The 57,671-nt window shown below is 43.4% G+C and carries 54 protein-coding genes and 1 riboswitch (2 of these 55 running past the window's edge); of the genes, 13 read left to right on the forward strand and 41 right to left on the reverse strand.

Features of this window, described 5'->3' with window-relative positions; genetic code table 11:
- Window positions 1-198: the final stretch of an L-lactate dehydrogenase gene (locus tag MKX36_RS13085; protein WP_107733547.1), read on the forward strand. It extends 732 nt beyond the left edge of the window; only the last 198 of its 930 coding nucleotides appear in the window; its start codon lies off the left edge, out of view; its stop codon occupies window positions 196-198.
- A gap of 123 nt (window positions 199-321) precedes the next feature.
- On the opposite strand, the gene MKX36_RS13090 is transcribed toward MKX36_RS13085, so the two are convergent.
- A complete protein-coding gene (locus MKX36_RS13090; protein WP_016820767.1) occupies window positions 322-1,425 on the reverse strand; it encodes a DUF3900 domain-containing protein in 1,104 nt (367 codons plus the stop codon).
- Window positions 1,426-1,807: 382 nt separating this feature from the next.
- Here MKX36_RS13090 and MKX36_RS13095 point away from each other — a divergent pair, with 382 nt between their 5' ends.
- A complete protein-coding gene (locus tag MKX36_RS13095) occupies window positions 1,808-3,022 on the forward strand; it encodes an MFS transporter (RefSeq protein ID WP_044786038.1) in 1,215 nt (404 codons plus the stop codon).
- Between the two features lie 83 nt (window positions 3,023-3,105).
- Here the strand turns inward: MKX36_RS13095 and MKX36_RS13100 are convergent, their stop codons facing one another.
- The 3 genes from MKX36_RS13100 to MKX36_RS13110 form a co-directional block, all read right to left on the reverse strand.
- The gene (locus MKX36_RS13100) at window positions 3,106-4,827 is read right to left on the reverse strand and encodes an ABC transporter ATP-binding protein (protein WP_025364985.1); all 1,722 of its coding nucleotides are present in this window, start codon (window positions 4,825-4,827) and stop codon (window positions 3,106-3,108) included.
- Window positions 4,827-6,665, reverse strand: a complete 1,839-nt coding sequence (locus MKX36_RS13105) for an ABC transporter ATP-binding protein (RefSeq protein ID WP_025364986.1) — start codon at window positions 6,663-6,665, stop codon at window positions 4,827-4,829. The genes MKX36_RS13100 and MKX36_RS13105 overlap by 1 nt, the downstream gene beginning before the upstream one ends.
- Window positions 6,666-6,803: 138 nt before the next feature.
- The gene (locus MKX36_RS13110) at window positions 6,804-7,793 is read right to left on the reverse strand and encodes a helix-turn-helix transcriptional regulator (protein ID WP_031461547.1); all 990 of its coding nucleotides are present in this window, start codon (window positions 7,791-7,793) and stop codon (window positions 6,804-6,806) included.
- 701 nt (window positions 7,794-8,494) lie between these two features.
- Between MKX36_RS13110 and MKX36_RS13115 the strand changes: the two genes are divergently transcribed.
- Window positions 8,495-10,456, forward strand: coding sequence for an endonuclease MutS2 (locus tag MKX36_RS13115; protein WP_290415876.1), 1,962 nt, complete (start codon window positions 8,495-8,497; stop codon window positions 10,454-10,456).
- A 117-nt stretch (window positions 10,457-10,573) separates the two neighbouring features.
- Here the strand turns inward: MKX36_RS13115 and MKX36_RS13120 are convergent, their stop codons facing one another.
- The 5 genes from MKX36_RS13120 to MKX36_RS13140 form a co-directional block, all read right to left on the reverse strand.
- On the reverse strand, window positions 10,574-11,479 hold the full coding sequence (locus MKX36_RS13120; protein WP_340864851.1) for an ROK family protein: 906 nt from the start codon (window positions 11,477-11,479) through the stop codon (window positions 10,574-10,576).
- A 68-nt stretch (window positions 11,480-11,547) separates the two neighbouring features.
- Window positions 11,548-12,354 carry an HAD-IIB family hydrolase gene (locus MKX36_RS13125; RefSeq protein WP_025364990.1) on the reverse strand — a complete coding sequence of 269 codons (807 nt, stop codon included), beginning with the start codon at window positions 12,352-12,354 and terminating at the stop codon, window positions 11,548-11,550.
- A gap of 473 nt (window positions 12,355-12,827) precedes the next feature.
- Window positions 12,828-14,048 carry an MFS transporter gene (locus MKX36_RS13130; protein WP_090890557.1) on the reverse strand — a complete coding sequence of 407 codons (1,221 nt, stop codon included), beginning with the start codon at window positions 14,046-14,048 and terminating at the stop codon, window positions 12,828-12,830.
- Window positions 14,049-14,081: 33 nt separating this feature from the next.
- A complete protein-coding gene (locus MKX36_RS13135) occupies window positions 14,082-15,083 on the reverse strand; it encodes an ROK family protein (protein WP_340864852.1) in 1,002 nt (333 codons plus the stop codon).
- A 244-nt stretch (window positions 15,084-15,327) separates the two neighbouring features.
- Window positions 15,328-16,284, reverse strand: coding sequence for a tyrosine-type recombinase/integrase (locus MKX36_RS13140; protein ID WP_045244518.1), 957 nt, complete (start codon window positions 16,282-16,284; stop codon window positions 15,328-15,330).
- A gap of 465 nt (window positions 16,285-16,749) precedes the next feature.
- Between MKX36_RS13140 and aiiA the strand changes: the two genes are divergently transcribed.
- Together aiiA and MKX36_RS13150 are read left to right on the forward strand one after the other, a co-directional pair.
- Entirely contained in the window at window positions 16,750-17,505 is a 756-nt protein-coding gene (aiiA, locus tag MKX36_RS13145; protein ID WP_290409976.1) for a quorum-quenching N-acyl homoserine lactonase AiiA, read from the forward strand.
- Window positions 17,506-17,864: 359 nt separating this feature from the next.
- On the forward strand, window positions 17,865-18,032 hold the full coding sequence (locus MKX36_RS13150; RefSeq protein WP_007432475.1) for a hypothetical protein: 168 nt from the start codon (window positions 17,865-17,867) through the stop codon (window positions 18,030-18,032).
- A 79-nt stretch (window positions 18,033-18,111) separates the two neighbouring features.
- On the opposite strand, the gene MKX36_RS13155 is transcribed toward MKX36_RS13150, so the two are convergent.
- From MKX36_RS13155 to MKX36_RS13205, 11 genes are all read right to left on the reverse strand, one after another.
- Window positions 18,112-19,158 (reverse strand): FecCD family ABC transporter permease, encoded by a 1,047-nt coding sequence (locus tag MKX36_RS13155; protein WP_290409977.1) that lies wholly within the window; start codon window positions 19,156-19,158, stop codon window positions 18,112-18,114.
- 1 nt (window position 19,159) lies between these two features.
- Complete coding sequence (locus MKX36_RS13160) at window positions 19,160-20,224, reverse strand: FecCD family ABC transporter permease (protein ID WP_016820753.1); 1,065 nt, start codon at window positions 20,222-20,224, stop codon at window positions 19,160-19,162.
- A gap of 229 nt (window positions 20,225-20,453) precedes the next feature.
- Entirely contained in the window at window positions 20,454-21,434 is a 981-nt protein-coding gene (locus tag MKX36_RS13165) for an ABC transporter substrate-binding protein (RefSeq protein ID WP_222821774.1), read from the reverse strand.
- Window positions 21,435-21,471: 37 nt separating this feature from the next.
- Window positions 21,472-23,187 carry an ABC transporter ATP-binding protein gene (locus MKX36_RS13170; RefSeq protein WP_340864853.1) on the reverse strand — a complete coding sequence of 572 codons (1,716 nt, stop codon included), beginning with the start codon at window positions 23,185-23,187 and terminating at the stop codon, window positions 21,472-21,474.
- A 32-nt stretch (window positions 23,188-23,219) separates the two neighbouring features.
- Window positions 23,220-24,227, reverse strand: coding sequence for an ABC transporter substrate-binding protein (locus MKX36_RS13175; protein WP_340864854.1), 1,008 nt, complete (start codon window positions 24,225-24,227; stop codon window positions 23,220-23,222).
- A gap of 222 nt (window positions 24,228-24,449) precedes the next feature.
- A complete protein-coding gene (gene rbsB / locus MKX36_RS13180) occupies window positions 24,450-25,370 on the reverse strand; it encodes a ribose ABC transporter substrate-binding protein RbsB (RefSeq protein WP_019687388.1) in 921 nt (306 codons plus the stop codon).
- A 35-nt stretch (window positions 25,371-25,405) separates the two neighbouring features.
- Complete coding sequence (gene rbsC, locus MKX36_RS13185) at window positions 25,406-26,374, reverse strand: ribose ABC transporter permease RbsC (protein WP_017427749.1); 969 nt, start codon at window positions 26,372-26,374, stop codon at window positions 25,406-25,408.
- Window position 26,375: 1 nt separating this feature from the next.
- On the reverse strand, window positions 26,376-27,857 hold the full coding sequence (locus MKX36_RS13190; protein WP_165080684.1) for a sugar ABC transporter ATP-binding protein: 1,482 nt from the start codon (window positions 27,855-27,857) through the stop codon (window positions 26,376-26,378).
- Window positions 27,858-27,888: 31 nt separating this feature from the next.
- Window positions 27,889-28,323 (reverse strand): D-ribose pyranase, encoded by a 435-nt coding sequence (rbsD, locus tag MKX36_RS13195; protein WP_090890548.1) that lies wholly within the window; start codon window positions 28,321-28,323, stop codon window positions 27,889-27,891.
- Complete coding sequence (rbsK, locus tag MKX36_RS13200; protein ID WP_025365000.1) at window positions 28,323-29,201, reverse strand: ribokinase; 879 nt, start codon at window positions 29,199-29,201, stop codon at window positions 28,323-28,325. Before rbsK ends, rbsD begins: the two co-directional genes overlap by 1 nt.
- A complete protein-coding gene (locus MKX36_RS13205) occupies window positions 29,194-30,222 on the reverse strand; it encodes a LacI family DNA-binding transcriptional regulator (RefSeq protein ID WP_340864855.1) in 1,029 nt (342 codons plus the stop codon). The genes rbsK and MKX36_RS13205 overlap by 8 nt, the downstream gene beginning before the upstream one ends.
- Before the next feature lie 209 nt (window positions 30,223-30,431).
- Between MKX36_RS13205 and MKX36_RS13210 the strand changes: the two genes are divergently transcribed.
- Window positions 30,432-31,160 (forward strand): DsbA family oxidoreductase, encoded by a 729-nt coding sequence (locus MKX36_RS13210; RefSeq protein WP_107733534.1) that lies wholly within the window; start codon window positions 30,432-30,434, stop codon window positions 31,158-31,160.
- 90 nt (window positions 31,161-31,250) lie between these two features.
- On the opposite strand, the gene MKX36_RS13215 is transcribed toward MKX36_RS13210, so the two are convergent.
- On the reverse strand, window positions 31,251-32,039 hold the full coding sequence (locus MKX36_RS13215; protein ID WP_290409982.1) for an SDR family oxidoreductase: 789 nt from the start codon (window positions 32,037-32,039) through the stop codon (window positions 31,251-31,253).
- A 159-nt stretch (window positions 32,040-32,198) separates the two neighbouring features.
- Window positions 32,199-33,110 (reverse strand): copper amine oxidase N-terminal domain-containing protein, encoded by a 912-nt coding sequence (locus tag MKX36_RS13220; protein ID WP_290409983.1) that lies wholly within the window; start codon window positions 33,108-33,110, stop codon window positions 32,199-32,201.
- Window positions 33,111-33,347: 237 nt separating this feature from the next.
- Between MKX36_RS13220 and MKX36_RS13225 the strand changes: the two genes are divergently transcribed.
- Window positions 33,348-34,265, forward strand: coding sequence for an AEC family transporter (locus MKX36_RS13225; RefSeq protein WP_019687395.1), 918 nt, complete (start codon window positions 33,348-33,350; stop codon window positions 34,263-34,265).
- Window positions 34,266-34,549: 284 nt separating this feature from the next.
- On the opposite strand, the gene MKX36_RS13230 is transcribed toward MKX36_RS13225, so the two are convergent.
- From MKX36_RS13230 to MKX36_RS13240, 3 genes are all read right to left on the reverse strand, one after another.
- On the reverse strand, window positions 34,550-37,621 hold the full coding sequence (locus tag MKX36_RS13230; RefSeq protein WP_340864856.1) for a X2-like carbohydrate binding domain-containing protein: 3,072 nt from the start codon (window positions 37,619-37,621) through the stop codon (window positions 34,550-34,552).
- 465 nt (window positions 37,622-38,086) lie between these two features.
- On the reverse strand, window positions 38,087-39,259 hold the full coding sequence (locus MKX36_RS13235; RefSeq protein WP_277507190.1) for a M20 metallopeptidase family protein: 1,173 nt from the start codon (window positions 39,257-39,259) through the stop codon (window positions 38,087-38,089).
- 228 nt (window positions 39,260-39,487) lie between these two features.
- Complete coding sequence (locus tag MKX36_RS13240) at window positions 39,488-39,997, reverse strand: GNAT family N-acetyltransferase (protein ID WP_017427739.1); 510 nt, start codon at window positions 39,995-39,997, stop codon at window positions 39,488-39,490.
- A gap of 109 nt (window positions 39,998-40,106) precedes the next feature.
- On the opposite strand from MKX36_RS13240, the gene xerS reads away from it, so the two are divergent.
- A complete protein-coding gene (gene xerS, locus MKX36_RS13245) occupies window positions 40,107-41,207 on the forward strand; it encodes a tyrosine recombinase XerS (RefSeq protein WP_016820737.1) in 1,101 nt (366 codons plus the stop codon).
- Between the two features lie 8 nt (window positions 41,208-41,215).
- Here the strand turns inward: xerS and mobB are convergent, their stop codons facing one another.
- The 3 genes from mobB to MKX36_RS13260 form a co-directional block, all read right to left on the reverse strand.
- The gene (gene mobB / locus MKX36_RS13250; RefSeq protein WP_340864857.1) at window positions 41,216-41,767 is read right to left on the reverse strand and encodes a molybdopterin-guanine dinucleotide biosynthesis protein B; all 552 of its coding nucleotides are present in this window, start codon (window positions 41,765-41,767) and stop codon (window positions 41,216-41,218) included.
- Complete coding sequence (locus MKX36_RS13255; RefSeq protein WP_340864858.1) at window positions 41,764-43,041, reverse strand: molybdopterin molybdotransferase MoeA; 1,278 nt, start codon at window positions 43,039-43,041, stop codon at window positions 41,764-41,766. Before MKX36_RS13255 ends, mobB begins: the two co-directional genes overlap by 4 nt.
- Before the next feature lie 196 nt (window positions 43,042-43,237).
- Window positions 43,238-43,477 carry a helix-turn-helix domain-containing protein gene (locus MKX36_RS13260; protein WP_016820734.1) on the reverse strand — a complete coding sequence of 80 codons (240 nt, stop codon included), beginning with the start codon at window positions 43,475-43,477 and terminating at the stop codon, window positions 43,238-43,240.
- An 88-nt stretch (window positions 43,478-43,565) separates the two neighbouring features.
- On the opposite strand from MKX36_RS13260, the gene MKX36_RS13265 reads away from it, so the two are divergent.
- Window positions 43,566-43,781, forward strand: a complete 216-nt coding sequence (locus tag MKX36_RS13265) for a helix-turn-helix transcriptional regulator (protein ID WP_016820733.1) — start codon at window positions 43,566-43,568, stop codon at window positions 43,779-43,781.
- A 270-nt stretch (window positions 43,782-44,051) separates the two neighbouring features.
- Here the strand turns inward: MKX36_RS13265 and MKX36_RS13270 are convergent, their stop codons facing one another.
- Genes MKX36_RS13270 through MKX36_RS13280 form a run of 4 tightly spaced genes read right to left on the reverse strand, consistent with a single transcriptional unit; the run spans window position 44,052 to window position 46,108 of the window.
- Window positions 44,052-44,786: a hypothetical protein gene (locus MKX36_RS13270; RefSeq protein ID WP_016820732.1), complete on the reverse strand. Its 735-nt coding sequence runs from the start codon at window positions 44,784-44,786 to the stop codon at window positions 44,052-44,054.
- Between the two features lie 5 nt (window positions 44,787-44,791).
- Window positions 44,792-44,923 carry a hypothetical protein gene (locus MKX36_RS13275; RefSeq protein WP_016820731.1) on the reverse strand — a complete coding sequence of 44 codons (132 nt, stop codon included), beginning with the start codon at window positions 44,921-44,923 and terminating at the stop codon, window positions 44,792-44,794.
- Complete coding sequence (locus tag MKX36_RS25410; RefSeq protein ID WP_080561169.1) at window positions 44,896-45,444, reverse strand: accessory gene regulator ArgB-like protein; 549 nt, start codon at window positions 45,442-45,444, stop codon at window positions 44,896-44,898. Before MKX36_RS25410 ends, MKX36_RS13275 begins: the two co-directional genes overlap by 28 nt.
- Window positions 45,395-46,108, reverse strand: a complete 714-nt coding sequence (locus tag MKX36_RS13280; protein ID WP_340864859.1) for a hypothetical protein — start codon at window positions 46,106-46,108, stop codon at window positions 45,395-45,397. Before MKX36_RS13280 ends, MKX36_RS25410 begins: the two co-directional genes overlap by 50 nt.
- A gap of 266 nt (window positions 46,109-46,374) precedes the next feature.
- On the opposite strand from MKX36_RS13280, the gene MKX36_RS13285 reads away from it, so the two are divergent.
- On the forward strand, window positions 46,375-46,608 hold the full coding sequence (locus tag MKX36_RS13285) for a helix-turn-helix transcriptional regulator (RefSeq protein WP_016820729.1): 234 nt from the start codon (window positions 46,375-46,377) through the stop codon (window positions 46,606-46,608).
- A gap of 133 nt (window positions 46,609-46,741) precedes the next feature.
- Here the strand turns inward: MKX36_RS13285 and MKX36_RS13290 are convergent, their stop codons facing one another.
- From MKX36_RS13290 to MKX36_RS13310, 5 genes are all read right to left on the reverse strand, one after another.
- Window positions 46,742-47,497, reverse strand: coding sequence for a DUF4247 domain-containing protein (locus MKX36_RS13290; RefSeq protein ID WP_019687402.1), 756 nt, complete (start codon window positions 47,495-47,497; stop codon window positions 46,742-46,744).
- Window positions 47,498-47,510: 13 nt separating this feature from the next.
- Entirely contained in the window at window positions 47,511-48,017 is a 507-nt protein-coding gene (locus tag MKX36_RS13295; protein ID WP_017427734.1) for a DUF4178 domain-containing protein, read from the reverse strand.
- Window positions 48,018-48,041: 24 nt separating this feature from the next.
- Window positions 48,042-48,449, reverse strand: coding sequence for a DUF350 domain-containing protein (locus tag MKX36_RS13300; RefSeq protein ID WP_013371429.1), 408 nt, complete (start codon window positions 48,447-48,449; stop codon window positions 48,042-48,044).
- A gap of 129 nt (window positions 48,450-48,578) precedes the next feature.
- Window positions 48,579-49,247, reverse strand: a complete 669-nt coding sequence (locus MKX36_RS13305) for a PspA/IM30 family protein (RefSeq protein WP_013371430.1) — start codon at window positions 49,245-49,247, stop codon at window positions 48,579-48,581.
- A gap of 86 nt (window positions 49,248-49,333) precedes the next feature.
- Window positions 49,334-50,356, reverse strand: a complete 1,023-nt coding sequence (locus MKX36_RS13310; protein WP_016820725.1) for an NADH:flavin oxidoreductase/NADH oxidase — start codon at window positions 50,354-50,356, stop codon at window positions 49,334-49,336.
- Between the two features lie 303 nt (window positions 50,357-50,659).
- Between MKX36_RS13310 and MKX36_RS13315 the strand changes: the two genes are divergently transcribed.
- A complete protein-coding gene (locus MKX36_RS13315) occupies window positions 50,660-51,466 on the forward strand; it encodes a polysaccharide deacetylase family protein (protein ID WP_016820724.1) in 807 nt (268 codons plus the stop codon).
- Window positions 51,467-51,665: 199 nt separating this feature from the next.
- Here the strand turns inward: MKX36_RS13315 and MKX36_RS13320 are convergent, their stop codons facing one another.
- The 3 genes from MKX36_RS13320 to MKX36_RS13330 form a co-directional block, all read right to left on the reverse strand.
- The gene (locus tag MKX36_RS13320; protein ID WP_045244510.1) at window positions 51,666-52,334 is read right to left on the reverse strand and encodes a 3D domain-containing protein; all 669 of its coding nucleotides are present in this window, start codon (window positions 52,332-52,334) and stop codon (window positions 51,666-51,668) included.
- 6 nt (window positions 52,335-52,340) lie between these two features.
- Window positions 52,341-52,510: riboswitch (cyclic di-AMP (ydaO/yuaA leader) on the reverse strand.
- A 243-nt stretch (window positions 52,511-52,753) separates the two neighbouring features.
- Window positions 52,754-53,476 carry an amino acid ABC transporter ATP-binding protein gene (locus tag MKX36_RS13325; RefSeq protein WP_013371435.1) on the reverse strand — a complete coding sequence of 241 codons (723 nt, stop codon included), beginning with the start codon at window positions 53,474-53,476 and terminating at the stop codon, window positions 52,754-52,756.
- A complete protein-coding gene (locus MKX36_RS13330) occupies window positions 53,463-54,926 on the reverse strand; it encodes an ABC transporter substrate-binding protein/permease (RefSeq protein WP_017427733.1) in 1,464 nt (487 codons plus the stop codon). The genes MKX36_RS13325 and MKX36_RS13330 overlap by 14 nt, the downstream gene beginning before the upstream one ends.
- Before the next feature lie 148 nt (window positions 54,927-55,074).
- On the opposite strand from MKX36_RS13330, the gene MKX36_RS13335 reads away from it, so the two are divergent.
- Complete coding sequence (locus MKX36_RS13335) at window positions 55,075-56,253, forward strand: M20 family metallopeptidase (protein WP_340864860.1); 1,179 nt, start codon at window positions 55,075-55,077, stop codon at window positions 56,251-56,253.
- 39 nt (window positions 56,254-56,292) lie between these two features.
- Complete coding sequence (locus MKX36_RS13340; protein ID WP_107733528.1) at window positions 56,293-57,363, forward strand: hypothetical protein; 1,071 nt, start codon at window positions 56,293-56,295, stop codon at window positions 57,361-57,363.
- Between the two features lie 77 nt (window positions 57,364-57,440).
- Here the strand turns inward: MKX36_RS13340 and glgA are convergent, their stop codons facing one another.
- Window positions 57,441-57,671: the 3' end of a glycogen synthase GlgA gene (gene glgA / locus MKX36_RS13345; RefSeq protein WP_340864861.1), read on the reverse strand. It continues 1,221 nt past the right edge of the window; 231 of the gene's 1,452 nt are visible here — the last part of the coding sequence; its start codon lies beyond the right edge, outside the window; it ends in the stop codon at window positions 57,441-57,443.

A 57,671-nucleotide genomic window follows, 5' to 3' on the forward strand; every position in this document is an offset into this window, starting at 1 on the left:
GAGGGGTCGGTACTTAATGTGTCCACCCTGCTGGAAGATTATAACGGTGTATCTGACGTTTATTTAGGTGTTCCAAGTATCGTGGATCACAATGGAGTACGTGAAATTTTGGATCTTCCGCTCAATGACGAGGAACGTGCAAGGTTGGTTCAATCTGCGGACAAGCTGAAAGATCAAATTAGTAAAGTGCATATGTAATTCAGTAAGTCAAGAATATAAAAGCTAAACAAAAACGGACCTCCACAGCGGATACATCCGTTGTGAGGTCCGTTTTTTTATAATATAATTCCGTTCGTTTGTCGCCCTGCTATGCGTTCCAAATTACCAAGGTGGTGTATCGCCATCCATACCCTCATTTTCATGTTGCCGTTTCTCTTTGAGCCGCTCAGCCACCGTTTCAAAGGATTCAGGTTGTAGCAGCTCAATCGGAGAAAATCCCTTTTCAAACGTAAATGCATCACCTTCAATAATAAGTGCATATCTATCATGAAGTTTCGTGATATGCAGCTTGGCACCAAAGTCGGATAGTAACCCACGCACAGCCGTATCATCCAGTTTGAAACGAACTTCAATTTCCGGTTTTAGCTCGACAATATGCTGCGCAGCTTCTACGACCTGAAGAGGTTCCCATTTTCCTTGCAGATCCCGTTTTTCGCTGGCCGCCCACAGCTCCAGATCGCGCTCTTCCTGCTGTCTTTCCTCATTAGATGCATCCGGCCATTTGGTTTCTACATAGTTCTGAACAAAGCCCATGACATGCTCATTAACGATTTCCGGCATGGATTGCTCATAAGTGACGAATTTCAAAAAGTCTTCAAAATACCGCGCATGCGAAGACTGATGTATTTTAAGCTCCCACTCATCGTTCATACCCTCCTCCAGCATGTAGGGATACATGATGGATTTCATATTACGGGCTGAAATGGCCATTTCGACCTCACTGACCAGGCTGCTTTCAGTTATTCGTGCAATTTTAGGTTCAAAATCACATTTGAGTACAAAAATAAACGGGTCGTCAGAGTGGGTATTTAATGTAGCCTGTACAATGATCAGTGCTCCACCTCGTACCGCGCTTGTATCCAGATACATCCGCACCAGGTCATCACATGCATTTTTAAAATCTTCCTTATCCTCTGCTGCTCGTAGTCGAGCGAACATATTGAAATTCGGATTACTGCTCAGCTCATGTTCCGGTTCAACGATAAAGCGGCCGATTTTAGTCGGTGCCTGCTCTGTGCTTGGATTTTTTTCAACCTTTCGCTTGCTAATGCGAGCAAATTCCCCGTCCAGAAATTTTTTGACATCACTCTCATCGTAATCATAGTCATCCATTGTAGCATAATGCTTGTAGGACTTACCGCCTTGTCCTTCTTTCCCGTCTACCTGAATCACAAAAAAAGATAAAAAGTCCACTTGAAAGTTCATTTACGTTCTATACGCTCCTTTTCAGGCATGTACGCGTAATTATATCACTATGATTTTAAAAGGTACATCGGATTCAGATTCTGATAGATAATAGACACGTAATAGTTAACATAATATTTATTATGTAATTTCGTTTTTTTATTTGGATATCCCATCCAATTTGTAAATATGTAGTGCTCCACCCCTCTTCTATTCTAATCCGCTTTTTTGCATGATTGACTATTTCCTTTTCTATCCTCTATTTTATTCAGGGATTACAAAAAACATTTGACTAAATAGCAGTATATTTATTATATTATCTATTATTATATAGACGAATTATAATTTTGTTTATAAAAATATTCAAGGAAATACTCTGAAAATAAGAAAGGAGAGTTTGTTGTTGTTTAAAAATCCATATATAAGGACCATTATCGCCTCCAATGCGTTGCTAAATTTGGGCATCTGGGTGCGGAACTTTGCCATACTGTTGTATGTAACAGATCTGACCCATAATGATCCTGTATACGTATCGCTCATTTCGGTCGCTGAATTTGCGCCTATCTTTCTGTTTGCCATCATTGGAGGTACATTTGCAGATCGTTGGCGGCCTAAACGGACAATGGTTAGTTGCGATCTGCTGTCGGCCGCGTCTATTTTTATCGTGTTGCTCGCATTGTGGTACGGGTCATGGCAGGTGCTCTTGCTATCCACTTTCTTTTCGGCCATTCTATCTCAATTTTCTCAGCCATCTGCGATGAAAATATTAAAGCAGCATGTAGCACCAGAACAGCTTCAGGGAGTGATGGCTCTTTTTCAGTCTCTCATGGCATTATTTATGGTTATCGGTCCTGTCGTCGGTACATTTATTTATCAACACTTTGGAATTTTCTCTTCATTGTCTATAACCGGAATGTTGTTTCTTATCTCTGCGCTTGTTCTAACTCGTATCCCACAAGATGAGCAAGTAATTGAGATAGATCGACCAACACATTTCATTGAAGAGCTTAAAGAAGGAATACATTATGTATGGAATAACCGTACACTTCGCACGCTTGGAGGAACATTTACCATAATTGGGCTGGCCGTCGGACTTATTCAACCATTAATGGTTTTTGTAGCTATCGAGAACCTTGGGCAAAACAAGGAATTTCTTCAATGGCCATTAATGGCGAACGGAGCGGCTATGCTGTTGGGCGGCGGTCTGATTATGGGGGTTGCCAAAAAAGTCCAGCCGCAATTGCTGCTGGCGACTGGACTTCTGGTCAGCACACTGACAACCTTTGGAGTCGGATGGTCGCACAATATTGTGCTGACAATGGCATTGCAAGTACTCAGCGGTCTATTTTATCCTTGCATTCATATTGGTATCAACACGATGATGATGAAAAATGCCGAAGCTGCTTTTATCGGCCGCGTCGGTGGTGCCCTCTCTCCCCTGTTCTCGGGGATGATGGTCGTGGGTATGAGCATCGGCGGTACACTCAAACGCGAATCCTCCCTGAACACCGTATATACCGTGAGTGCCGGTTTATTTTTACTGGGAGCGATGCTGTTGTTACCATTGCTACGTGACAGGCAGCCTGTACAAGCTGTCATAGCCGATGATTCTGAATAACAATCACAAGAAACCGCCCTTGGTAGATATGACATCTCCCGGGGCGGTTTCTTAATGTTTGTATCCTGAGATCATACAGACTATTACTCTCTTACCTCATGCTGTCTGTTCCACAATCGTGCATATAGGCCGTTGTTATCCAACAGTTCATCATGTCTTCCCTGCTCCACGACCCTTCCTTTGTCCAAAACTACAATACGGTCTGCGTTTCGAATCGTTTTGAGCCGATGAGCAATCGCAATAACTGTTCGACCTTGTACAAGACGATTAATAGCCTGCTGAATATCCCTTTCATTCTCAGGGTCCAGCGAAGACGTAGCTTCATCTAGCAAAACAATCGGCGAATTTTTAAGTATAGCGCGGGCAATGGATATCCTCTGTTTCTCGCCGCCCGATAACGTACTGCCTCCCTCACCTACCCGGGTATCATATCCCTTGGGTAGCCTGGATATAAAATCATGGCAACAAGCTTGGCGAGCAGCAGCTTCGATTTCTTCCTGTGTAGCATCGCTTTTGCCAAATCGAATATTGTTCGCAATGGTATCTTGAAACAGATATACATCCTGGAACACCATAGATATCTTGCGCAATAGCGCTTCCGTATTCATCTGTTGTATGTTGTTTCCACCTAATAGCACGCTGCCCTGATCCGGGTCGTAAAAGCGGGCAATCATCCGCAATACCGTACTTTTTCCGCTGCCGGAGGGTCCTACTAGTGCTGTGAAAGAACGAAACGGCATAGACATACTCACATTCCGCAATACTGGCTGATCACCATATCCAAAACTTACGTTTCTTAGTTCAATATCGTGTCTCTCCGAAGGCAACTGGTCACCCGGCATCACTGGCTCGTTCAGCAATTGGACGATACGTTCACCTGCCTGCTCGTGGTATCTAAATTCAGCGAAGTTTACAAGTGCAGTGGTTAGGGGATCATAAATACGTGTTCCTACAATCAGAAAAGAAACAAACACAATAACATCCATCTGACCCGCCAGCAGTAGATATACACCGATCATAACCATCCACGTCAAGCCAGACCGCATGAAAGCAATAGCAGCCAATACAATCGGTCCTAACAACCCTTCAATACGGATGCTGTGCCGCATCAGTTCTCTAAACGCAAGCTCCAGCCGGACAAAACGCTCACCAGTTAGCTGGTAGGCTTTAATCACCCGAATACCATTTAAATACTCCTGTAGACGATTCGCAGCATTGATTTTGGCACGCATATGATTGGCCCCCAGCCGCCGCTGGATACGGGAAGTAAGCAATACCAACAAAATGGCCACCGGAAAAGCAGCAAACAATGCCAGCGCCATCCGCCAATCTAAAAAGGATAATCCAATTAATGCCAGAAGCGGCATCGTCACCGCCCCGATCATCTGCGGCACCAAATGGGAAATCCCATGTTCCACCATTGTAAAATCACCCATCATCATATTGGCTAGGTCACCGGGATCGCGTTTGTTCAGAAATCCCAGAGATAGTCTACGCAAATGCTCAGCTAGACGCGACCTCCCGGTTACCGAGGCATCATAGGCTCCACGGTATTGGGAACGATAAGCCGGAATCTCACACAGAAACAGCAGAAGTAGCGACAGGAGCAGACCTCCACTAATCCACCATAAGCCAGCAGATTGGAGCGAAGCTCCCGGATGGATGAAAGGCTCGAAAATCAGACGGGCCGCCCCTACCAGCAAGGCAAAAGGAACCAACCCTGCGATATTGGCTAAGGTTGTGTATAATACCGGTTTTAACAGTACCCTTGGATTTCCAGCCGTGATACTTTGCAACATTCTCATCATTGAGCCGCCTCCTCTTCCCGTGCCCCAATCTGCCATTGTCCGACATCCGTGTAGGCCTGCCATAAGTGGGCATACAGGCCGTTTACTTCCAGCAACTCACTGTGCTGACCCCGTTCAGCAATACGTCCTTCCTGAAGCACCAGAATCTGATCCGCATGCTGAATAGTAGACAAACGGTGTGCAATAACAATAACCGTCTTGTTTTTCATTAGTTCTTTTAATGCCAGCTGCATTTCATATTCATTTTCAGGATCAGCAAATGCCGTAGCTTCATCCAATACGAGAATAGGTGCATTTTTGAGAATGGCACGTGCTACCGCAAGTCGCTGCTCTTCTCCGCCCGATAGGTATACCCCTCCAGCTCCGATGAGCGTATCATAGCCGTTCGGCAGCTTACAAATGAACTCATGACACTGTGCTGCCTTTGCAGCCGCTATAACCTGCTCCATAGAAGCCTTCGCATCACCTACGGCAATATTGTTAAATACGGAGTCATAAAACAAAAAAGTTTCCTGAAATACAAAAGCAACCGTATCCATCAGGTTAGATGTGCTCATCAGGCGGATATCGGCCCCACCAATGCGGATTGCACCTTTCTGTACATCCCAAAAACGCGGCACCAAATTGGCGATCGTCGATTTACCGGAACCAGACGGGCCGACTAAAGCGGTCATTTTCCCTTGTCTTGCCGTAAAAGTGATATTAGACAGCACATAGGTCGATGGATTGTCATCTCCGTCCTCATGCTTGTTAACCTCTTCTGTGTTTCCATAGGAAAAGAAAACTTGCTCGAACTGCACATCATAAGTAGTCGGCTTTTGCGGATGTGCTGGCTCTTGTATTGCAGGTTCTTTAAAAATACGGTCAATCCGATCAACGCCTTCATTAATATCACGCATTGAAGACATGAGATGCATAATTTTAAACATGGGTGCTGACACCCCGGGGGCCATTACCAGAAAAAATAGTAACACCGAGGCAAATGCAACATTCTGCGGGTTACCACTCAACAGGTATACACCGACAGGAAGTACAAAAGCAGCGAATGAGCCAATAATTACCTTAAAGACGAGAAAACCAGTTTCAAATTGGTCAGTGAATCTCATGCAATATTCACGATAATGCACCATATCGGAATAAAACTTACGAAACGAATGCACCGTCTGTCCAAACACCTTGATTGCGGGTATACCACGGACATACTGCACAGCCGATCCGTTTAGACGTTCCAGTGAGTTGTAATATTCCTTGATGTTATCCTGTGTTTTGGAGCCACCGATCAGCCTCATTTGAACGGTGAAAGCAAGCAGAATCGGCACGATACAAGCGAACGCCAACCATATATTCAAGCTAAACATGGCAACAATCATCACTACTGCTGTCACGATAACCTGCACCAGATCCGGTAATTGATGAGCGACAAACGTCTCTACTTTTTCCACATTTTGCTCCAAGGTCTTTTTGACAGCCCCCGTGGAAGTGCCATTAAGCCATCCTAAGGGGAGTTTACCGATGTGCGCAGACAGCTTGACGCGTAAGCCGTATAAAATACGGAAAGCCGCAATATGTGAGATAAGCCCGCCGATGTACATTGTAATAAGGCTGGCTAATAAACCTGCTAAAGCAATCAGTCCCCATTGAATCATCAATGGCCCGTCTGCTGTTGTAGGTTGTGCAGCGTGCTCAAGTAGCTCCTTGAGTACAAAATAAACTGAAGCATAAGGCACCAGCATGAAAATAGCACTTAAACCGGAAAATAAAGCGGAAACAGCAAGTAATCCGCGTTTTTCCCCAGCGATTTGAAGTAATCGGGCAATGCCCGTTTTTGGTTGCATGAATCATTTCTCCTTTCCAAATACGGCAGTTGCAGAATGCTTGAGCCTGTGTCTATTGTAGGCTCACATTCTGCTTCCTACCGCCAATTCCGGGAGAAACATCACCACTGGAAGGAGAGTTTTATAAAGATGAAGGTTTTATAAGGAGCATAAATTCTTATTTTTTCGGTAGGCACTTGGATTGTAGCCATATGTTTTACGGAATAGTGCGGCAAAATGACTAAAGTTACTATAGCCGACTATCGCTGACGCTTCACTGACTGAAATCTGCTCCTGTTCTAGCAGTTGCTTGGCTTTTTCCAGTCTCTGCTGGCGCACAAAGCCAAATACTGTTGTGCCGAATAGCTCTTTAAAGCCATTTTTCAGTTTTTGCTCATTAATATGTACCATCTGTGCCAACCGAATCAGACTGGGAGGCTGAACCAGTGTACGGAGTAAAATGTCTCGCGCCTCGTGAATACATTGCACATCAGTGGGTTTAATTGTCATAGAAAGTTTAGGTGGAGAAGTGCGTATTTCTTGCAAAAACAGAGCCATCAATTCCAGCGTCTTGCTCTCCAAGAAAAGCTGACGGGTTATGCCCTCATAAGAATGAGACGACAATTCCTGAGCAATAGCCCGCATATCAGGAGTAATCAACGCTTCCATGCAAGCAAAAGACTGCTCCAAACGAATACCCAGTTCCTGTAGTAACTCTCGCCATAGCAATGGATTAAAACGCAGCTCTAGATGATTCATCACATTACTAGCTGCTATCTCTGCGTGAATCTTCACATCATTCATGTAGACGAGCTGTACATGTCCCCCGTGCTCACGATCTGAACGAAAATCATCCACAGACCAAGTGGCGGAATAATCGATGTTTAGTGCCAACTCCAGATAAGGCTTATCAATTCTTCTTGATATCTGGACTGGCTCATGAAATAACATTTTGCTTTGTGATAGCTCAAGGCCATTGCGTAAAAAATGTGTTCGATGTATTCCGTCTCCCCACTTTTCGGGTATCTGATAAAAATGTTCGTGCTGTATTCCTGCTGGAGTGGAGCTATTTTCATGAATCATTAAGTTGGAATCGATTATCTGATTAAAATATTCATTAAAAGTAGACGGTGAAGTTTGTGTCTTCATCTTGTCATCACTTCCTTCTTATAGCTGGATTCGCAGGACATACGAGTTTCATTCACCATTACAATTATAATGATTATCATTCTCAATTAAAAGATGATAATCATTCGTTGAGTAATGGGTTTACATAATATATATTACATAAACCCATTATCTCATGGTCACTTTTACATCGAATTGAAGAAGTCTTCCTTGACTTCATTACCTGTCTGATCGTATATTATGGATAGATCTTCAATTAAGGGAGAGATTTTAATGTCGGTGAACGTTCTTAACTAAGCAATTGCATATTCAGGGAAGACCATCAGGCTCTTGTACCCTTTAGGGACAGGTTTGTTTCTTGCTGAGTTTTTACCCTGGTATTAGTTAAGAACATGCGGATATCATAAATCGCCTTAGGGATTATTTTCATCTAGGCCTTATTCCGTGCTGTGTTCAGCACGTTTTTTTTGTTTCCAACTTTTGTGAACTCCTTTTACACGTTTTTCTATTCATAAGCCAATGAACTGATATGTTGGTTGGCCTGTGGATTAAAACGCAGAATTGATGAGAGCACATGCTGGATTATAGGCTTATTTGATGATACACTCCCTCTCCCTTAAAGGGCGGAGAATGAACGTTTTGTTCATTCTCCGCCCTTTTTTTGTTTTTCAGAAAGGTTTTAAAAAATCCTGTCAATACACAACTAAAGGAGAGATTTATCCATGAATGAAACTACAATGTTGCGTTTGGAATATGATCAGATTACAACAAGAGTGTCTGAATGTGCTTTTTCGTACCTAGGTAAGCAGCATGCCGCTTCCATGCAGCCAATTACAGATATCCGTACAATCAAAATTCGTCTTAACGAAACGAGCGAAGCTTTACAGCTCATTCGCCACGGAGCTAGCGTACCTGTTCCTTCATTGGAAGGAATGGAGCACATTCTGCACCTCTTGGGAACTGGCTATATGTTCAGCGAGCGTGATTTTTCTCATTTGGCCCAATTCATCAGAAGCTGCATGCAGCTGATGAAATATATGCATGCCAAGGCGGATTCAGCTCCAACCGTCAGTGCTTATGCCTCTTCCATGTATGACATGGAGTCACTCCTATCCGAAATCGAGAGATGCATTTACTCGGGTCGAGTAACGGATAATGCCAGTAAAGAACTAGCTAAAATTCGCAAAAAAATTGCAGTTACTGAAGAACGTATCAAGAGGAAACTAGATTCTCTTATCAGCCGTCACCGATCCATCATGCAGGAAAATATGATCAGTCAGCGCAATGGCCGTTACGTCCTTCCGATCAAAAAAGAATTCCGCAAACAGGTGAAAGGCAATGTACTGGATGAGTCTGGTAGCGGTCAGACCGTCTATGTGGAACCTGCCGAGATCATAAATCTGCAATTCGAACAGAGCGCAAATATGGCAGAAGAATCAAAAGAGGAAATGAAAGTGCTAGGAGACCTGACCGCAATGGCTGAGTCATACAACCGTGAACTAAGCATTAATACAGAGACGGTAGGCATACTGGATTTTTTATTAGCTAAAGCCAAATACGCTATGACTCTGGATGCTGTCTCTGTCGAGCTTAACGATGATGGGATAATAGATATCTATGGTGCACGTCACCCATTGATGGCCCATACAATGGTGCCGCTTGATTTCTCAATTGGTGAAGGTTATTCTTCACTTATTATTACCGGTCCGAATACAGGCGGAAAAACGATGGCTCTCAAAAGCGTAGGTTTGTTAACACTCATGGTGCAATCCGGCCTGCTGGTACCTGTTTTGCAAGGTAGCCGAATGGCTGTATTCGAGGACATTGTGGTAGACATCGGGGATGGCCAAAGCATTGAACATGCTTTGAGCACCTTTTCTGCTCATATTCGCAATATGATTGGCATTTTGGAAACGGCAGGCAGCTCTACTCTGATCCTGATCGACGAAATGGCCTCTGGCACTGATCCGGGAGAAGGCGTAGGCCTATCTATCGCGCTGCTGGAAGAATTTCATCGTCGCCGTGCGACAGTAGTGGCTACCACGCACTTTAGCGAAATCAAGCATTTTGCTGAAAACACACCGGGGTTCCAAAATGCTCGTATGGAGTTTGATACCGAAACGTTGCAACCCTTGTACCGACTTCGCATCGGCGAGGCCGGGGAAAGCTACGCATACGCAATTGCTTTGAAGCTAGGCATGTGGACTCGCATTATCGAGCGTTCTGAGGCCATTTCTGCTGGAAGAACGTCTCAGGATGCACAGGAGTTTTTGGTTATTCCCCCTTCTTTTGATGATAAAAAGTCTGACGATGTATATAAACCTGCCTCTAAAAAAGCATCTACAGACCGCACAGTCGCAAAACAGGGAAAACAAGAGCACCCGCTCATAACCAAGCCATTTGCTCTTGGAGATAGTGTTTATGCCAGCTACCTAGATCGAACCGGTATTGTTTACAAAACCGAGGATGAACGAGGCAATGTTGGAATTTTGATTCAAGGACAAAAGCTGATCATAAACAAAAAGAGGCTCACTCTTCACATCGCTGCAACAGAATTGTATCCTGACGACTATGATTTGGATATTGTTTTAGAAACAAAGGAAAACCGCAAAAAACGGAAGCTTCTAACGCGCAAGCATGTTCAGGGGCTAATAATTGAATCTCCCTCGGAAAATGAAAAATAAGTTGCTTTGAAATGTTATACGTATCAAACAAATAAACATAATATATATTATGTAAACTAACAAAAGAAAAAAGGCGTGTCTTAAGTTCAAGGCACGCTCTTTTGCTTTTATTTTATCTTATACCTCAAGATGGTGTGACTGCATGTAGTTGTATATAGCACCTAGCAAATTCGCTTCATTGCCTAACTTACTTTGTTCAATATCTGCACGCACAAAATTTAAGATCGAATGCAGGTAAAGTTTCTCTAATTCTTCTTTAATGGTAGCAACCAGCAAAGGATTGGCAGATATGCCTCCCCCGATCACAAACTTTTGAGGGTCAAGAATTGTTTGTAAATTAATAATTTGTGTTGCGATGTTCCTACAGTATTCTTGAAAAATCTTTTGTACCGTGTGATCATCTTCTTCAATAAGCTTGAATACTTTTTCACCTGTTATAGTATCTTCAGGAAGTCCTTTAGCCTTGGCAACAGTTTTAGCTAAAACAGAACTACTCCCTTGCATACCAAGCAGATAATCAACATTGTCTGCATGCTCATTGTTAGTTCTGATGAAGGAGAATTCCCCAGCCGATAAATGATGGCCTTTCAGCAATTTCCCTTGAGAGATGATTCCACCGCCCATTCCTGTTCCAACTACCAAAACAACACCATCAGCGATCCCCTGTAGTGAGCCGCGCCATACTTCTCCAAGAGCTGCACACTTCCCATCACTTTCAATAGCTACAGGCAAATGAAACGCTTTCTTGAAAACTTCGATCATATTGATATCGTTTATATACCTTAACGAACCACCATGCACCATATGACCAGTGACCGAGTCCACAATACCTGGCATGCTGACGGCTACTCCTTCACATTCATCTATAAACTGATTATGAATTTGCTTCAAGACTATAAGCAGATTCTCTAGTGAATCTAATGGTGTAGCAACTTTACCTTTCGTCATAAATTTATCTTGAAAATATAAACTGAATTTAATAAAAGAGCCACCAATATCAAAAACCAGTATTTTATTTTTCATGGTGCTTATAGTCCTCTCATTGGGTAGTGTGAAATCTGGAGTGTATCTCTTAATAACGATAATTAATATTAATGCTTTTGTAAATCCATCATTTTCTTTATCGTTAATAACACACCGTTCTCTTCATTGGATTTGGTGATAAAACTTGCTGCATTTTTAGTATTCTCACAAGCATTTTTTACAGCAAAACTGTATTTGGCAATACTCATAAGCTCCACGTCATTTTCACCATCTCCAAAAGACATGGTTTCGTCCATAGTAACACCCAATATCTCTTGGAGTTTTCTTACCGTCTCCCCTTTATGGGTATGAAGGGCTGTAATATCCAGCCAATTTGCTTCAGAATCTACAATATAAATTTGGTCTAGCAGCGTCTTTTCAACATGTTTTCTTAAAATGGAACTTCTCCCTGATGGATCGTAAACAGTTATTTTAAGAAAGTTGCTATTTATTTGATCAAACGAATCAATCTTCAGCACTTCCTTGTAGGAGCCCTTCACAATCTTGTAATATTCCTCTTGAATTTGAGAGTGGACATAGGCTGCTTCAGTTGTACATGCGATGATAATAAAATCCTTAGCGAAAGCTTCAATTTGACTGATCGCTTGTAATGCCAAATTACGTTCAATTGTAAACTCTTTTACAACAACTCCATCCCTTTTAATACGAGTAGCACTGTCTCCCAAAATCCAGATTCCTTTTCCGTGCTCATCAAACAACTCTTCTACTCTTTCACATTGCTTACCTGTACAAGCAACAAAGGCGATATTATTTTCTTTCATCTCTCCGTACACCTGATTAAATAATTCAACATCAAAAGTACCACTATTGTTCAGAAAAGTACCATCCAAATCACTTACTACCAGTTTAAACATAAATAAGCCTCCCTTAATTGTTAGAGTTTCCTACCTGTCAGTTCATACTTACGGTTTTTTATGTTCTTTCCAGGGATCAATATCAAAGTCTCTATTAACCTAAGACATTTTCAATCCCCACATTGTCCCACTCCCTTGTATTCGTATCTCGACCTTTAGCAAAACCTATCCAATGTAATGGGCTCGAAACAGATTCGATTCACTTCATAAATGACTTAATTAAACATGTTAATAAAGTGAGTAAAAAAAGAACCTTTATTAAGTGGATACAAAGCTACTCGAAAAAATCATCGATGGAGCGGTAAGGCTTTACTTCTATAGGATCTCTTGATAACACTAAACAACAATACGTTCCCCCCCATATAACTAAACATAATAAAATGAGTGAGATCATAGGGTACTCTCCTTTCTCTTTTAGGTTATATATTTACTTTAGCCGATGAAACGCGTTTCAGGTCAAGTTGTAATTTGTCTTAACTCTTCAAAATTTTCTTCTTCAGTATCCGATTCACTTGTTCTGAACTGAGCAGCATAAAAAGAAGGAAAACAACGACTGCAACTGGAAAAAAATGAATACTTACCTGTGAAGCTATAATCCCAAAAATGGGCGGGAGCAAAGTCGTTCCTGTATAAGCAACTGCCATTTGATACCCCATGAGTTTAGCGGAATTTTCCTTACCAAACCGTGTTGGTGTTTCATGAAGAAGTCCAGGGTAAATCGGCGCAAGCCCTAAACCAATAAGAATAAAACCGGGTAATAAAAAGGCAACAGGCAAAGGAAGCAACAAAATGAGTCCTCCTGCAACAGCAGTAAGTTGGCCAATTCGGATTAACATACCATTATTTATTTTTATAGTTACAAACCCCGTAATAAGCCTGCCAACCGTGATTCCACCATAGTATAAAGATATCCAACCAGCAGCAGTGTCGGCTGTGATGTTCCTTGCGCCTACCAAATAGCTGGCTCCCCATAAGCCCACCGTGGCTTCCACACCACAATAAAACAAAAAAGCAATGAGCGTGTTCTTAACTCCTTTCATTCGAATTGGATTTTGTTTGGGTATGTTCTCAACATGTACGATATTGTCATCCATCTGTGAGTAGTCTGATGGGGATTCAGAAATAATGGGATTTTGTATCGCGGTAACACGTTTCCATAATGGCAGTGTAATGAGCAAAATAATAACAAGGCCCCACTGAATCATGGATACGGCTGTGTAACCACTTCTCCATGAATTGTAGTTCGAAATGTAGAAAGACATAATTATCGGCCCCATGGTAGCTCCAACTCCCCAAAAGCAATGCAGCCAACTCATATGATGTGCCTTATAATGAGTAGCCACATACTGATTGAGTGCTGCATCAACAGCTCCCCCGCCAAGTCCAAGAGGGATTGCTAATAGTACAAGCCAAAATAATGAAGGCGCAAAAGAAAATCCAAGTAACGCTCCTGCAGTCAAAAAGCAGCTCATTAGAGTAATCTTACCTGTGCCTATTTTTTCAATGATACTTCCGCTAGCTAGACTTGATACAATGGTTCCGCCTGCAACGACCATGGATACTATTCCAGCTGACCCAAAAGCTGCCCCAAGTTCCGGCCACATCACAGGCCATGCTGCCCCAAACAGGGAATCCGGGATTCCCAAGCTAATAAACGCTAGATAAATAATAATCAGAAACCAGGTTGCCAACATTCCTCTCCTCCTCTGCTCAATATGATGATGTCATTATTTAAAGACAATAATAGGACGTTCTAATTCTTTTAGAGTTAATCCTCTCAACCCTGTTTTAAAATCTTCATAAAATAAATCTGAGAGAACAATGTCAGGATACAAAGGCATCTCATGCTTAGCTTTGTAGGCTTCCAAAAAATGATAGAAAACCTCTTCTTCTATATTCTCTCTATAGACCACAATTTGATTAGGATCGAATACAGACTGTAATATTTGAATAATTTCACATACACTATTGAAAAAAACTTCTCTTCCCTTGCTTTCATCCCAAACTATAGACGGAAGGAATTTGATTTCACCAGCCAATCCATGCTTGCCCTTTAAAACCCCATTACGCAAATAAATTCCCATCCCCGGTGGTGAATTTTCAGGAAAATAGACAGCCAGCACACATTGATCTTCATCAATCTGTTCTCTGTAAACGTATCCACATACAGCCGCATTTACATCATTCTCCACAATAACTGGTAAACCAAATTGGCTCTGCACATCCTCTGCCAGCCGAATTCCATTCAACCTTTCATGACTGCTGACTGTAATCTCTCCATCTACAGATTGTCCTGGGATTCCAATACCAATAACTTTAATGGAGGGATAAAGAGAAATGATATCTTGAATTATGGAATAAAATTGTGTAGCATCAAAAATTCGGAAGGGATGTTCTTCTTTCATGAGGACGTCCTCGTTTAAATTAACTACCGTGGTCGATACTACATCCATTCCTTGTTTTTCATTAATGTGTATAATCAGTGCCAGACTATACTCATAATTAAAACGATAGGTTAACGCATGTCTACCACCATTTGAAGGAACGATTTCATCTTCAAAAATTTCTCCATTATTAAGCAATTCCTGCATAAGAGTGTTGATAGTCACCACGCTTAAATCAGTCAATGCGGCCAGTTGGGGCTTTGTGGCCTTGCTAACCTGCTTCAATACTTTGCGAACCAGATTCAAGTTTATTTCTTTAATTAAATTTGTATTGGCTTTTTCCATACAGTGCTCCTTTGTTTACAAAATTAGTGAGATCACTTCATAAACCATATTTATAAAGTGATCTCACTAATCTTGTAGCAAAATATTACCTTTGTCAAGAGCATAGGATACTGGCTATTAAATAAGAACATGAAATCATGGTTACAATTTACAATTCAAGTTTTAATTCTTTTAATTGAGTTTACATAATAACATTTATGTAAACTCAATTTATTTCATTATACAATACACTCGTGGAACATACTTACAATCCCGTTATTGGGATCTGAATATCCAGCTTATCCATCGCTTTTTCTTTTTCTCGATCTGTAACATGAGTATATACCGTTGTCGTTTGGATGGATGAGTGACCTAATAGCTCCTGTACGGTACGTAGATCTGCTCCCTTACGTAATAGCATCGTCGCAAATGTATGCCGCAGCTTATGACTGGAATAAGCCTCTCGACGTTCTATACCCTTTTCTTGCTGGAATCGTTCAAACGTTTCTGTAGCAATCTGTTGAATAGAACGCACTGCCAGACGTCGGCCTTTTTGGGATACGAACATCGCGTCTTCTTTACCTCTCCACGGCGTCAATCTTTCCTCCAACGCTTGCTCTATAAAATCACATACAGCCGTTGGTACTGGCAGGGTACGCCATTTACGCCCTTTACCGAACACATCTAATGTGCGTCTTTCTCGGCTGTAATCCGAGACATTCAAAGAATGAACCTCCCCCACCCGCAATCCCATGTAGACCATGAGCAGAAAAATAGCCATATTACGATTTGCATATTTCCCTTCCACCGCAAGCAAAAATGGCTGAATGTCCTTCTCGTCCAGATAAACGGGCATACGATTCTTTTCAGTCTTTGCTTTTTTGATTCCCGCTGCCGGATTGGTGCTGCATAATTCAAATTCCTGTAGCGCTCTAAAAAAACTATTCACCGCAGCATGCTTCCGGTTCCGCGTACTATCTCCGGCGCCTCCCTCCCGCGCTTTAGATAAATATGACATCACATGAATCTTTTTCACCTGGTCGAGTGGTTTATCACGCAATGTACGTAAAAACTGTTTTACATCCCCTGTGTAATTTTTTTGCGTATGTATCGTATATCCGGCATCCTTCATCCAGATCAAAAATGCTTCCAGCTCCTCATTATACACTTCATCAATTTCGTCTATAGTATCCAGATCCATATGACGCAGTTCTTTTTTCATCGTGCTTGCCTCCATTCAGTTCAAAATCCAAAAAATGCTGTAAAACGATCATTTTCGTCTGATTTTTATCGACAATCCAATCGACATCTTATGCAGGAGAGCATCTAAAAGTCGTTTTAAACCTAAACTGCGTATAATTTATATTATACGCAGTTTTTTGAGCCCTTTTTAAGTATAAATAAAGCGTGTCTCTCTTGTCCAGTCTATGTACTTACCCTTTTTTGTTCATCCGATTATACGTCAACACATACTGCCTGTCTGACGGCAGATTCCTGCTGGACGCCTACATGCCTTATCATTTAAACTATTAGAAATTAATTTTTGAAAGAGTGGGATTACGGCGAAAGCATGAGACTCCATCGCCCTATCTTACAATGAAGTACAAGCATCATTTTCTGCCAGCTATAATTTCGTTTATATACTACATAATAATTATTATGTAAACTAATACTGGAGGATGATTGTATGATTAACAAATTGCACTGGTTGCCGGTCGGTCAGCTTGATATTGATCGCTCCTCACTCAACCATCATGCACAGCCCGGTGAACTGGTGCGTCTGCAAATCTGGTCGTATCTGCTGGAGACAGATCACGGTCCGATCCTCATAGATACCGGTATGCCAGATTCGTTTATCGACAACCCAGATTATTTTAAAAGTACACCGTTTGAAGGACGCTTCATCCCCCGTATGACAGCCGATGATAGTATCGTGGCAGTACTGGATCGGATCGGCTATCAACCAGACGATATTCATGCCATCGTTATCTCCCATATGCATATGGATCATGCCGGAGGCAATCCGCATTTTCCGAATACACCGATTTATGTGCAGCAGACCGAAGCAGAAGCTGCGATCGGTAATCTAGAGTATGCGCCGCCGGAATGCGTGCAGACGAACTTGAATTACCGACTGCTCCAAGGGGACCATGAGCTGGTTCCGGGCTTGCAACTGCTCTATACTCCGGGTCATTCGCCGGGTCATCAGTCCGCGCTGATCACAACAAAGGAATCGGGTCCGATCATGCTGACGATTGATGTTGCCTACACTCAGGAGAATTACGCAAACGACGTGCCATTTGACGGCTTTGACCGTGAACAGACACGCCAGTCAATTGCCCGTATTCAGCAGATTGTGCAGGAGGTCAAGCCGAGTCTGCTGTTCTTCGGTCATGATCCTGAGCAAGTAGCTGTTCAGCCGGTATATCCACAATATAAATAATGATAAATGTTGTAGCCTCTTATTCTTTTCTTCTCATTAGGTAGTTGTAACCTTTGCAGTTTTGATTGGCTCCTCACCACAGCTTCCAGCAAATTGATAAGTGATTCCATATATATGAAGCTAATTGTCCCTAATCTCCTGTTATCGCCAGCATAAGGAAGTATATCTAAGAACTCATGGGGTGAGTAGCTGTCGACACGTTATGGATGATGAGGATAAGTATTTTGCTGTCTCGTTCCGTTTTCCCTTGATCATCCAGCACGATATACTTAAAGAAGTCGAAAGGCAACCTTATATTCAGTCTATGCTTATTTCTAAAATGTAGATTTATTCTTGACAAAGGGAGTGTTCATTTATTTATGAGTACCGAAATGCTGGAACGTCGAAGTGAGATTTTAAAACGAAACATTCATCAGCTGCTGGTTCAGGAAAATCAACACGGTGTGACACGGCAGGAAAATTACACGTTGCATAAAATGATCAGAGAGTTGCATCAAACCTCTCATGCCTTGAATACTTCCCGTTGAGATGAAAGGCTGCTACAAGAAATAAAAAATAACCTTCAGTTCCACTTCCTTAGTGGTGTTGAAGGTTATTTTTTATTTTTTATCCTTTTGAGCGACTCAGCAGATATAAGAAGTATGGCGCACCTATGATGGCAACAATTAATCCTGTCGGAATTTCTTTCTGTAAAGGTAAGGCTCGTGTGATCGTATCCGCTACAAGTACCAGGAGTGCTCCGACTAAAGCACACGTTACAAGCAGCATTTTATGCTTCGGACCCACCAGCTTTCTTGCCAAATGTGGAGCTACCAAACCGACAAAACCGATTCCGCCACTAACCGACACACTTGAACTAGCCAGTCCGACCGCAGCCGCGAGGAGAAGAATACGTTCCTTTTCGATAGGTGTACCTAACCCGGATGCCGTCTGATCCCCCAAATTAAGCACATTCATAACATTTGCTTTATAGTATGCGAAAGGAAGCAATACAATTAGCCAAGGCAGCAGAGCCATTACGAATTTCCAATTTGAACCCCATATGCTTCCTGCTAACCAATTAGCTACAAACGTGTAGCTTTCAGGTGTTAACTTAAGAGTCATAATGATCATGGTAGCACTGATACCCGCCGCTACCCCAATTCCGCTCAGCAATAGCCTTGTCGGAGAAATACCTTCGCCTTTTTTGTAAGAAAGAGCATAAATCAGAATAGCAGCCGCTCCCGATCCAATGAGCGCAAGAGCGGGAAGTAAAAATAATGAATTCATCGTTTGCATCGATGGGAAAAGCAGTACAAACAGCATAACCATCAGCCCGGCGCCTGCATTAATCCCCAGAATACCAGGGTCCGCTAGGCTGTTACGCGATACCCCCTGCATAATGCAACCGGAAACAGCCAAACCTGCGCCAATCAGAATGGAAATAACCATTCGCGGCAACCGGAATTCAAAGAGAATTAATTCCTGCTGTGGAGTCCCTTGTCCAAACAAGGTTCTAAAAAGCTCCATTGGCGAAAGCCGAATCGTTCCTGTATTCGCGCTTATGGTGAATGCAGTAATGAGCAATACAAGCAAAATGATAACAACGATCCAATCATGGATTTTTTTACGGTGACTTGCTTTGGCAATAGCACCATTCGTAACGTTACTCATCTTACAGTGCCCTCCTTTCTTTACGTGCCAGATAAAGGAAGAATGGAACACCAATTAAGGCAATAAGTACGCCCACTGGTGTTTCCTCAGGTGCGTTAATCATACGGGCCGCCAGATCGGCAAAAACGATAAGTAAAGCTCCCATAATAGCCGAACAAGGAATAATCCAGCGATAATCGACCCCAACCAGTTTGCGCGTGATGTGGGGAATAATCAACCCTACGAACCCTATAGAACCAACCAACGATACCGCGGCACCCGCCAGGATCAATACGAGAATCATACCGGCGACCTTTACCATCCCAGTTCGCTGACCAAGACTCAATGCAATTTCGTCTCCTAGGCTAAGTAACGTAATGGAGCGTGATAACATGAGAGCACCGATAAAAGCTGCCACAACCCATGGAACAACAATGCCTAGCTGAACCCACTTGGTCCCACTAAGTCCTCCAGCATACCAAAAGGCCAAATCCTGTCCAACATTAAAATATAAACTGATCGTATCACCTAAGGCAGACAGCAACGCCGTGACAGCTGCACCCGCCAATACAAGACGAACTGGCGTAATACCTGATTTGGAAATAGCGCTTGTACCATAGACCATCACAACTGCCAAGGCTGCACCTACAAAAGAATACAACATTAACTGCAAAAAGGAAGTACCCGGAAAAAGAGCAAAGCAAATCGCCATCGTCAAGCTGGCGCCCGAATTCAGCCCAAGCAAGCCAGAGTCCGCAAGCGGATTGCGGGTCATTCCCTGCATAATGGCTCCTGCTACGGCAAAACAAACTCCGATTAACACACCACCCAGAATCCGAGGTAGTCGGATTTCCCATATAATTTGATGGTTTTGCAGCTCTGGATTAAAATGAAAGACGGCGTTCCAGACTTCCTCCAGTCTGATTGAGGCTGCACCAAATGATAAGGACAGAGCGATACCGAACGCTAACAGTGCTAATCCGGCTGTCAGGATAAGCGAAGCCGCCCATGGCCGCGAGTGGAATTGAGTCGGCGGCTGATTGTGATTACTTTGAGCAGGACTATCCGAAGATTCTGATAATTTCATAACTATGGTTCACCCTTACTGTTGAATAGTATGTAGGTATCACGAAAACCTGTAGTGGAGATAATGTCTGATAATGAGAATTATTATCATGCAATCTTTACTATTGTAAATTAATGTGGCAACGGCTTCAATAGCAAAATTTCGACGATTCTCTAATGCCCTGCTATTTTGTGAAAAAACAAAGCCCTCCGGCAAAAATACCAAAGGGCTGCCAACATTACCGAAACCATTACTTCTGTGAGACGTTTTCATTATTCCGCTGGACGATCATATCTGCCAATTCTTCAGCTTGCCCCATAATAGCGATAGGATCGAAGTACCAGTATCGATCCTCCTGAAGCTCAAAAACCTTCCCATTACGGACCGCACTCAGTGATTTCCATATGCTGTCTCCTTCATAACCACTCAAATCCTTGTTAACCGTCAGAAAAATGTAAGAGCCAGCATATTGATTAATAACTTCCTTGGAAATTGACTTCCATTGAGTCTCGCCTAATAGTTCTTTTTGGACAAGTGGTGGAGGTGTCAAATTCAATCCTCTATAAACCGCCTGTCCTCCTCTGCCAAAATTATCACCGTATACATAGTATTCTTTATCTGTGGCTTCCATTACTGTGAAAGTATCCCCGGGTTGAACAATTCCCTTTAATTTGTCACGTGCAGCTTGCAATCGCTGGTCGTATTGGGCAAGCCATGTTTTGGCTTCCTGTTCTTTTCCCAGCAGCTCACCAAAAGCTGTCAGTTCCTCATGCACATTCTTGTATGTTCCATAAGGAATAACGAGAGTCGGAGCAATCTTACTGTATTTCTCATATTCAGAAGCATCCTTGGAAGCAATCAGAATCAAATCCGGCTGCAGAGTCAATACTTTTTCCACGGATACGCTACTGCGGTCTCCTATGCTTTCAATGCCCTGTACAAGATCCTTCGAGTATGGATTGTCTAGAAAATACTTCACACTTCCGACAGGTTTGATACCTAGTGCTAATAAATCATTTTGGTATAAATCCACTACAATCCGTTGAGGATGGGCAGGTATCTGAATATCTCCATGAATCGTGTTGACTGTTTTGGTTACAGCCGACTTTGGTTCATCAGAAGCTTGATTCTGCTTTTCTTCTGGCTGATTTACCTTTCCACCACAGGCGCTAAGAATGACAATGACTGACAAAAGCATCGTCACAATCCACATTTTCTTTGTCAAACTCATTCATTCCTCTCTCTATTTACGGAGTCGCAATTGACTCTTACGTTCCATACTGAGCTTGGTGCAGGCGGCTATATGCACCTTTTACAGCCATTAATTCTTCATGTTTTCCTTGCTCGGCAATCCCTTGATCTGCAACTACAATAATGCGGTCAGCATTTTTAATCGTTGCCAGACGATGGGCAATCACGAGTGTCGTGCGACCTTGAGATAGCTCTGTCAGAGCTTGCTGAATTGCAGCTTCTGTCTCTGTATCCAATGCTGATGTCGCTTCATCCAAAATAAGAATTGGAGGATTTTTCAGAAACATCCGGGCAATGGATAAACGTTGCTTTTGACCACCGGACAGCTTTACGCCTCGCTCACCGATCATCGTATCCAGCCCCTCTGGATAGGATCGAACAAGTTCTTCAATCTGGGCTCGACGGGCAGCATCCCAGATTTCGTCTTCTGAAGCATCAAGTTTGCCGTAAGCGATATTTTCACGAATCGTTCCATCAAAAAGGAATACATCCTGCTGTACGATTCCAATCATGGACCGCAGCGAATCCAGTTTCAGTTCACGGATATCCATATCATCAATCTTAATGCTGCCTTCCTCGACATCATAGAAGCGTGGCAGCAAGCTGCAAAGTGTCGTTTTGCCTGCTCCTGAAGGACCCACAAGAGCTACAGTTTCTCCCGCATGAATAGCAAGGTCCACTTTGCGCAGTACCTTGTCTTTGTTTTCATAGCCAAATGTTACACCTTCAAATTGAATATCTCCGTTGAGATGCTTAACGGTCTTCGCACCTGGAAGATCCTCTACGTCAGATTCACTTTCCAGCAAATCCAAGTAACGTCGGAAGCCGGCAATTCCTTTGGGATACGTTTCAATGACGGAGTTAATTTGTTTAATGGGTGCGAGGAATACATTGGACAGCATTACAAATGCGATAAATTCCCCATAGGACATCTGCCCCTTAATAACAAACCATGTTCCACATACAAGCACAAACAAAGAGACCAGTTTCATCAGAATAAAGCTAATTGAAGAATTCCACGCCATAATGCGATATGCGATCAGCTTTGTTTTACGAAACCGTCCATTATTCTCAGCAAAACGATCCATTTCATGTGCTTCGTTGGAAAACGCTTGAACAACACGGATACCGCTAATGTTATTTTCAATCCGGGCGTTGTAATCCGCAATATCAGAAAACATACGATGGAATGCAGCATTCATTTTACGACTAAAGTACAAGGACAGGTAAATCATTAGTGGAACGATAATAAACGTCAGAACTGCTAGTTTCCAGTTAATGCTGAGCATGATACCGAAAGCCCCGCCCAGGGTCATCAGTGCGATGAACAAATCTTCAGGTCCGTGGTGGGCAATCTCTCCGATATCCATCAGATCGTTGGTCATACGGGAGACTAGATGGCCTGTTTTGTTATTGTCAAAAAAGCGAAAGGATTGCTTTTGTACTCGATCAAACAGCTTTTTACGCATATCTGACTCAATGTTAATCCCCAGCTTGTGTCCCCAATAGGTAACGACATAGTTCAATCCGGCGCTTACGACATAAATCCCAAGCAAAGATAAACAGGCAAATAAAATCCATTTCCAATTTCCAGTGGGTAGCAAATCATCAACTACCCGATTGACTGCAAGCGGAAAAGCTAACTCCAGCAGTGCAGCTAGTATGGCGCAAGTAAAATCAATGATAAACAAAGTCCGGTAGGGATGGTAATATTCAAAAAATCGTCTTAGCATAAGACTTCTCCCTTCCTATTTAAATGAGCTGATTATTTAGGTTCGACGGAAAACATGTTAACGGCCTCATCCAGTGATTGATCGATAGCCAGTGGTGAGTAGGTAAACCAAGGATCGGCCTTGATGAAATACACTTTGTGGTTTTTGACAGCCGGGAGATTTCTCCACAGCGCACTTTGTTCAATTTCCTTCAACATTCCGTCCTTAGTCGCTTCATCGTAAACCAGCATAATAATACGATCTCCTGACAGTTCAGGCAGTTTTTCCATCGAAATGCTATCGTATACAAAGTTATACTTCGGGTCCTTTGCGAGCTTCTGACGTATGTACTCTGGAGGATTCAATTCCAGTGAACGGTAGATGACATGTCCTACATTTCGCGCCCCGTACACTCTCAGCACGTCCTTACCGTAGGTCATATAAATGGTAATCGTTTCATCTTTCTTGAATTTTCCAGCCATCTTTTTTCGACCTTCTTCAGCCTTTTTGTCAAAACTAGCAATCCACTGATCGGCTTCCTTGTCCTTACCTAGTACGGCTGCGACATCCCGCAGTTGCTTAAATACATCTCCATCTCCAAAAGAAACAGCTACGGTTGGAGCAATCTTCTCCAGTTGCTCCCTCACTTCTGGCGAGGTATCTTCTGTTGCTATAATCAGATCAGGTTGTAGCTCTAATACCTTTTCCACATTTGTCGGATTCCCAATATCAGCAATCCCGTCAATCTTACCTTTCAAATAGTCGCCTTCTAACACATGAGAAGCAGCCCCTACTGGTTTAACACCTAAAGCCAGCATCGCATCCAAATATTGTGTCGTGACAACCCGCTGTGGATTTGCAGGGATACTGATCTTTTTGCCAGTGGCATCAACATATTCGCGCGTGGCAACTGATTTGGATTGTCCGTTAAGGGCATCCGTTCCACTCTTGTCATTGGTCTGGTTACTACTTGGTGCATTTCCGCATGCAGCCAATACAACCATCAAAAAAACGGCAAAACCAAGCATAATTCCTCTTTTTAATCTGTTCTTTTGTTGCACAATATACGTCCTCCTTAGATATATGCCTTTATAAAATGATAGTGATTCTCATTATCATACAAGTGTTATTCTATCTTTTACCGTCTCTTCTTACAATACAAAAATTAAAAACTTCCATTTATGTGTATATATCGTCTTGGCAAAATATCCAAAAAAAAAAGAACTGATGCGTATTCTTTGCATCAGTTCGAATGCTTCATAGGTTGGTTCCCATGCCCATTCCTATTTGGATTGATCCACTAACTCCAGTTTGGCGGGAATCGATGTTTTCACGGTTTTACCTTGAAGTACATCCTTGGCTGCTTGCACTGCCAATTGTCCAATCAACTCAGGCTGCTGAGCCACAGTAGCTGTCAGCTTCCCTTCCTTAATTGATTTAAGCGCATCCTCGTTACCATCAAAGCCGATGACTGGAATATTCTTACCAGAGCTTTGAATGGCTTCAATCGCTCCCAACGCCATTTCATCATTGTGGGCAAATACCGCCTGAACATCCGGGTTGCCTTGCAGTAGATTTTCCATCACATTCAAACCTTTGGTCCGATCAAAATCAGCCGACTGCTTGGCGATGACCTTCAGGTCCTTATCTGCCACTTCATGGAAGCCTTTCCCACGTTCACGGGTAGCCGATGCGCCTGGAACGCCTTCCAACTCAATAACCTTGGCGCCTTTTCCGACTTGATCAATCACGTATCTGGCAGCCATCCGTCCTCCCTCGACGTTGTCTGAAGCGACTAGCGCTTTCACATCACCTTTGTCAGCGGAACGGTCCAGCGTAATTACAGGAATGTTCAATGCATTCGCTGACTGGACCACAGTGGAGATAGCCGACGAATCTGTCGGATTAATGAGTAACGCATTTACTCCCTGTTGGATCAGATCATCCACATCATTACTTTGCTTCGCAGAATCATTTTGTGCATCGACCACAATAACCTGCAATCCTTGTTTTTTGGCCTCTGCAACAACTCCGTCTTTGAGGGAAACGAAGAATGGATTATTCAATGTTGAGATCGACAAGCCGATTTTTATGTCCTTCAGGTCTGCGGCCGCTTTAGGCTTCGCCCATTCAGGCGGTTCCAGGGAACACCCTGTCATGAGCAGGAGCAGCAAGGCCGTCATGATTAATGTAAGCTTTTTCATATTTGTGTGTCTCCTTCTATGCAAGATTAGGTGTATTATGCGGATTTTTTACGATCAATCAATACAGCAATAGCAATGACGATCCCTTTTACGACCATTTGGTAAAAAGAGTTAACCCCCAGCAAATTCAAGCCGTTGTTTAGTGTCCCGATGATTAGCACACCAATTAATGTACCTACAATCCGTCCGCGTCCTCCCGAAAGGCTTGTTCCACCTAGTACGACAGCCGCAATGGCATCCAGTTCATAAGAAGCACCTGCTGTCGGCTGCGCTGAATTCAAACGTGAGGTCAAGATAGCACCCGCCAATGCGGAAAGCATTCCCGCCAAAGAGTAAATCCAGATTTTTACACGTGGTACTTTAATACCTGAAACAATCGAAGCTTTCTCGTTGCCGCCGATGGCATACGTTTTGCGTCCGAAAGGTGTTTTATGCAAAATGATCCACAGAGCAGCAAAGGTAATGAGCATCGTAATCGCCGGGACCGGAATACCAAACTGATAACCACGACCGAATAATTGAAATACCAAACTGTCTCCGAGCCCCGTAATAGGGTTACCGTTGGTATAAACTAATGTTAATCCTCTAAAAATAGTCATGGTTGCGAGTGTGGCGATAAACGGAGCCATTTTACCTTTCGTAATCATCAAGCCGTTGACCATTCCCATCACGCCACCCAATGCACACCCAATGATAATCGCCAAAATCGGATCGAAGCCGGCTAACATCATATTTGCAACAAACGCACTGGATAGTGCTAATATGGAGCCGACGGACAAATCGATTCCGCCTGTAAGAATAACGAAGGTCATACCAAACGCAATCAACGCATTAATAGATACCTGGCGCAATAAATTCAAAATATTAAGCGGTTCCAAAAAGCTGGGATTCAAGGCCGATACAATGATTACCAAAATAATGAGCCCCAACAATGGGCCAAGCTTCTGTGTGATTTGTGATATTTGAATGCCTTTGCTACCTTTTGCTTCATTCATAGTTGTCATATTACTGTCCTCCTGTAGCTAGCGTCATAATATTTTCTTGTGTGGCTTCTTCCCTGCTCAGTTCTCCGCTGATCTTTCCCTCGTGCACCACGACAATACGATCACTCATGCCAAGTACCTCGGGAAGCTCTGAGGATACCATGATAATTGCGACTCCACGTTCGGTCAGTTCGTTCATCAACTGGTAGATTTCCCGTTTGGCTCCTACATCCACGCCTCTCGTCGGTTCGTCAAGAATGAGCACATTGGGACCGATACCTACCCATTTGGCAATAACCACCTTTTGCTGATTGCCACCTGACAAACTGCCAACCGTTGCTTCGGCTGATTGGGTTTTGATTTGTAAGCGCTTAATTAATGTATTAACAAAATCCATCTCTTTTTTGCCTGATATAAATCCTTTTGATGTAAAACTGAACAGATTCGTCAGCACCATGTTTTCCCGAATAGAAAAATCCAGCACTAAGCCCTCATCTTTTCGATCTTCTGTAATGAAGCCAATCCCTAGTTTCACTGCATCATCCGGCTTGCGAATAGACACCTTTTTCCCACGTACGTGTATCTCACCACGATCCAAAGTATCCAGTCCAAATAACGACCGCATGATCTCGGTCCGTCCCGAGCCCATCAAGCCCGAAAAACCTACAATTTCCCCAGAGCGCACTGTAAAATTCACATTTTCAAATAGACCTTTATGTGATGCGTTTTTGACCTCTAGCACCACTTCTCCCAAAGAAGGCGTTCTTACCGGGTAGCGTTCAGTCAGCTCTCTGCCAACCATTTTCCGTACAACCTCGTCAAAATTCGTATCGGGGATCGCTTGAGTATCTACGGTTTTTCCGTCACGCATAATGGTAATCCGATCACAGATCGCGAATATCTCCTCCATCCGGTGAGAAATATACACAATTGAAACACCATCTTTTTTCAAGGAAGTAATAACCTCAAACAGCTTTTGTATTTCCCGTTCGGTTAAGGCTGCTGTCGGCTCATCCATTACGATCACTTTGGCATCCGTCATGAGTGCTTTGGCTATTTCAATCATTTGTTGTTGACCCACTGAACACTCGCCTGCTTCACCGTTCAAAGGAAGGTTTACTGAAAGCTTGCTAAATTGCTCATTTGCTAGCGCTTTCATTTTAGAGCTATCTAGTAATCCCCATTTAGAAGTCATTTCCTTGCCGATAAATAGATTTTCCAGTACCGTCATCTCTGGCCATACATTCAGTTCCTGGTGAATAAAAGCAATTCCTTTTTGCTCCGCTTCCTTGGGGTTGGCAAAATAGGTTTCCTGACCGTCAATGATGATCGTTCCCTCATCGCGTCGATGCAGTCCGATTAAAATATTCATCAGCGTTGATTTGCCTGCACCATTTTCACCCATAAGGGCATGTACTTCTCCTTCACGGAGATCAAAGTCAACACCACTTAGTACCTGATTGGTTCCAAAGGCTTTGTGAATTCCTTTCATTTGAATCTGCATGCTGTTCCCCCCTTTTTTATTCAACACTAATTTATCCAAAAAGAACTCCTGCCTGTAAAATACAATTGGCAAACGGCGTAGCCTCTCCTGTACGGATAACAGCTTTGGCTTGCCGAGTTAATGTCTTAAATTGTTCATGTGAGCAAAACTCAATGACGGCAGTCGGCTGAATAATCTGCGAATGCTCTAGTTGCTCTCCTGCAAAGGTGCGCATAATATACTGTAACGCTTGTTCATTTTCTTGTTTGATTTCTTCAGCCAGTGTTACTTTTTCAATCACCATATCTGCGGCAATGACATCAACAACGTCCTGAAAGGACGGAATACCCAGTTTCAATGCCAAATCAATTTTGGTAACGCCTTCAGGAACTGGTAAGCCGGCATCAGCCACGACAATAAAGTCCGTGTGGCCGAGATCCGTTAATATTTTGGATATATGACTGTTAAGAATTCCATGTTTCTTCATTATAATTGCTCCTCCACTTCACGACGGGTTGGCATTCCACCTTGCGCTCCAAATTTGGTAACAGACAAGGACGCAGCCCGATTAGCAAATTTCACACTATCTGCCAGCGATTTCCCTTCAGCTAGTGCTACCGCAAAAGCAGCGTTGAACGTATCTCCTGCACCTGTTGTATCCACGGCTTCTACCTTGTAAGTAGGAACCACAACTTCCTGTTCTCCGTCGAAAAATCGTACACCGTTGCTGCCTTCCGTTACAAACAACTTGTTAGGATACTTGCGCAGTGCTTCTTGAAGACTCATATCCTTAAACATGATGGCAGCTTCATGCTCGTTTGGGGTAATGTAGGTTGCATTGGCAATTACGCTTTCTTCAACTTCACGAGCCGGGGCTGGATTCAGCAGCAAGGGTACCTGATACTTCGCACAAATTTCGCTTACATAGACAATCGTCTCCGCCGGTATTTCCTGTTGAATTAACACAATATCCGAACTTCGTATGACATCAAGCCCTTCTTCCACGTAAGCAGGAGTAACTTCATTATTCGCTGCTTTTACCACGACAATACTGTTATCACCCTCGGCTAGTACAATGTGTGCTGTACCGCTTTCCATATGTGTAACCGGTTTCACATAGTTAATATGAACATGATTTTCTTCAAAATTGCGTAAAATCTGTTGTCCCAAATGGTCGTCTCCTACACGTCCAATCATCGTAACGTCCGCCCCGAGTCGTGCTGCAGCTACTGCCTGATTGGCTCCTTTACCGCCAGGTACGGTTGTAAAGCTTTCTCCCAATACCGTTTCACCAGCACCGGGACGCTTGGAAGAAGTAACTACGAGGTCCATCGAACTGCTTCCGATAACCGAAATTTTAGCCATGATGATCCACCTTTCTCGTTGTTTCCCGTTCGATAAATTTGACGGGCAATTGTATGCTTGAATAGGTAAGTACTTTCGAATGAAGATTAGGTACACTTGACTTCGTTGCTTGCGACTGCTCAATCAATTGAATGAGCAGACCTGCCGCTTCCCAGCCCATTTCATAAGCAGGCTGCTGGATTGTTGATAATGGCGGAAATAACAAGCTGCTTAATGGTATATCATCAAACCCGATAATTTGAACATCTTCCGGGATTTTCTTTCCTAATCTATGTGCTTCATGCATCACCGCGGTAGCTACAATATCGTTACTGGCAATAACTCCGTCCGTATCCGGATACTTGCTGAACAGCTCTTTGGCCCATAACTCAGCTTCCTTGAACGAAAAGGACGTTGTCTCGACGATATGGTAATCAATACCAGAATGCTGAAGCTCTTCCACTGCCCCGCGAAAACGATCTTGTGCTGGACGAATATGAGCAGGACCCTGCATGACTGTAATTTGTCTGCTGCCACGGGCAACCATAGCCTGTGCAGCCAAGCGACCGCCATGAGCTCCATCCGCATAAACGGAGAGACTGTCACTGGAAGTCCGATCGAGAAAAACGACTGGTATTTTCAGTTTGGCGTAACAGTCGGCAGCAGGGTCATTGGTAGATGAAATAACCCCAACAACATTATTCTGAACAAAAGTATCCATGTAATCTAATTCTTTCTGGCGATCCTCATCACTATTACCGAAAATAATACGAAAATCATTTTCCTGCATTCGATCCTCCACCCCACGAGCCAACAAGGGAAAGTAAGGGTTTGTAATATCCGGCAGCAGCAGGCCGATTAATCTGGATTTCTTTTTATACAGAGAACGTGCAACTTCATTAGGCTTGTAATTTAGCTGCTTCACCGCAGCTTCAACTTTTCGCCGTGTATCCTCGTGGACATAGCCGGTTTCATTAATAACTCGGGATACGGTCGCCACGGAAACACCTGCAAAACTTGCTACTTGCTTAATTGTTGTCATAATGTAGGTTCAACTCCAATTGTGTAACCGGTTACACATATAAAATATCATAGCATTTATTTTTTGACAAGCATTAATTATTTGCACATCGAAAGCAATAGCCGTATAATCTTTTTGTAACTGATGAAGTTTCACCTTTTTGCTTATACTAAAGTATGCTGATTCACTCTCAGTTGCTTAATAAAATATATATATGGAGGCATTTCCTGATGAATATCGAAGTTTGGTCTGATTATATGTGTCCGTTCTGTTATATTGGCAAACGCCGTTTGGAGCAAGTCTTGCAGCAGTTCCCACATCGCGATGAGGTTCAATTGACATTCAAGAGTTTTGAATTAAATCCGAATGCTGTGAAAGAAAGTGGTAAGACGATTAATGAGGAACTATCAGCAAAATATGGCGTTAGTCTGCAAGAGGCTCATGCCATGAATGATCGCATGACCGAAAACGCACGTTCTACAGGTCTGGAGTACAATATTCATGCCATGGTGCCGACAAACTCTTTCGATGCTCACCGTCTAACGCATTGGGCTCACACACAAGGCAAAATGCTGGAATTGAGCGAGCGTTTATTTCAGGCTGTCTTCATGGAAGGCAAGCATACTGGGGATCATGAAGTACTGGCAGCGTTGGCAGCCGAAGTTGGTTTGGATCATAACGAAGCCGCTGCCATATTAGCCGGTGACCGCTTTACCGACGAAGTTAGAGCTGATGAAACTGAAGGTGCTAAGTTAGGCGTTCAGGGTGTTCCATTCTTTGTATTTGATCGAAAATTTGCTGTTTCTGGTGCTCAGCCTGAGGAGGTATTTCACGATGCGCTTCAAAAAGCATGGGATGAACGTTCTCCTTTCACTATGATTAGCGGCAGCTCGTCCAAACAGGATGCAGCTGGTGTATGTACTGATGATGGTTGTGAGCTTCCAAGCCGCGAGAGCTGATCAGCCAATGAACTAAACCTCTTTTTAGATAACTTATGAAAAAGCGTGCCTGCACCAATTAAACCTGATGCGGCACGCTTCTTTATTTTTTTATAGTGATTTAATCATTCCGCCGTCCACAAGAATGGTGCTGCCGGTCAAATAGGATGAAGCCGATGACGCCAGAAAAGCAACGACTTTACCGAACTCTTCAGGCTCACCGTACCGTCCCAACGGAATGCCCTCTTCTGCTTGTTTGCGAGCTTGATCCGTCGTTTGGTGGGATTTTTCGGCTCGATGCTCGTCCAAGCTACGTACGCGATCGGTTGCAATTCTCCCTGGTGCTACAGTATGTACCAGAATATTATATGGGGCTAATTCCATGGACAATGTTTTCGCCAATCCGGCAACTCCAGTACGTAGTGTATTGGAAATAATTAGGCCCGGAATCGGCTGCTTCACTGATGATGAGGCGATATTTAAAATTCTACCACTTTGTTGTTTTTTCATATAGGGTAACGCCTCACGGATCAACCGGATATGACTAAGTAAATTTTGCTCAAAGGCCTGCATCCATACTTCATCTGTAAAATCATCAAAGCTGCCCGCAGGAGGGCCGCCCGCATTGTTAACCAAAATATCGACGGTGCCAAACCTATCAACTGTACGGCGGATGGCCTGGGAGATATGTTCAGGTTTGGTTACATCACAAACTACATATTCAACGCGACCACTCGCTGTTTCCTGTAATTCGGCCTGAGTCCGCTGAAGCTCTGCTTCATTTCGTCCAGAAATAACAACATTCGCACCCTCACGTGCCAATTCGCGTGCACTTGCTTTGCCAAGGCCTTTACTGGAGCCTGCAACAAAGGCTACTTTTCCTGTTAATCCTAAATCCATCTATGACACTCCCTTTTCTGAGATTTCTCTATTTAATTGTACACATGACCAGCACATAATGCGAATAGCTAGGTACAAAGTAGCAAGGCAACACAAAAAAGGACCTGACATTTAGTCAGGCGCCCTTTCTGTTATACACTATTTTCTTGGTTTATAGCACTATAATGCTTCAGATATTGTTGACTGCTCATATACAACAACGGACTGGCTCTCAGGCTCCCATTTAACATTTGCTCCCAAAGCCTCTCCGATTACCCTTACAGGTACCATTGTCGTTCCATCCACTATGGATGCTGGCTGCTCGATAGAATACGGCTGGCCGTTAATGTATGCTTTGGCGCTATTCACTAATAATTTGACGGACACGCCGTTGCGACTGACAGTAACAGCCTTTTCTTTCGGATCCCAGGAAACTTTGGCATTAAGGGCTTCGGAAGCTGTTCTAAAAGGAACAAGTGTGGTGCCATTGCGGTTAATCGGTTCGGCATCGTATTTTTCACCATTCACGAACAGCTTCATACCTGATGACCGTCCAGCCTTCCTTGAGAATACATCCAGTTTTTTGTAGCTATCCAGATTGGACACATCAGCCAATACTGCCTCCTCCTGCATGTAAACGGCATCTGTTACATTTCCGTTTTCATCCAGTAGCTCAGCAGCCTTAGTTAATGCTTTGTCAGAATTTCGGATCAATTCAAGTTCAGTTACCTGCTCCGGGGTCAAACGTTCCGGGTATTTTGTAAGCAGCAGATTCGCAATAACCGCTCCTGCCGGCTTATCTTTTGTATTTTCTACTGCTTGTAGCAGACCGTTATATCCGTTGTGTCCCTTGCGACCTTTTTGGTCTTTGGACTCCCCGTATGTATCATCCGTTACTGCAACAGGGGTATTCTTTTTGATTTCATTGTGTTTATCTTTTTTGCTGCTCTTTTCATTCCGGTCTTTATCAGACGTATTTGCTTCCTGTTTCTTCTCCTGATCATTTCGGTGCCCCTGCTTAGCTTCGGCAGTTCCCGCTGCCAGTCCCAAGACCAGTATACACGCTAATAATGCTGTCCATGTGTTTCTCATGATGCGATTCCTCCTTATAGTAAAAGACCAGGTTTAATAACCTACATATATTAACGGCTACTATAAGCTAAATATGAAGCCCTTTTTTACTAGTGTTGCATTTGCAGGGACTGATGGCTAATCCAATATAATAAATTTTATTATGCGTGAACCTATTTCCACAGTATAATGGGAAATGCACGTGCATTTTAAGGGTTAACGTTTACATTCGCATAATAGAAAGAAGTGGAGACAGACATGTTCGGCACCATTCTTTTAGACGTTGTTTTACCTATTTTTGTCCTTATCGGTTTTGGCTGTATCATGCAATATTATTTTCGATTGGATTTGTATACCCTAGCTAAAATTAATTTTTATTATATCACCCCTGCAGTTGTGTTTACCGGTCTTTATAACTCTGAAATTTCTTTAATTCTCATGGGTGAGGTTTCACTTTTTTATGCCCTGTACATAGCTATTCTGTACGTAATCAGTACTACTGTTGCCAGATCTCTGAAATACAGCCCCGGAATGCGTGGAGCTTTTACAAACAGTGTCATGCTAGATAATTCAGGGAATTATGGTCTACCAATTAATCAGTTGGTGTTTAAAGGTGATCCGCTGGCTATTTCTGTCCAAGCTCTGATTATGACTTTTCAAAGCTTTGTTACATTTACATATGGTACTTTTGTTGTACAGAACGGTAAGGCCAATACACGAAAAATTTTAATTAATTTTTTGAAAATGCCTGTCCCCTACGCGCTTGTGCTGGGCCTGCTCCTGAATCTACTGCACAGTCCATTGCCTAATTTGCTGGCTGAGCCTCTAAATTATATTAGCCATTCGATGGTCGCAGTGGCTCTGCTTACTTTGGGAGCACAAATTGTGCAGTATCCTTTTCATTTGCGCCGGACAGCCGTGTATATCAGTATGGTATTACGCCTAATTGCAGGTCCAATAGTTGGCTTTATGCTCGTGTTTTTTCTAGATCTTAAGGGGATTCCCGCTCAAGCATTGCTCATTGCATCAGGTATGCCTACCGGTGTTAACACGAGTATTTTGGCGGAAGAATATAAAAATGAACCTGACTTTGCGGCACAGACAGTATTACTTTCTACGATTGTAAATGTCATTACGATGACTCTGTTAATTTCAATATCTCGTCATCTTACTTGAGTTGTATGATAAATATAAAGCTTGATTTGTAACGCTTTTTGTCTGAGGACAGGAGCGTTTCTTTTTCAATCAAAATAGGAACACATGTTCGTGACTGTACCCCTTTTTCTGTTTATAGTGGTGTGTTTGTTTGATGATGATGGTATGCGAGAAGGAATCTTTTTCTATTATAAATTTTTCATATAGTGAAATATTTATGTGTTTGAATTTAAACCTCTGATTCCTCCAAAAATAAAGCCAGCTCGCTCATTAGAGTGGCTGACTTAAGATTATTTTATGAAGATTTAAGGCTCAATTCCCCATTGCTTGATCCCAGACAGGTAAGCGGTTATTTTAGTGGAATCTTGTAAGCTATTTGCTGTGGGATTAAAGGAATAATCATCAGTTTGTGTATAATTGCTCCAATCCGCTTTGGATATCCGGGTTTGTAGCTCAACACTCTGACCAGGCTCTAAAGAACCTGCTGCCGACTTAAAACCAATTTCTGCATAAGAATCTGCACCTGGCTTTGCATCGGTTAATGTTCTGAAGTTAGCAATGACATTCCCTGTACCGATGCTAGACCAATCCGTAAAGAAGTTTTGTGATTTCTCCCCGTTAACGGTGTAATAATAACGCAATGTCACGTCTGCTAGGGAAACGGGTGAGCTTCCTGTATTGGTTATTTTAAACTTGGAACTGATCGTATTACTTGTTGCAGATACATTCCCATTGAAGGATTGCACCTTCAGAGCACCCTCGCCTGTTCCCGGCTCACTTGGCGTATCCCTTTTCACCGTAATCGTGAACAACGCATCATTGCCTGTACTAAAATGGAAGTTGAGCGTTGTCTCTCCTTTAGGAAGTTTAGATAAATACTTGTTGGTAAGAATAACTGTTTCTTCACTAACCGTATAATCTTCACCTTTGTTCAGTGCCACACTTCCCTGCTTGATCGCTTCTAGTGTATTACCGTTAAGAGTAAGCTTGACAGTAATATCGGTATTACTGTTAGCCACTCCATAGGTTGCAGCCGTCGGTGTAATACTTGCTTGTCCGGTAGATGGCTGATCACCACTCACACGATCTGCCACCAGAATGCCACGGCCATTCGTTCCCAGATAAGCACGTCCGTAAACCCGAGGATCCCCAATAATGGTGGTCACACGAGCATATTGATGCTTATCATCATTAATGCGTACCCAGTTTGTGCCAGCATCGTCCGAGCGATAAAATCCACGTGTACCGTCAATTTTACCAACGATAAACACTGCTGCATTGGTGCGATTGGGTGCTGCTTTGCCAAAGCCTACAAAATCCGCCTCCTGCACATGATCAAGCTTGGTGAATGTAACACCTGAATCCTTGGAATGCCATAAGCCGTATGGCCCTCCGTCCTCGGAGCCTCCAGCAAACCACACATCTCCTTCCGCTCCTCGTACAGCACCAATATCTGCATTACCTACACTTGGCAAACCAGTAACTGTGGATGGTGTGAAGGATGCGCCTCCATCAACACTTACATATATTTTCCCAGCAGCAAACGCGTAGTATTTGTTAGGATTTACTCGGTCAGAGGCGATCTTTGCATTAGCTGGAACTCCCGTGCTTGCTGTCCATGAGTTTCCTCCGGTTTTGGAATAAAATACACCTTTGTCCGATGTACTCCACAGCAATCCATTACCATTTGACGCTACCGCGATGCTTCCTCCTCCTGCCGTACCGGAAGGCTCGCTATTTGCTTTGTACCAGTTCGCTCCGCCATCATTGGATAATCCGATAGATTTGGCGTTTGGATCTTTTTTATAGTCTGCTTTACCTATCCTAGCCATAAAAGAAGGGTTCAACTCGGCATAATCAATGCTTTCGCTGCTTGTAAAGGTTGGATTATCCAGCATTTTAGCAGGAGCCTTGAACAGATCGTCATGTCTGAATCCGGAGACATCACCCACTGCACTCACCAGAGGAGCTCCAGTTGGAGGGCTCACCAAATCCAAAATCGCCGTTTCTTCTACCCCTTTAGCGGCTACCGAAATGTCCAGCTTACCTCCCTTGTCCCAATTGGTCAGATTTTTAGAGCCATAAATCGTAGCTCCTGTGCCGTACAGCATATGATCTGAATTAAATGGATCTATTTCCAGATCTCCAATCATCCAGCCCAGCTTGGGCGATACTTCCGGCGGTGCAGGATTGGCATTGAAAGTCAGCCAAGGCGCACCGGATATATCCAGATTGTACTTCAGCTTACGAGCTGGATAACCATCAAATTCCCAAATAGGGCTCCAGGTTGCCCCACGATCAGTACTGCGGTAAATCGTTTCATCCGGCCACCAGGCATTCAACGTTGCAACCATAAGTGTACCTGGCTTCTGGGCGTCCACTGTCAGTCCACCATATCCAAAATGATTGTCTGCGCTGCTGCTGGCAACGGGGCTAATGTTAGTCCACTGTCCACTGGCTGTATTCAGTTTCCACAGCTCACCCTTTGTTCCATCATACGGTCCAGCTCCATCGCTGTAAGAAATATACAGGTCGCCATCTGGCGATAAAACGCCGTGATGTGGCAAATAGCCTGTAGGCTGGCCCGCTATAGCAGACCAGGTTGTCCCGCCATCAGTACTGCGATAGACACTTTGCTTTTTATCTGCGACACCCACATAGATGGTCTGTGTTGCTTTACTGGAAGAGCCCGTTTTTTTGTCAAAAGTGATCCAGGCTAAACCGACAATATCACTGGTGTATTCATTGGAAGGGTCCTGTACATACGTCCCCGGATTCGGAAAACTACTCACCTTGCTCCAGGTCGCCCCGTAATCGGAGCTTTTCCACAATCCATTACCACTTCGAGCTCCGAAGAATAATATATTGTTTTTATTCGGATCAATTGCCAGACGTTCACCCATTGAGCGTCCCGGCATATTGCCTCCTACCTTAAAGGGAAGCTTTGTAGTTTGCCACGTATTCCCCTTGTCGGTAGAGCGCATAATTTGCCCGTTTTGTTTATCCCAGGAATTAGTATACGTGCCTGTAGCTATATATACACGATTCGGATCCACAGGGTCGGTGGCTAGTGCATCGACACCATTTTTGTTCCAATTCTCCCAGCCCACAGAATCCGTCAGCGGAATCCAGCTTTCACTCGCAGGATTCCAGCGGTAAGCTCCTCCAATATCTGTACGGGCATAGATCAGATCTTTTTCCGTTTCATTAAAAATAATACCAGGTACAAAACCACCTCCACCGCCTGTAACGACACTTTTCCAAGTATAATCGTCACTTGGAGCAGCATGGGTGGGTGCTATCATGCCTGTCCAGGAAGCACCCGCTACTATAAGCGCCAAACATACAATTCTCAACCTGCTTTTTGCCTTAGTCAATGAATTCAACCTCCTTCTCCGTAATCATTTAAAAATGCAAGTCATTTCGAGCTAAAAGTAAGCAGTCAATTGCGGATTCGTTCCTATCGTTATTATTCCATTCATCAATCAAACAAGCGTTCTCTCAAGCTCACCTCCAGTAATCCAATAGATTTGCAATCTTTTTTGTTAGCGCTTACATCGGTGTCTGCTCAAAAGATTCGTCATCTTTTTCTCATTTCCTTGTGTGAAAAATCAAGATAATGTAATAGTATCTTCTGCTTGATAACTTGTAATAAAAGAGTTGGCTTCCACTTACAGTTGATACCTCTTATAAATTACTAATATGAATTTTTCATATAATGAATTATTTTCTTTAAATTTCATTCGAACGAGGTACCAAAATACTTTGATTTACAGCAAAAAACCGCGCTATGCGCGGTTCGGGCTTCCGTAATGCTATGGCTATTCATTAATAGGTTGAAATTACTGCAAATATTCAAGCGCCAGCGCTAAAAAAATATGTCCTGAGATGAGTAACGCACGCTCATCAAAATCAAAGCGAGGATGGTGGTGAGCAAAATGGGTTCGTTCATCCTCATTACGAGCGCCCACAATAATAAAAGCTCCAGGTCGTTGTTCTAGATAATAGGCAAAATCCTCTGCTCCCATGGCCGGTTTTAAGTCCATAAAAGCATCTACTCCATACAGCCTACTGACTAGCTCACGTACCCGTTCTGTTTCGGCCTCGGCATTCACCAGAGCAGGATAACCATTCAAATAATCAATTTCGTATCCCGCATGATAAGCATCCGTTAGACCTTTTACGATACTACGAATTTCGTTTTCGACTTCCTTGCGTATATCCTTATTAAACGTACGTACGGTCCCTTCAATTTTGGCTTTATCTGCAATTACATTAAAGGCAGTTCCTGCTTGAAATACCCCAATCGTTAACACTGCTGATTCCGTAGGGTCCACTCTGCGACTCACGACCTGTTGTAGTCCGTTCACAATTTGACTTCCAATAACAATGGAATCCACTGTCTGATGCGGTCTGGCGCCATGTCCGCCCTTGCCGTTGATTTCAATTGAAAAGGCATCGGCAGCAGCCATTGCCGGCCCACTCTTTAAGCCGATTTTGCCCAGTGGAATTTCCGAGGAAAGGTGAATACCATATACTGCTTCCACCCCATCCAGACAACCATCCTCAATCATGAATTTGGCTCCGCCAGGCGGTTTTTCTTCGGCATGTTGAAAAATAAACACAAGCTTTCCCTTCAGTGTCTCACGGTGATGGCTTAACACTCGTGCCACTCCTAGCAACGCAGCTGTATGACCATCATGTCCACAAGCATGCATAACACCGGGAACGGTCGATTTATAAGGCGCATCCTTTTCATCCTGAATAGGAAGTGCATCAAAATCAGCACGAAATGCAATCGTTCTACCTGGCTGCCCGCCTTCTAAAAAACCGAGCACACCGTTTCCACCGACATTCGTTCTTACTTCAATACCAAAAGAGCGTAATTGGTCTGCGATAAATGCAGATGTATTCGTTTCCTCAAAAGAAAGCTCTGGATGCTGATGCAAATATCTTCTCCACGCAATCAGTTCTTGTTCACCATCTTTTAGTTCCTGAACCCATTTCTCCAGCATATTACCCTCTTTTCCTATTGAATTTATATACTTCTATCCTTATCTTACCATAAATGATTCCAATAAGTTATATATGAATTACCAAATAACTGTATACCTGCGTTTTTACCAATGTCAATGCAAGTTCTAATTGGAACGATCCATGAACAGAAGGCTTGAAATGACAACAAAAAAGCCGACAAAATATTCTCCTCGGCTTTTTTCTGGTGGTTTTCTATTATGAATTTTTCATGTATTGAAAAACTGACTTATATTCCCTCGTACTGGATGTGTTTGCTCCCTATACTCACCATTCGTATAGCTTCCAATGACCTTGCGCCAAAAGGATTGGGCTGGTCTATTCGTGCTCATCTGAGTCACCTTCCATCGCCCATTAAAACGTCCAAACAGCTCATGAGCCGCCCAAGTGCCCACGCCATTGTGTCGATAAGGACGAAGTACAAAGAACTCAGCCATGTAATAGTCAGCTTCTCGATTGCTAGACATTCGGTCAACGAGTGCAAAGCCCACAGGAATATCCTGTCTCCAGATCAAAAAAGGCAGCTTTTGTTCGCCGCTCGTCCAGTATTGATACAAGTCTGGATAAGCCGGGAATGTCCCCTTCTCAGTGACATCAATTCGCAGATAGGCTGTAAAATCGTATAAGTAAAATTGCATGAGCTGGACAATAATGTCCTTCTGCGACTCTGGTACACTCTTTATGGACAGCTTCAATTCTGATTTGATATTATATCCCATACTTTCACCTCTCTTGGCGGTCAGCTTGTTCTTTACTTTGATTACTCCCATCCAGTGCTGTTCAAAATATGCTAAAATACATGTATTATGACCGGACGAGGTGAACCCTATGAACATACAAAAGATCATCGACCGGCGCAAACTGGATGAAAAGTTGCCGGATTTGCCATGGTACGTACAGCAATTTATGGATTACAAGCTTCCCGACCTATCCCCCTCTACTTTGCTGGAATATGTGCGGGATTACGAAGCTTTTTTTTCATGGCTTCGCTCGGAAGGCTTGTCTGCCGGAGAAACGAATGCCCAAGTGACACTGGAAGAATTAGAGACACTCCATATGGATAGCATTACAGGTTTTCGTTTGTTCCTGTCTACCAAACGCGAAGGCTCCAATTCCCGCATCACCATTTCACGTAAGCTATCGTCCTTGCGTTCACTCTTTCATTATTTGAGCCAAATCGCTGAGGATGAAAACTTTTATCCGTTGCTCAAGCGCAATATTATGGCCAAAGTCGAAATTAAGCGCGTACATAAACCCAAGGATACGGCCGCCAAGCTCAAAGGGAAAATACTGGAAGAGGAAGAACTGCTTGAATTTATCGGCTATATTTATGAAGGCTATGGACAAGATTTGGCTGATAACAAGCAAGCCCTATACTCCTATGAATTGAACAAGGAGCGAGATGCCTGTATCGCAAGTCTTATTCTGAACTCGGGACTGCGTGTATCCGAAATCGTCAACTTGAACATGGACGATCTCGATATAAACAATAAATTGCTGTATGTGTACCGTAAAGGAAATAACGATGAAACTTTTAAAACGCCAGTATATTTCCGCGAGCAATCCAAAGATGATCTCGCACTTTATTTATCCTTAAGACATACCCGTTATCGCGCTCCAAAAAAAGAAAAAGCTCTTTTTGTCGCGCGACCCAACGGCAGGGCTGAGGGCAAACGGATGACTAAAAGAGCGATTCAAGCAATGATCATCAAATACGCCAAGCGGTTCGGCAAGCCCTATTTGACCGTTCACAAGCTCCGTCATTCCTTTGCTACTGACTATTATTTACAAAATGATATTTACAAAACCAAGGAACAGCTGGGTCACGCTTCGACAGAAACAACGGAAGTCTATGCCCACCTGACTGACAAAACGATGTCTCAGGCGATCGAACGACGGATAGAGACTCAGACTGACTCCGCTAATTAGTGGCCCTCTTATCCCTGCTCTGTCTGAAATCCCATTTTGTGCCTCTGAATCTGTTCGAGTAGCCAGCAGCCTGCCGGTTCGCTGGCATCGGCAGGAAATATTTGCACCGTTTGTTCATCTGAGTAGTAATCCTGAGCCCAATCCATGTGGTACTCCCAAACTACTACTCCCTGCACATTTGTCAGTTCCTGAACAAGCTGCGCATCCAATTGTTCCCGCACCATGATCAGCTTCGGATATTTTTCCTGCTTGAAACCTTCCAGCAACACACAGTCATAGGCCTGAAAATGCCGGATGAGTCCGATCACAGGCCGACTATGTTCCTCTAAAATGGCAGTTCTTCCTGCCGAAACAATCGCTACGCCTTCGGCACCCGCCTGTCGGTGCTTGTACGTATCTGTCCCTTCATGATCCATCTCAAATTCATGACCATCATGCTTGATCACAGCTACACGTAGTCCTGACTGCTGCGCATAACGAATCAAACCTCCGAGGAAGGTTGTTTTTCCTGTATTTTTGAATCCGACGATTTGACATACAAATGGATATTTCGTTTTCACGTCACCTGTCCGCCTTGAAGCACCAGTACATGCACTTCTTCACCTTCGTGCAAGCCTTCTGTTGTGGGAGGAACTACGATCAGACAATCGCTGTCCTTAATCGTAACCATAGCACTGGATTCATCTACTCGCGCAGGAATCGCATATACTTGCCCACTACGTATCTCCAGAGAACTGCGTACAAAGCGGGTATAGTTGTTTACCTTCGTATAATCTGCTCCTAGCTTCGCCGTCCAGGTTTGCAAATACGGATGTGCCGAAGATAACATCATTTGAATAGTTGGTCGTACAAACAGCTCACAGCCTACAAAGCATGCACCGGGATTGCCAGAGAGCGCAAATAACAGCTTACCGTCTATCACTGCGGCTGTGGTTACACTACCTGGACGCATCGTAACCTTGTTGAACAGCATATTCACATCTTCCTGTCGTACGAGATCACCCATAATATCAAAATCACCCACCGACACTCCACCACTCGTAACCACAATATCATAGGCAGCTATCGCTTCTCGGACAGAAGCACGAGCAAGGTTCAAATCATCATGAATGGCTTGCAGAATGAACGGCTCTCCTCCTGCCTCTCTAATTTGAGAAGCCAGCATATATGTATTACTGTTTCGAATTTTCCCCGGTTGTAACGGCTCATCCACTGCGAGCAATTCTGATCCAGTGGAAAAGACAGCCACCCGTGGCTTCCTGTAAACAGGCACCCGATGTACACCAAAAGTAGCTAGTACCGAGACATGCCCCGCTCCCACGCAAGTTCCCTTACTGAGCAAAAGCTGACCTTCCTTAATCTCATGACCAATTTGTGTCACATTTTTGCCAACTTCCATACGCTTCTTCAAGCCAACATATGTCTGTCCATTTTCCTCACGTAGCTGTATCGCCTCCAGCATCACCACCGTGTCCGCTCCTTCAGGTAGTTGTGCTCCTGTCATGATGCGGACTGCCATTCCCGTCTCCACCCGCTTGTCCGATACGGTGCCACAAGGAATTTCATCAATCACGTGTAGCCAGATTTCCTGACCGGTCGAACAGACTTCAGTGTCCGAGGCAAGGATCGCATAGCCGTCCATACCAGAACGACGAAAGCGGGGATACGGATGTGGCGCAGTCAAATCCATCGCCAGATAGCGACCATGTGCTTGCTCGAGCCCTACGTCCTCCCTTTCTCCCTGTTGAACATAGCTAGCTATCCTGCTTTGTGCTTCTTCCACCTTAACTGCTTTACGTTGGAATTTTTCTGTGTTTAATGGCGTCTGATTCATGTTCTCACTCCGTTCTTCTAAAATACCCTCTTTCTGTTATAACGCTAAAACCGTTATCTGGCAAATCCGAACGGTGTTTATTGGATACTGCAAGTCTCTATCCGCCAAAAAACAGCCTGAATATCATATTTCGGCTGTTATTGGTAGATTTTGGTTTTTTGGTTTTGCATGTCATTACGTCAGTTTTCTACGTATATTAAGTTATATTATTTTTACCGAAATAGATTGAATCTATTGAAACCTCATACAACGAGGACATTTGCTGCGCTCGAGCTATTGTTAAATCCGATGAATCTTCCTCTATATGTTTTAATTCATTCATTGACATACCAAGTATATTGCAAGCTATTAACTCACTATAACCTGAAGCGAGTCGTGCCATCTTTATTGTATAAAAGCTAGTGCAAGTTACATTTTCATTTTTATCTGCAACCATCCAATCAACTCCACAATATAATTGATAAAAAAGTAATTTACCTGTATACTCTGAACGAAACACTTTTCCCCTGTTAGGAGCAAGTAAGGTGCAAAAACTTACTCGGGGGAAATGCCTTTTGAAAGAGGAGCTCAAATCTCATGGACGCACTCAATCATGGCTCGCCCGACGAACTGGATATTCGCGGCAACAAATATCCAACTGGATCGCGGGACGTGACAAAATGTCATTCGAGGCGGCAGTCCTCATTTCTAGGATATTGGAGTGTAAAGCTGAGGACTTATATGAGTGGGAACTTGCCTGACAAACAGGCATTTCCTTCGGGCCGTTTGTACATGCCGGCATTTACATTATATATCCCGCTTTCACCCTCCTTTTCTTATATGTAGATTGTTTTTACCTTAATTTAAAAGATTGTTATTTTTTTCATAATCAAATTTTATCACATAGAAAATGATTAAAAACGGGAAATATGTCGAATTAAATCGAACCCGTCCGGCTTATCCTAGTCTAACTGATTATTGACTTATTCATTTAAATCTGGTAACAAAAATGACCCCTGAATTTTCATGGGTCATTTCCACAATTTTTTAAGTGCTTTAAGTTTATTATGAGACATCGAGCAAGTGAAGTCTGATCCTTCGAATCGTACCAAACCTCCAAATGCGTTAGACTCAATCTCACAAACCAATTCTAGGTTTATCAGGGTGTCTTTATAAGCAGGATATAGATACGGAAAAGCTTCCCTGCAAGCTTGTGCGGTTAGCCCGATTGAATAAGAACGATCTCCAGAGTGAAAACGCGGGACATAATAATTTTTTTTAGGTTCCCACATATCCACACTAAGCATATTCCCTACTTTAAAAAAACCGCTCACTGCCGCTTTACCCACTACCTTAATTTCCGATCCGAAAATATAACGAATTTCTCTATCGGCATTCATTGCATTCTCATATATTTGTTTCCATCGAGATAAATTTGCTGAATTTATACTTTCTTTAATGTCTTGATTTTTAAAAACAACCTGCCCCCCTCCATAATCTCCCGTAACGATCTTGTCCACTTGTGTGATGTTAACCAAATTAGATCCGTCCAAATTGCAAAAAGTGGGTAAGCCTACGGAACATTCATGGAGGGTGGTGGGAACTGTAAATCTTCCATGAGAAGTATGAAAAAGCGGGATGTGATAATTGCTTTTGGGCTTCCACAATTCAATCGCAACTAGGTGATTCTCACAAAAAAAAGAGCAATCTCCAAGTGAATTGTCATCAAGCAATGGAGTAGCTAGGATGCGCTTTCCCTCTTCCATTAAATTCAGTTCTTTTCTGTTTTCTTCAGCTCAGCTGGTACAGGTTTAGCGCCAAAAATTGTTTTTTCTTTTTTGGTAGACTCGTTAGCGTAATTACCAAGGCTTATACTTAAAGCTCTCGCCAATTTCTTATCCATTTTCGCTCACCTCCTTTCCATAAAGGAAGAATACTGAATGCTTGTATAATTAAAGATAAACATATTATGTGAGATTGTATAAAAAAATTTAATATGCAAACCAAAATACATATCGTTTTATAATATTTGTGATGTTTGGTCTTGTTAATATAGATAAAATGATTGGGAGCATATACTACAAACATTAATAATGAACAAGCGTTAATTATCAAAATCGTTGATAAACTTAAAGAGACGAAAGGTATAGTTACACATATGGCCGTTGTAAAACAGACACAAAGGGTAAGGTTGCTGAAGTGTACCCCTCCTGAAAATCTCCTTACAAACATGATCGTAGCTAGGGCTAGTAATGCCCCCCAAAAATGTCCTGTTATCCAGGCCATAACTGCGACCATTAGTACTGCCGAAATTTCGGTAATTTTCACACCAATCGCATACTCCATCACTTCTACACTTGTAGGTCCATCAGGATCAGCTTTCTTTATTTCTGATGCGATGTGCCTCGATAGCGTTTCTAGCATCCTCGTAATCTCCTTTCTCTGATAAGAAGTACGAAATTCCAAAAGTCAGCAATGAGATGGAAAGTAGTCCTATCGTATTGGAGTTATAGAGCATATACAAAGTAACAAGAATCGTGACAAATGATATTAAGGAGCCTATAATGAACATTTTATTAAGGGGTGATAGGTAATTTTCACCTTTCAAAAAATCATGTGGGGGCTGAATGATAAATGAGAAACCAAAGTTGTATTTCCCCATGACAAAAGAAATAAAGTACGCAGTAAAAATAGAAGCTAGCTGTATAACGTAAATGGAAGAGCCAGCTGTATCACTTATAACACCTGGTTGTGCTACTCCGAAAAAGTTTGCAAAGATATATACAAATAACTGTAGATTAATGTAAGCTGTAAGACCGGAACCAGCAGAAAAAGCCGCAAGATATGTTTTGATCCCTAAACCAAATCTTAAAAAGAGAACCATTAACAAATACTGAAGCGGAAAATCAAATTTAGGCATGCCTATAACTTCTCTCATGAGAAAGGAAAACAAGGCTATGCCCATTGCATAGAAAATTATTTTTCTTCGATTTTCCCACACGGGAAGCATATAAAGCTTCAAGACCAAAGTAACTGCCGCTAAAGCATCGAAAAAACCAAGTATAATATATAAGAGAGCAGATAACACAGTTACATCATCCTCCTATTTCGCCTGATGTAATTGTATATTTTACTAATAGATGTGGCAATGAAATAATCTAGTAAACTGGATTTTTTTGTATGAATATGAGATGAAATTTTCTCCCCCTGGTTTTCTTTTTCAAACTCGACATCCATTCGTGGTAATAAAAAAAGTCACCCCAAGTGAGCGACGTTGCTTTTGCCAATGTATTATGTTGGTTTTTTTTCGATATCAAGGTTATAATCTACTTAATTTGGGGTGGAGGGATTATTGTGGCTTTAAGTGACAATTTCAAAAAATTACGTATAAAATATCATTTGACTCAACAAGAGCTTGCTGAGATCGCTGGGGTTACCAATAAAGCAATTTCAGCTTGGGAGAGCGGACTTTCTGAACCACGGATGGGTGCTATAGAAAAGATAGCTCGTCATCTCCATATCAAAAAAAGCAATATCATTGAAGAAGATGGCATTGAGCACATAAGCCCTGATCGCAGGTCAAAATAGACGGCAATAAAATCGAAGTGAGGGAGCATCCATTCAATTTACATTAGTAAATGTTAAACAACAAAAAAAGGAACTGTGCAAGACAGTTCCACAGTTCCGCAAACAACTTTAGAAGAAAATAAAATATTACCCATCATCGTCGACTTCGCCGGCTAATTTTACCTGAGCCGCTGCGTGTTTTAGGCTTACTATAAGATTTGCGCGGCGAATCAAATATGCTGGAACCACCGCTGCTGCCTCGGTCACGTGAAATCGAGCCTCTACTCGGTGAACTGCTGGAGCCTCTATCGAATAGACTTCCGCTTGATCCAACGCTGGAATCCGAATTTTTTCCTCTACGGGTAACTGAACCTTTTCGTTCCACCGTTATCGGCGGGATCGCTTTTTTCTCCTGTGCTGTTGGAGCACGATATTGCCCTTGTGAAGGTCGGTATACATCTCTGCTCGAATAACCTCGATAGGAGCCAGACCCCCGCAATGAATCGAACAGAGCATCCAGCACAGTTGCAGTTAAGTATCCTTTTAGAAAGCTGGAACTGTAATTTTGCTCGACATACTTTTTACTGTCGATTTCAATGAGTGTATCTTCCTTCTTAGCTGGATCTTGCTGCAAATGGTACCATTCATCGCTGTATACCAGAAACATCCGCTCATTGCTCTGAGGCGATATTTGTTCCGGTGTACGCTGTTCTTTCAATTCCTCCGCTACTTCGGGAACCGTTTTGCCTGCCGCCCGATATACGTACGAGGTCGAGTTTCCGCTACCACTAACGGATTCCAGCGGATACGTATCTTTCACATTTGGCGCCCCGCAGCCGCTTAGCACGGATACGAACAAGCTCAGCGCCACAATGACCTTTAATGCATATTGCCAGGTGCGTTTGCCCATGTGTAACCCTCTCCTAGCTAGCCCGAATAACCTTGACGTCTCCGGTAATCACTTCTTCTCCTTCATAAAGCATAAAGCGACCGTCCTGCCACTCTACCCGCAGTAGATGGTAATCATCAGACTGGTACTGCCAAACATGTTGCTCTCCCCCCTGCCGGAAAGGAGCACGGCCCATAACGGTAACATGCCCAAAATACTGTTCTTCCAAATGATACGTTGTATCATCCAGTTCTAAAATGGTCGGTACTTCCTCCGGGTTGTCTAGTCTGCCATCGATGGCCTGATATAGTCCGAATTGCAGTGTTTCCCGTTCCTCAATATGAAGATAACTCACTTGATTACCATCCTGAAGCGTCAAAACAACGGCATTCCGAGCACGATTATGTACACGACCTACCACTTCATAGGTGACAAGCGACACTTCACAAATATCACCAGGATTTAAGTGAAGCATGCTTTTTTCCGCTTTCGGCGGTTCAGGCTTGGCAAATAGATTTGAAATTCGTTTCCATACACTCATGGTCATATTCCCTCCTTACTTTGCCTAGAAGCATGCTGTAATGATCAAGGCACCCACCAAATGCAGCGCTCCTGAGAACAAGCCGAAACCAATTTTACCTTCTTGGGTACCTTTATCCAAATCAAACTGTGCCCAATACCGCAACAGCAGACGCACAATCACCTCCAAAACAAGCAAGATGATAAAGGCAATCACAGAATACACAAGCGCTTCGAGCAAATTATTAGCTGTAGCAATTGAACCCGATAAAATGTATCCTTGTGCAATCAGCTTCATAATCATCCGGACTGTTACAGCCATATTTCCGGCTTTTACTTCGGCAAAATCCTTATACTTTGTAAATAAAGAATCGACATACATTAATACGAACAGCAAAATAGCACCTGCGCCCGTCCATACCAGCATCGCTTTCATCGTTTCTAAAAAATGCATTTGCTACCATCCTCCACATCTTCTTGACTACATATATTGATTTACGCCCCCAGGCAGGGAAAAGCGAAGGAGATAACGTTTCTCCTTCGCTTACTGAGCCATCACACTAGCGGCAATGCTTAAAAGTTCTTATTTATTTTCGTATTGTTTCAGCAAAGCAGCAAGTTCGTCGTCCACAGCACTTTTCTTATCCAGCTCTTTGAACTCTTCATCCAGCGATTTTTCCTTGGAAGCCATTTCGTTGCTCGCTTCAGCACGTGCTTCTGCTTGCAGCATTTTTTCCTCCATACGCTTTAATCCAGCAGTTGCCGTATCCGAGCTAAAACCATTCATCGCTTTGTTAATTTCGGTTTGCGCTTTAGCTGCATTATAACGGGCAACCAGTGTCTCGCGCTTGTTTTTCATTTCAGTCAGCTGTCTGCGCATTTCATCCAGCTTACCACGCAGGTTGTCAGCTGCAGCTTTGTTTTGCTCATAACCAGCTTGGAACTCGTTCATTTTTTGTTCGGCAGATTTCTTTTCTTCCAGCGCACGACGAGCAAGATCCACATTTTGTGCTTTTGCAGCCGTATGAGCCTGTTCTTCGCGTTTTTTCACCAAAGCTGCCTGTTCTTCGTATTGCTGTTTAAATCTCTTTTCAATAGCAATTTGAGCGGCTACCGCTTTCTCTGCGTCTTCCAGATCCTCTTGCATATCACGAATGTATTGATCCGTCATTTTAACTGGATCTTCTGCCTTGTCGATAATGGCGTTAATGTTAGACATCGTAAGATCTCTTAATCGTTTGAAAATAGACATGTGAAGTTCCTCCTAGAATTGAATGCTTAAATTTTAAGCTCTGTACACATGTTTACGCAAGCTTTGCAAAGAGGTTTCAAAAATATCTAAAAACCGCGTAGATAAGGCTCTGGAATATCCGCCTGTACTTTTAGCGCCCGTGATGCATGCAGCGCCCAATAGGGATCACGCAGCATGGCACGCCCTATGGCTACCAGATCAGCTTCATTGTGCTGAACGACTCGGCGGGCATCCTCATAATCATCCAATAAGCCGACAGCAATGACAGGCACATTCAATTTCTCACGGATGGTATGAGCCAAATCCACCTGATAACCAGCACGCGCAGACGGACCTCCGCTGGAACCAATCGGACCCTCACCACCAGAAGAAATATGGAAAATGTCTACACCCGCATCACGATATCGTTCCCCTATGGCTGCTATGTATTCAACATCATATCCGTCTTGGACATATTCTTTGGCAGATATCCGCATTAGCACAGGCATATCAGCAGGAAGTACCTCTTTAACAGCACGTATCACCTCAACACCAAACAGTGATAAATCCTGCCCATACTCATCTTCTCGGGTATTGGTTAAAGGAGAATGAAATTGATGGATTAGATAGCCGTGAGCGCCATGAATCTCTACCGTGTCAAAACCAGCTTCTACCGCCCGACGCGCCCCCTCTTTGTAGGCAAGAACCAGTTCCTTGACTTCTGCTCGCGTCAAAGCGTGCGGCTCTTTAAATCGTTCACTAAAGGGGATCGAGGACGGGCCTACAGGTGGCTCAGCATCTTCAGCCTTGCGTCCGGCATGGCCTAATTGAATGGCAATTTTGGCACCATACTTGTGGACTTCCTCTACCATTTTACGATATGCAGGAATATGTTCATCACTCCAAATGCCCAAATCACGATCCGTAATGCGCCCATCCGGATGAACCGCTGTCATTTCCACAATTATGAGTCCAGTCCCTCCTACCGCGCGACTCACATAATGGACATAATGCCAATCCGTCGGTTTGCCGTCCTTGGCCTCCACGCTGTATTGGCACATTGGGGGCATGACAATCCGATTTCTTAAAGAAAGCCCCTTTAATTGATAAGGAGTAAACAAGTCGGTCACTTTTATCCATCCTTCCCTCAATTCCAAGTCTGTAGCATTATGAATAGCATCCCCATTATACACCAGCTGTCACGGTATACCGAATCCTTTGTAAGGCTAAAACTTACGAAAATGCTCCAGTTTTCGTTCATGTTTAAGAGAATATGCGCGTTTACTTCGTCATCTTCACGGATATCCGCTTCATGATGTGCTTCTCTTCAGTCGTGTAGGACTTCACTCAATCACCAGCATAATTTTAATAGGACAGGTACATAATAGCTGAGAGCACCACTAGGTACCACTGCACGGAAAGGGGGAATACAAATGCGGTACAGGGGAGTGTTGCCATGTTTAGCACTGTTACTAGCATTTTCAAGTTTTCCCGTTCACGCTGACACGCCTCCCAACATCGGAACGCCCCATCCCAAGGAAGCTACTGTCGCTACTTCGGTATATCAAAGTAAAGATCGAGCTACTCCAACATTAGCGATGCTACGAAAAAAGCATGCGGACATTTTTAAAATGTGCGGCCCGCACACCCGCCAAATTGCCTTAACCTTTGATGATGTGCCCGATTCAAGGTATACGCCGCAGGTTTTGGACGTATTACACGCAAACGGTATCAAAGCTACGTTTTTTATCGTCGGCCATCGTGCGGAAAAGCATCCGGGGATCATACGCCGCATCATCCGCGAGGGTCATGCTATAGGAAACCATTCCTATACTCATCCGGATTTCAGGAAGGCCACACCAGAACGCTTTCGCCACCAGATTACAAAAACAGAACGCATTTTAGAAGCCAGCGCAGGTTTTCGGCCCAGATTGATACGACCACCCTATGGTGAAATCACGGAGCCTCAAATTCAGTGGGCGCGTCGTCATGGGTACATGATCGTCAATTGGAATGTGGACTCTCTAGACTGGAAGGGATTAAGCAAAACACAGATTCAGCGTAACGTGATCCCGGCTACCAGACCTGGCTCCATTATTTTAATGCATGCAGGTGGAGGTCAAAGTTCCAACTTGCAAGGTACTGTCCAAGCTTTGCCGGGTCTAATCCACTCTTTAAAAGCTAAGGGCTACAAGTTTGTCACAGTCCCCCGGCTACTTCACACATCGGAACGAAAATAACAGTATGTCTAAGCCTCGTATATACCAACAACGTAAAAAGGCTGCCTTGACGAGCAGAATGCTTCTGCTTGTAAGACAGCCTTTTTTAGCGATAAACGACCGTACTGATAAGAAGTCGTCCCAGTTATATGTTGTGTGCTATAATATTAAGTTTACATAATATATATTATGTTTAATGAAATCAAATATATGCACAATGCTATTTATCAATAACGTACAGTTTCACATTTTGGAAGCCGAAGTCGTTCACGAATGATTTGTTGCCAGGGATAAAGATATCAATCCGCTTTCCGGTAATAGCGCTGCCCTGATCACGGGCAACGGCTACAAAAGAATGGTCTGGCAAGCCGGGATGGGAATAGCCTGTAACTAGCACCTTTGTTCCCATAGGAATGACTTTCGGGTCTACTGCAATTGTACCCAGTTTAAGCGGATTACCGTAGTAATCGACTGCACCCCATTTGCCATTTTCATCAGCTGCGGCTGAATATGCTGTTGCTTTAACATCAACAACTTTACTGTAATTGAATGTTTTGCCCCATGCTTCAATTGTTGGCCTCTCATTCGCTGGTGCTTTCTCCGTAAGAAGCTGTGGTTTCGAATCCGAAGCCGTCTTCACACTTTTTTCGTCTGGCACTTTAATTTGTAGACCTGCATATATGTTGTTGGACGCAATATCCGGGTTAGCCTTCGTCAAGTCATCTACCGATACCCCATAACGTTGAGCAAGCAAAAAGAAAGTATCGCCTTCTTTGGCAGTATGAAGCGAAGCAGCATTTGCTACTCCTGCTGTCTGTGCCAATCCTGCAATCGCTGCGGCAAGCACCGCAAATTTCATGGTTTTTCCAATATGTTTTAAGTGTTTCAAAGATATGTACCTCCTCTGTTATGCCTGCGAAGTTAGCTGTCGGATTCGGACTCAGGAGAAGCCCTATGCTTGTGCAATTCACCCCTAGGCATATTCCACAACATCTATATGACGCATTGGAATAATTGCCGTTGTTACGTCCCCCGCACTTCCCATGGTTTGAGCCCAGCACCTGAGTAATTGTTATCATTGCTGCTGCCCCGGTAAGTTTTGGCTTACTGCATAATATCACAATTTTGTAACCTTATCTGCATGAAAATGTTGGGAACCTTGAACATCATACTATATCCATTACAATTTTGTCATCAAAAATCGGTTTTTTGTTACGAAAATATGGAGATATGGTGACAAAAGGAGAAAAGCCCTCCGTGAAATATCATCACGAGAGGGCTTTGTCAATAATTCATAAAAGCATTTTCTTACAGCACTTTAGCCAGAAAATCACGGGTACGATCATGGCTTGGAGTTCCGAAAACTTGCTCCGGCGTACCTTGCTCTATAATTTGACCGTTGTCCATAAAGATGATTCGGTCTCCTACCTCACGAGCAAAGCCCATTTCATGCGTCACGATCACCATCGTCATGCCGCCTTCAGCGAGCTTCTTCATCACATCCAGAACCTCTCCAACCATTTCAGGGTCCAGGGCAGAGGTAGGTTCATCAAACAGCATTACGTGCGGCTGCATGGCGAGAGCACGTGCTATCGCTATACGTTGCTTTTGACCGCCAGATAACTGGTTCGGGTAGGTATTCTTCTTATCCTCAAGACCCACGGTCCGCAGGAGCTCCAACGCAATTTTCTCCGCTTCTTTCCCCGATTGCTTCTTCACCTGCGTTGGTGCAAGCGTCAGATTCTGCAGTATTGTTTTATGCGGAAACAGATTAAAATGTTGGAAAACCATCCCCATCTTCTCCCGAGTCGCATTAATATTATGACCACGGGCCGTAATCGGCTCACCCTCAAACAAGATTTCCCCTTCTGTTGGCTGTTCCAACAGATTCATACAACGCAAAAACGTACTTTTCCCCGAACCACTCGGGCCGATAATGACGACTACTTCACCTTTGGCGATATCTATATCAATGCCTTTTAAAATTTCATTCTTACCGAATGATTTACGCAGTTGTTTAACGGTGATCACTGGCTCTCAACTTCCTTTCCCATAAACCCAACAGCTTAGATAAGCTGAATGTCATTACAAAATAAATAGCGGCTGCGATTACGAATGGACTTAAGCCTTCGTAGGTAATATTCTTAATGACCTGGGCTTGATACATAATGTCCACCATCCCAATGGTCGAAATAATAGAAGATTCTTTAATGATCGTAATGAACTCATTACCAATAGCAGGCAATATAGATTTAAATGCTTGCGGTAAAATAACGTGACGCATCGCTTTGCCTCGTCCCATCCCGAGCGAGCGGGCAGCTTCCATCTGTCCACGGTCTACGGCCTGAATACCAGCACGGAAAATTTCAGCCAAATATGCCGAACTATTCAGAGACAACGTAATTATACCGGACTGGAGTGGCGTAAAATTAACACCTAACGTCAAAGCAACTCCGTAATGAATGATCATAAGCTGCACCAGCATAGGTGTGCCGCGCAGTATCTCTACATATGCGGTACCTAGCCACTCGATAATACGAATACCACTCATCCGCAGCAAGGATATGATCAGGCCAATAATGAATCCGAACAGTACTCCGAGCGCAGACAGCAATAGAGTGTAGCCGATACCCGTAGCGTAGAAACTGCGATATTTCAAAAATATATCTACAATGCTATTCGAAGAAACCTGTCTGTCAGCAGACAGTGCACTCGCTTCTGTAGAAAATTTCTCAATCGATCCGTCCGCTTTCAGGCGAGCCAACGTTTTATTTACTGAAGCAAGCAATTCCGCATTTCCTTTACGGATGCCTACAGCAGTTTCTGCTCCTTCATCTTCAGGTACTGCTTTAGCAAGTGTTACGGTACCGTCTAGCGTGTATCCTTTAGCAACGGTATCTTCGATTACAACCGCGTTGATACGCTTGGTCCGAAGCTGGAGTACCAGATCGGATATTTTATCCAATGAGGTTACAGAAGCATTAGGCACTTTTTGCGCAATTTCTTCCTGGATACTCCCCTTCTGCGCACCGAGCTTCTCTCCTTTTAGAGCAGCCATCGTTGAATATTTGTCTTTGTCCTCTGGACGAACCATAATGACTTGCTTGGAACGATAGTATACATCCGAAAAATCAATGCTTTTTCTGCGTTCATCCGTCGGCGTCATACCAGACAGCACCAAGTCTACGCGACCACTTTGCAGAGCAGGCAGCAAAGAGTCAAAACTCATGTCCTCTGGGACCATCTCTGCATCCAGATCCTTGGCGATTTCCTTGGCGATTTCAACATCAAACCCGACAATGGTATCCTGACCGTTAATAACTTTGTGAAACTCATACGGCGGGAAGTCAGCACTCATACCCACTACAAGTTTTTTCTGTGGCTTTCCTTCCGATCCGTATGCAGTGAGCATAGGAAGACCAGCCAACAGCAAGATAACCGCCGTCAAAACCAGGGCGGTAAAACGATATGCCTTTTTCAATCTTTTTTTCTCTCCTTAAATTCTTTATAATAAATAAGATTGTGTCATTATAAATGAATATGCATGATTATGCAATGAATGTTATAGTACAATTTTAGTATATCTATCGCAGTACCTACATTACAGCATATATAAAGGAGTTTTCAGCATGAATTTTAAACAGACCATTCAACACACCATTGAACAGCATGCCGAGCGGTTTAAGGACATTTCGTTGTATATAGGCGCAAACCCTGAACTTGGAAACGAGGAATTCCTAGCCTCTGCCCGTCTAAAAGAAGAACTTGCCTTTCACGGTTTTGAAGTTCAGGCACCCATATTGGGTATAGAAACGGCCTTTATTGCTACTTACAAAGCAGTCAAGCCTGGACCAGTTGTTGCTTTTCTGGCAGAATATGACGCCCTGAAAGGTTTAGGGCACGCCTGTGGACACCATTTGATATGCATGATGAGTACAGGTGCTGCCGTCGGTCTCAAATCGATCATCGACGAGACTGGTGGAGAAGTACGTGTTTACGGCACACCTGCCGAAGAAACACGCGGTGCAAAAGTTCCGATGGCGGCGGCTGGATTGTTTGATGATTGCGACATAGCCATGATGACACATCCCTTCGATCGCTACGAAAAATCAGGAAAATCGCTGGCGATGGATGCTGTACAGTTCGAATTTTTTGGTCAATCCGCTCATGCTGCGGCCAGTCCGCACGAAGGGATTAATGCCTTGGACGCTGTGATTCAAACGTTTAATGGGATCAACGCATTTCGGCAACAGGTGAAAAGTACAGTACGTATCCATGGCATCATTAATCAGGGTGGGCAGGCTGCCAATATTATTCCTGATTACGCCTCAGCTCAATTTTACGTGAGAGCCGCGACACGCCAAGAACTGAACCCGCTTACCCGTCGTGTTATTCAAATTGCTGAAGGAGCTGCTTTACAAGCCGGGTGTCGCTTGGAAACCTCCAATTATGAGACTTCTTATGATGAAATGGTGACTAACGGTGTACTCTCCGACACCTTTACTGCAAATTTGGTGCAGGCTGGTATTGCGCAAGAAGATATTACGGAAGGCGAAGATCATGGCTCTATGGATATCGGAAATGTATCACTTCATTGCCCTGCGATCCATCCGTACATTCAAGTTATTGACGAGAAGCATGCCTTGCATACACCAGAATTCCGCGATTTGGCGATGCAGGACCGCGCAATGGAAGGAATGCTCTTGGCCGCGAGGACCTTGGCATGGACAGCTTGCGATGTAATCACAAGTTCTGAGCTGCTGGCACAGATTAAAGAAGAATTCGCTCTACTGAATAGCAAAAGCTAAAATCGGAAATGCCGTCTTCTTGGAGAAAGGAGTGCCTTTATGAATAGTATGAGTAGCTTTTGGACGTTGTTTATTGTGGTTGACCTCATCATTTTTTGGTTTATATTCCGAGCAATACGCAGGAATCGTGGAAACAGAAGCACGCGCCGCCGGAATGCATTTTTCCTTAGTTCCCCGTCTCCTTCGTCACTCACGCAAGAGCGTCATCCAGAGATTACGGAGCTGAAGGAGCTGCTGGAGCGATCCATTCCAGCCTCCTATGCTCACAACGTAAAGCAACGTGTCATGGAAGCCCACCCTAATCTGACGGAACAAGAATATGACTGGCGCTGGCATGAGCTAAAACGATACTTCATGCTATGCGCGATTATGAATCGAGTGCCTATGTTCAGTAGTGATGTGGATGAACTATGGCACGAAATGTTAATGTTTACGCGCGAATACCAGCAGTTCTCGGAAGCTTTTTTTGGTCGTATGCTTCACCATGCTCCCCATTCGGGCGGCTCTCAGCCGATGCCAGAGGAGCGGGCGTGGTTTGACTGGTTGTATGTGGAATGCTTTGGCTGGAATCGCTATAGCGCCAGTTTGTGGGGAACTTTTTTTAATCATCCATTACCGAATGATGAGCTTTCACACTATTACAACCTGACAGCTTCAGCGCAGCCAGTAGGTGACCGATGGAATATAAGTGAAAATATAGGCATTTCAAAGCAGACACAACAAGCGGTTCATAAGATAGTCCAACACCTCCGTGAGCGGGTAAATAAAGCTGTAAATGATCCTGAGGGCAAGCAGCTCCCCAAGATCAACTATTTGCAGGTTGACTATTTGCTACTGGCTGTTGTGTGGTATTCATGGTATCGGCCTGATGAATTTGCCATACACATGCACCCAGACTCTACAAGCAGTGCCGCCCTAGCCAGCTCATCCGGCTGTAGCTCTGCAAGCGGCTGCTCAAACTGGGATACACACCACTCGCACCATCATTCCTCCCATGACAGTTCTCATGGTGGAGGCTCTTCTCACCACGATTCAGGCGATTCTGGGAGTCATTCCTCTTGTAGCAGCGGATCTTCGTGTGGAAGCAGTTGTGGTGGCGGGGGCGACTGACCGCAGCAAAAAAGGGAATTCCTCAGCCAGACACTGGCTAAAGGGATTCCCTTTTTTATTAGCACAAATATGGTATCCTACTCTGTTCCATCAATCTTTGCTAGCGAACGGTAAATATCCATATAAGCCTCGGCCGATACATCCCAACTGTACTCTCCTGCAAAGGCCGTCTGTGTAAGCTTGTTCCAATGCTCAGGTTGGCGATAGTAATCAACAGCACGACGAATGGTGTGCAGCATGTCATGTGCATTATAGTTCGTGAAACTAAAACCGTTACCTTCACCTGTGGATTCATTATAAGCCTGTAC

The organism is Paenibacillus sp. FSL W8-0439 (genome assembly GCF_038008995.1).
Lineage (GTDB): Bacteria > Bacillota > Bacilli > Paenibacillales > Paenibacillaceae > Paenibacillus > Paenibacillus polymyxa.

Excerpts from the sequence above, each read along its gene's own strand:
- MKX36_RS13090 (WP_016820767.1), bottom strand. The coding sequence starts at position 1,425 with ATGAACTTTCAAGTGGACTTTTTATCTTTTTTTGTGATTCAGGTAGAC.
- MKX36_RS13100 (WP_025364985.1), bottom strand. The coding sequence starts at position 4,827 with ATGAGAATGTTGCAAAGTATCACGGCTGGAAATCCAAGGGTACTGTTA.
- MKX36_RS13105 (WP_025364986.1), bottom strand. The coding sequence starts at position 6,665 with ATGCAACCAAAAACGGGCATTGCCCGATTACTTCAAATCGCTGGGGAA.
- MKX36_RS13110 (WP_031461547.1), bottom strand. The coding sequence starts at position 7,793 with ATGAAGACACAAACTTCACCGTCTACTTTTAATGAATATTTTAATCAG.
- MKX36_RS13115 (WP_290415876.1), top strand. The coding sequence starts at position 8,495 with ATGAATGAAACTACAATGTTGCGTTTGGAATATGATCAGATTACAACA.
- MKX36_RS13120 (WP_340864851.1), bottom strand. The coding sequence starts at position 11,479 with ATGAAAAATAAAATACTGGTTTTTGATATTGGTGGCTCTTTTATTAAA.
- MKX36_RS13125 (WP_025364990.1), bottom strand. The coding sequence starts at position 12,354 with ATGTTTAAACTGGTAGTAAGTGATTTGGATGGTACTTTTCTGAACAAT.
- MKX36_RS13130 (WP_090890557.1), bottom strand. The coding sequence starts at position 14,048 with ATGTTGGCAACCTGGTTTCTGATTATTATTTATCTAGCGTTTATTAGC.
- MKX36_RS13135 (WP_340864852.1), bottom strand. The coding sequence starts at position 15,083 with ATGGAAAAAGCCAATACAAATTTAATTAAAGAAATAAACTTGAATCTG.
- MKX36_RS13140 (WP_045244518.1), bottom strand. The coding sequence starts at position 16,284 with ATGAAAAAAGAACTGCGTCATATGGATCTGGATACTATAGACGAAATT.
- aiiA (WP_290409976.1), top strand. The coding sequence starts at position 16,750 with ATGATTAACAAATTGCACTGGTTGCCGGTCGGTCAGCTTGATATTGAT.
- MKX36_RS13150 (WP_007432475.1), top strand. The coding sequence starts at position 17,865 with ATGAGTACCGAAATGCTGGAACGTCGAAGTGAGATTTTAAAACGAAAC.
- MKX36_RS13155 (WP_290409977.1), bottom strand. The coding sequence starts at position 19,158 with ATGAGTAACGTTACGAATGGTGCTATTGCCAAAGCAAGTCACCGTAAA.
- MKX36_RS13160 (WP_016820753.1), bottom strand. The coding sequence starts at position 20,224 with ATGAAATTATCAGAATCTTCGGATAGTCCTGCTCAAAGTAATCACAAT.
- MKX36_RS13165 (WP_222821774.1), bottom strand. The coding sequence starts at position 21,434 with ATGAGTTTGACAAAGAAAATGTGGATTGTGACGATGCTTTTGTCAGTC.
- MKX36_RS13170 (WP_340864853.1), bottom strand. The coding sequence starts at position 23,187 with ATGCTAAGACGATTTTTTGAATATTACCATCCCTACCGGACTTTGTTT.
- rbsB (WP_019687388.1), bottom strand. The coding sequence starts at position 25,370 with ATGAAAAAGCTTACATTAATCATGACGGCCTTGCTGCTCCTGCTCATG.
- rbsC (WP_017427749.1), bottom strand. The coding sequence starts at position 26,374 with ATGACAACTATGAATGAAGCAAAAGGTAGCAAAGGCATTCAAATATCA.
- MKX36_RS13190 (WP_165080684.1), bottom strand. The coding sequence starts at position 27,857 with ATGCAGATTCAAATGAAAGGAATTCACAAAGCCTTTGGAACCAATCAG.
- rbsD (WP_090890548.1), bottom strand. The coding sequence starts at position 28,323 with ATGAAGAAACATGGAATTCTTAACAGTCATATATCCAAAATATTAACG.
- rbsK (WP_025365000.1), bottom strand. The coding sequence starts at position 29,201 with ATGGCTAAAATTTCGGTTATCGGAAGCAGTTCGATGGACCTCGTAGTT.
- MKX36_RS13205 (WP_340864855.1), bottom strand. The coding sequence starts at position 30,222 with ATGACAACAATTAAGCAAGTAGCAAGTTTTGCAGGTGTTTCCGTGGCG.
- MKX36_RS13210 (WP_107733534.1), top strand. The coding sequence starts at position 30,432 with ATGAATATCGAAGTTTGGTCTGATTATATGTGTCCGTTCTGTTATATT.
- MKX36_RS13215 (WP_290409982.1), bottom strand. The coding sequence starts at position 32,039 with ATGGATTTAGGATTAACAGGAAAAGTAGCCTTTGTTGCAGGCTCCAGT.
- MKX36_RS13220 (WP_290409983.1), bottom strand. The coding sequence starts at position 33,110 with ATGAGAAACACATGGACAGCATTATTAGCGTGTATACTGGTCTTGGGA.
- MKX36_RS13225 (WP_019687395.1), top strand. The coding sequence starts at position 33,348 with ATGTTCGGCACCATTCTTTTAGACGTTGTTTTACCTATTTTTGTCCTT.
- MKX36_RS13235 (WP_277507190.1), bottom strand. The coding sequence starts at position 39,259 with ATGCTGGAGAAATGGGTTCAGGAACTAAAAGATGGTGAACAAGAACTG.
- MKX36_RS13240 (WP_017427739.1), bottom strand. The coding sequence starts at position 39,997 with ATGGGATATAATATCAAATCAGAATTGAAGCTGTCCATAAAGAGTGTA.
- xerS (WP_016820737.1), top strand. The coding sequence starts at position 40,107 with ATGAACATACAAAAGATCATCGACCGGCGCAAACTGGATGAAAAGTTG.
- MKX36_RS13255 (WP_340864858.1), bottom strand. The coding sequence starts at position 43,041 with ATGAATCAGACGCCATTAAACACAGAAAAATTCCAACGTAAAGCAGTT.
- MKX36_RS13260 (WP_016820734.1), bottom strand. The coding sequence starts at position 43,477 with ATGGTTGCAGATAAAAATGAAAATGTAACTTGCACTAGCTTTTATACA.
- MKX36_RS13270 (WP_016820732.1), bottom strand. The coding sequence starts at position 44,786 with ATGGAAGAGGGAAAGCGCATCCTAGCTACTCCATTGCTTGATGACAAT.
- MKX36_RS13275 (WP_016820731.1), bottom strand. The coding sequence starts at position 44,923 with ATGGATAAGAAATTGGCGAGAGCTTTAAGTATAAGCCTTGGTAATTAC.
- MKX36_RS25410 (WP_080561169.1), bottom strand. The coding sequence starts at position 45,444 with ATGCTAGAAACGCTATCGAGGCACATCGCATCAGAAATAAAGAAAGCT.
- MKX36_RS13290 (WP_019687402.1), bottom strand. The coding sequence starts at position 47,497 with ATGGGCAAACGCACCTGGCAATATGCATTAAAGGTCATTGTGGCGCTG.
- MKX36_RS13295 (WP_017427734.1), bottom strand. The coding sequence starts at position 48,017 with ATGAGTGTATGGAAACGAATTTCAAATCTATTTGCCAAGCCTGAACCG.
- MKX36_RS13300 (WP_013371429.1), bottom strand. The coding sequence starts at position 48,449 with ATGCATTTTTTAGAAACGATGAAAGCGATGCTGGTATGGACGGGCGCA.
- MKX36_RS13305 (WP_013371430.1), bottom strand. The coding sequence starts at position 49,247 with ATGTCTATTTTCAAACGATTAAGAGATCTTACGATGTCTAACATTAAC.
- MKX36_RS13315 (WP_016820724.1), top strand. The coding sequence starts at position 50,660 with ATGCGGTACAGGGGAGTGTTGCCATGTTTAGCACTGTTACTAGCATTT.
- MKX36_RS13335 (WP_340864860.1), top strand. The coding sequence starts at position 55,075 with ATGAATTTTAAACAGACCATTCAACACACCATTGAACAGCATGCCGAG.
- MKX36_RS13340 (WP_107733528.1), top strand. The coding sequence starts at position 56,293 with ATGAATAGTATGAGTAGCTTTTGGACGTTGTTTATTGTGGTTGACCTC.